This is a genomic window from Endozoicomonas sp. SCSIO W0465, from assembly GCF_023716865.1.
In the GTDB taxonomy this organism is placed as follows: Bacteria; Pseudomonadota; Gammaproteobacteria; order Pseudomonadales; family Endozoicomonadaceae; genus Endozoicomonas.
In genome coordinates this window covers 1366447-1424117 of record NZ_CP092417.1, presented here as the reverse complement: position 1 = coordinate 1424117, position 57671 = coordinate 1366447, and the positions used below count along the sequence as shown (strand labels likewise).

Annotated in this window: 45 protein-coding genes and 3 pseudogenes (2 of these 48 only partly in view); 32 read left to right on the top strand and 16 right to left on the bottom strand. The window is 47.4% G+C overall.

Going from position 1 to position 57671, the window contains the following annotated elements; all coding sequences use genetic code 11:
- The 3 genes and pseudogenes from MJO57_RS06160 to yciH all read left to right on the top strand — a co-directional run.
- A pseudogene (locus MJO57_RS06160) lies at positions 1–12 on the top strand (transposase) (its annotated part extends 1035 nt beyond the left edge of the window); the annotation flags it as partial.
- Positions 13–86: 74 nt separating this feature from the next.
- Positions 87–902, top strand: a complete 816-nt coding sequence (mutM, locus tag MJO57_RS06155; RefSeq protein WP_252023776.1) for a bifunctional DNA-formamidopyrimidine glycosylase/DNA-(apurinic or apyrimidinic site) lyase — start codon at positions 87–89, stop codon at positions 900–902.
- A gap of 84 nt (positions 903–986) precedes the next feature.
- A complete protein-coding gene (gene yciH / locus MJO57_RS06150; protein ID WP_252023774.1) occupies positions 987–1322 on the top strand; it encodes a stress response translation initiation inhibitor YciH in 336 nt (111 codons plus the stop codon).
- A 137-nt stretch (positions 1323–1459) separates the two neighbouring features.
- On the opposite strand, the gene MJO57_RS06145 is transcribed toward yciH, so the two are convergent.
- From MJO57_RS06145 to pgi, 3 genes are all read right to left on the bottom strand, one after another.
- The gene (locus MJO57_RS06145; protein WP_252023773.1) at positions 1460–3820 is read right to left on the bottom strand and encodes a hypothetical protein; all 2361 of its coding nucleotides are present in this window, start codon (positions 3818–3820) and stop codon (positions 1460–1462) included.
- Positions 3821–4090: 270 nt separating this feature from the next.
- Entirely contained in the window at positions 4091–5113 is a 1023-nt protein-coding gene (add, locus tag MJO57_RS06140; RefSeq protein WP_252023771.1) for an adenosine deaminase, read from the bottom strand.
- Between the two features lie 224 nt (positions 5114–5337).
- The gene (gene pgi / locus MJO57_RS06135) at positions 5338–6990 is read right to left on the bottom strand and encodes a glucose-6-phosphate isomerase (RefSeq protein ID WP_252023769.1); all 1653 of its coding nucleotides are present in this window, start codon (positions 6988–6990) and stop codon (positions 5338–5340) included.
- A gap of 292 nt (positions 6991–7282) precedes the next feature.
- On the opposite strand from pgi, the gene MJO57_RS06130 reads away from it, so the two are divergent.
- On the top strand, positions 7283–8341 hold the full coding sequence (locus MJO57_RS06130; protein WP_252017920.1) for a transposase: 1059 nt from the start codon (positions 7283–7285) through the stop codon (positions 8339–8341).
- Positions 8342–8695: 354 nt separating this feature from the next.
- On the opposite strand, the gene MJO57_RS06125 is transcribed toward MJO57_RS06130, so the two are convergent.
- Complete coding sequence (locus MJO57_RS06125; protein ID WP_252023767.1) at positions 8696–8866, bottom strand: hypothetical protein; 171 nt, start codon at positions 8864–8866, stop codon at positions 8696–8698.
- Positions 8867–8928: 62 nt separating this feature from the next.
- Between MJO57_RS06125 and MJO57_RS06120 the strand changes: the two genes are divergently transcribed.
- Positions 8929–9948 (top strand): ankyrin repeat domain-containing protein, encoded by a 1020-nt coding sequence (locus tag MJO57_RS06120; protein WP_252023765.1) that lies wholly within the window; start codon positions 8929–8931, stop codon positions 9946–9948.
- Between the two features lie 77 nt (positions 9949–10025).
- Here MJO57_RS06120 and panC read toward each other — a convergent pair whose 3' ends face one another.
- The 4 genes from panC to pcnB all read right to left on the bottom strand — a co-directional run bounded on the left by panC (position 10026) and on the right by pcnB (position 13799).
- A complete protein-coding gene (gene panC / locus MJO57_RS06115; protein ID WP_252023763.1) occupies positions 10026–10877 on the bottom strand; it encodes a pantoate--beta-alanine ligase in 852 nt (283 codons plus the stop codon).
- A 16-nt stretch (positions 10878–10893) separates the two neighbouring features.
- The gene (gene panB / locus MJO57_RS06110; protein ID WP_252023761.1) at positions 10894–11688 is read right to left on the bottom strand and encodes a 3-methyl-2-oxobutanoate hydroxymethyltransferase; all 795 of its coding nucleotides are present in this window, start codon (positions 11686–11688) and stop codon (positions 10894–10896) included.
- A gap of 156 nt (positions 11689–11844) precedes the next feature.
- Positions 11845–12345 carry a 2-amino-4-hydroxy-6-hydroxymethyldihydropteridine diphosphokinase gene (gene folK, locus MJO57_RS06105; protein WP_252023759.1) on the bottom strand — a complete coding sequence of 167 codons (501 nt, stop codon included), beginning with the start codon at positions 12343–12345 and terminating at the stop codon, positions 11845–11847.
- A complete protein-coding gene (gene pcnB, locus MJO57_RS06100; RefSeq protein WP_252023757.1) occupies positions 12345–13799 on the bottom strand; it encodes a polynucleotide adenylyltransferase PcnB in 1455 nt (484 codons plus the stop codon). The genes folK and pcnB overlap by 1 nt, the downstream gene beginning before the upstream one ends.
- Before the next feature lie 341 nt (positions 13800–14140).
- On the opposite strand from pcnB, the gene elbB reads away from it, so the two are divergent.
- Positions 14141–14833: an isoprenoid biosynthesis glyoxalase ElbB gene (elbB, locus tag MJO57_RS06095; protein ID WP_252023755.1), complete on the top strand. Its 693-nt coding sequence runs from the start codon at positions 14141–14143 to the stop codon at positions 14831–14833.
- A gap of 1 nt (position 14834) precedes the next feature.
- Here the strand turns inward: elbB and MJO57_RS06090 are convergent, their stop codons facing one another.
- Both MJO57_RS06090 and ftnA read right to left on the bottom strand, forming a co-directional pair.
- On the bottom strand, positions 14835–15698 hold the full coding sequence (locus MJO57_RS06090; protein WP_371924790.1) for a murein transglycosylase A: 864 nt from the start codon (positions 15696–15698) through the stop codon (positions 14835–14837).
- A gap of 416 nt (positions 15699–16114) precedes the next feature.
- The gene (ftnA, locus tag MJO57_RS06085) at positions 16115–16627 is read right to left on the bottom strand and encodes a non-heme ferritin (RefSeq protein WP_252023751.1); all 513 of its coding nucleotides are present in this window, start codon (positions 16625–16627) and stop codon (positions 16115–16117) included.
- Positions 16628–17219: 592 nt separating this feature from the next.
- Between ftnA and MJO57_RS06080 the strand changes: the two genes are divergently transcribed.
- The 16 genes from MJO57_RS06080 to MJO57_RS06010 all read left to right on the top strand — a co-directional run bounded on the left by MJO57_RS06080 (position 17220) and on the right by MJO57_RS06010 (position 41764).
- Complete coding sequence (locus MJO57_RS06080; protein ID WP_252023749.1) at positions 17220–19316, top strand: F-box protein; 2097 nt, start codon at positions 17220–17222, stop codon at positions 19314–19316.
- A gap of 39 nt (positions 19317–19355) precedes the next feature.
- Positions 19356–21419 carry an F-box protein gene (locus MJO57_RS06075; RefSeq protein WP_252023747.1) on the top strand — a complete coding sequence of 688 codons (2064 nt, stop codon included), beginning with the start codon at positions 19356–19358 and terminating at the stop codon, positions 21417–21419.
- 43 nt (positions 21420–21462) lie between these two features.
- Complete coding sequence (locus tag MJO57_RS06070; RefSeq protein WP_252023745.1) at positions 21463–23544, top strand: F-box protein; 2082 nt, start codon at positions 21463–21465, stop codon at positions 23542–23544.
- A gap of 44 nt (positions 23545–23588) precedes the next feature.
- A complete protein-coding gene (locus MJO57_RS06065; protein WP_252023743.1) occupies positions 23589–25679 on the top strand; it encodes an F-box protein in 2091 nt (696 codons plus the stop codon).
- Between the two features lie 30 nt (positions 25680–25709).
- Positions 25710–25958: an F-box protein gene (locus MJO57_RS33165; protein ID WP_371924788.1), complete on the top strand. Its 249-nt coding sequence runs from the start codon at positions 25710–25712 to the stop codon at positions 25956–25958.
- A gap of 49 nt (positions 25959–26007) precedes the next feature.
- The gene (locus MJO57_RS06060) at positions 26008–27048 is read left to right on the top strand and encodes an IS1595 family transposase (protein ID WP_252017335.1); all 1041 of its coding nucleotides are present in this window, start codon (positions 26008–26010) and stop codon (positions 27046–27048) included.
- Positions 27049–27067: 19 nt separating this feature from the next.
- The gene (locus MJO57_RS06055) at positions 27068–27871 is read left to right on the top strand and encodes a hypothetical protein (protein ID WP_252023741.1); all 804 of its coding nucleotides are present in this window, start codon (positions 27068–27070) and stop codon (positions 27869–27871) included.
- Between the two features lie 246 nt (positions 27872–28117).
- Positions 28118–28630, top strand: coding sequence for a hypothetical protein (locus MJO57_RS06050; RefSeq protein ID WP_252023739.1), 513 nt, complete (start codon positions 28118–28120; stop codon positions 28628–28630).
- Positions 28582–30152, top strand: a protein-coding gene (locus MJO57_RS06045; RefSeq protein ID WP_252023737.1) for an IS3 family transposase whose coding sequence is annotated in 2 segments (ribosomal slippage) — positions 28582–29056 and positions 29056–30152 — 1572 coding nt in all. Because the reading frame shifts where the segments join, the coding sequence is not laid out codon by codon here. Before MJO57_RS06050 ends, MJO57_RS06045 begins: the two co-directional genes overlap by 49 nt.
- A gap of 34 nt (positions 30153–30186) precedes the next feature.
- A complete protein-coding gene (gene istA, locus MJO57_RS06040; protein ID WP_256493325.1) occupies positions 30187–31329 on the top strand; it encodes an IS21 family transposase in 1143 nt (380 codons plus the stop codon).
- Positions 31330–31341: 12 nt separating this feature from the next.
- A complete protein-coding gene (istB, locus tag MJO57_RS06035) occupies positions 31342–32097 on the top strand; it encodes an IS21-like element helper ATPase IstB (RefSeq protein ID WP_252017309.1) in 756 nt (251 codons plus the stop codon).
- A 146-nt stretch (positions 32098–32243) separates the two neighbouring features.
- Positions 32244–33239, top strand: coding sequence for a hypothetical protein (locus tag MJO57_RS06030; protein ID WP_252023733.1), 996 nt, complete (start codon positions 32244–32246; stop codon positions 33237–33239).
- A 43-nt stretch (positions 33240–33282) separates the two neighbouring features.
- Positions 33283–35379, top strand: a complete 2097-nt coding sequence (locus tag MJO57_RS06025) for an F-box protein (RefSeq protein ID WP_252023731.1) — start codon at positions 33283–33285, stop codon at positions 35377–35379.
- Between the two features lie 44 nt (positions 35380–35423).
- The gene (locus tag MJO57_RS06020; protein ID WP_252023729.1) at positions 35424–37514 is read left to right on the top strand and encodes an F-box protein; all 2091 of its coding nucleotides are present in this window, start codon (positions 35424–35426) and stop codon (positions 37512–37514) included.
- A gap of 45 nt (positions 37515–37559) precedes the next feature.
- On the top strand, positions 37560–39584 hold the full coding sequence (locus tag MJO57_RS06015) for an F-box protein (protein ID WP_252023727.1): 2025 nt from the start codon (positions 37560–37562) through the stop codon (positions 39582–39584).
- 113 nt (positions 39585–39697) lie between these two features.
- Positions 39698–41764, top strand: a complete 2067-nt coding sequence (locus tag MJO57_RS06010; protein WP_252023726.1) for an F-box protein — start codon at positions 39698–39700, stop codon at positions 41762–41764.
- Positions 41765–41819: 55 nt separating this feature from the next.
- On the opposite strand, the gene MJO57_RS06005 is transcribed toward MJO57_RS06010, so the two are convergent.
- Entirely contained in the window at positions 41820–42443 is a 624-nt protein-coding gene (locus MJO57_RS06005) for a 1-acyl-sn-glycerol-3-phosphate acyltransferase (RefSeq protein ID WP_252023724.1), read from the bottom strand.
- Positions 42444–42878: 435 nt separating this feature from the next.
- On the opposite strand from MJO57_RS06005, the gene MJO57_RS06000 reads away from it, so the two are divergent.
- Both MJO57_RS06000 and istA (MJO57_RS05995) read left to right on the top strand, forming a co-directional pair.
- Entirely contained in the window at positions 42879–43469 is a 591-nt protein-coding gene (locus tag MJO57_RS06000) for a hypothetical protein (RefSeq protein ID WP_252023722.1), read from the top strand.
- Between the two features lie 225 nt (positions 43470–43694).
- Positions 43695–44543 (top strand): annotated as a pseudogene (gene istA / locus MJO57_RS05995) (IS21 family transposase); the annotation flags it as partial.
- Here istA (MJO57_RS05995) and MJO57_RS05990 read toward each other — a convergent pair.
- Positions 44539–46029: an IS66 family transposase gene (locus tag MJO57_RS05990; protein WP_256493324.1), complete on the bottom strand. Its 1491-nt coding sequence runs from the start codon at positions 46027–46029 to the stop codon at positions 44539–44541. The pseudogene istA (MJO57_RS05995) and the gene MJO57_RS05990 overlap by 5 nt on opposite strands.
- A 22-nt stretch (positions 46030–46051) precedes the next feature.
- Here MJO57_RS05990 and MJO57_RS05985 point away from each other — a divergent pair, with 22 nt between their 5' ends.
- The 7 genes and pseudogenes from MJO57_RS05985 to MJO57_RS05955 form a co-directional block, all read left to right on the top strand.
- Positions 46052–46864 (top strand): hypothetical protein, encoded by an 813-nt coding sequence (locus MJO57_RS05985; protein WP_252022256.1) that lies wholly within the window; start codon positions 46052–46054, stop codon positions 46862–46864.
- Positions 46865–46876: 12 nt separating this feature from the next.
- Positions 46877–47632 carry an IS21-like element helper ATPase IstB gene (gene istB / locus MJO57_RS05980; RefSeq protein ID WP_252017309.1) on the top strand — a complete coding sequence of 252 codons (756 nt, stop codon included), beginning with the start codon at positions 46877–46879 and terminating at the stop codon, positions 47630–47632.
- Between the two features lie 131 nt (positions 47633–47763).
- Positions 47764–48681 (top strand): hypothetical protein, encoded by a 918-nt coding sequence (locus MJO57_RS05975; RefSeq protein WP_252023720.1) that lies wholly within the window; start codon positions 47764–47766, stop codon positions 48679–48681.
- A gap of 12 nt (positions 48682–48693) precedes the next feature.
- Positions 48694–49455: an IS21-like element helper ATPase IstB gene (istB, locus tag MJO57_RS05970; RefSeq protein WP_252023718.1), complete on the top strand. Its 762-nt coding sequence runs from the start codon at positions 48694–48696 to the stop codon at positions 49453–49455.
- Between the two features lie 165 nt (positions 49456–49620).
- The gene (gene cfa, locus MJO57_RS05965; RefSeq protein WP_252023716.1) at positions 49621–50643 is read left to right on the top strand and encodes a cyclopropane fatty acyl phospholipid synthase; all 1023 of its coding nucleotides are present in this window, start codon (positions 49621–49623) and stop codon (positions 50641–50643) included.
- A gap of 88 nt (positions 50644–50731) precedes the next feature.
- On the top strand, positions 50732–52246 hold the full coding sequence (locus MJO57_RS05960) for an IS66 family transposase (RefSeq protein WP_252017330.1): 1515 nt from the start codon (positions 50732–50734) through the stop codon (positions 52244–52246).
- A gap of 10 nt (positions 52247–52256) precedes the next feature.
- A pseudogene (locus MJO57_RS05955) lies at positions 52257–52394 on the top strand (cyclopropane-fatty-acyl-phospholipid synthase); the annotation flags it as partial.
- Positions 52395–52485: 91 nt separating this feature from the next.
- On the opposite strand, the gene MJO57_RS05950 reads toward MJO57_RS05955, so the two are convergent.
- On the bottom strand, positions 52486–53091 hold the full coding sequence (locus MJO57_RS05950; RefSeq protein ID WP_252023714.1) for an HD family hydrolase: 606 nt from the start codon (positions 53089–53091) through the stop codon (positions 52486–52488).
- A 183-nt stretch (positions 53092–53274) separates the two neighbouring features.
- Between MJO57_RS05950 and MJO57_RS05945 the strand changes: the two genes are divergently transcribed.
- Complete coding sequence (locus MJO57_RS05945; RefSeq protein ID WP_252023712.1) at positions 53275–53976, top strand: hypothetical protein; 702 nt, start codon at positions 53275–53277, stop codon at positions 53974–53976.
- Positions 53977–54020: 44 nt separating this feature from the next.
- On the opposite strand, the gene MJO57_RS05940 is transcribed toward MJO57_RS05945, so the two are convergent.
- From MJO57_RS05940 to MJO57_RS05930, 3 genes are all read right to left on the bottom strand, one after another.
- Positions 54021–55058, bottom strand: coding sequence for a DUF2333 family protein (locus MJO57_RS05940; protein ID WP_252026964.1), 1038 nt, complete (start codon positions 55056–55058; stop codon positions 54021–54023).
- Positions 55059–55218: 160 nt separating this feature from the next.
- Positions 55219–57168, bottom strand: a complete 1950-nt coding sequence (locus MJO57_RS05935) for an EAL domain-containing protein (protein WP_252023710.1) — start codon at positions 57166–57168, stop codon at positions 55219–55221.
- Positions 57165–57671: the 3' portion of a transglutaminase-like cysteine peptidase gene (locus MJO57_RS05930; RefSeq protein ID WP_252023708.1), read on the bottom strand. 219 nt of this gene lie beyond the right edge of the window; only the last 507 of its 726 coding nucleotides appear in the window; its start codon lies beyond the right edge, outside the window — the gene reads right to left on this strand; it ends in the stop codon at positions 57165–57167. The genes MJO57_RS05935 and MJO57_RS05930 overlap by 4 nt, the downstream gene beginning before the upstream one ends.

Sequence of the window (57671 nt, the reverse complement as noted above, 5' to 3'; positions counted from 1 at the left end):
TTAGCTGCGTAACTTCAGTTATTAAAAACTGGGGTATGCTGCAGCCGTGGTGAAAACTATTTCGTGGGCAAGCGGGATCAACGAATATGCCGGAATTACCAGAAGTTGAAACGACCCGGCGAGGTATAGAGCCTCATATTGAAGGTCACACCATTGAGGAAATCATTGTCCGTGAACCCAGACTCCGCTGGCCGGTGCCGGAGAATCTTAATCAGATACTCACTGGCAAAACCATCAGGCAGGTAAAAAGAAGAGCCAAATACCTGCTGCTGGATACCGGATCCGGCCACCTGATTCTGCACCTGGGGATGTCCGGAAGCCTGAGGGTGATAAAAACCAACACACCGCCGGAAAAACATGACCATATTGATATTCTTCTGACGGACGGCCAACGATTGAGGTACACCGACCCTCGCCGTTTCGGTGCTGTTCTCTGGTCTGAACAGCCTCTCCACGAGCACAAACTCCTGAAAAATCTGGGGCCTGAACCTCTGGACAGTGAGTTCACAGCTCAGCGACTGCTGCAAATGTCCCGAGGCAAGAACCAGTCAGTAAAGACCTTTATTATGGATAACAAAGTCGTGGTCGGTGTTGGTAACATTTATGCCAGTGAGGCGTTGTTCAAAGCCGGAATAAGACCTGGCCGGGCCTGTGGAAAAATTGCTTTTCACCGCTATCAACTGCTGGTAGATGCCATAAAAGAGACGCTGGCCAAAGCCATTGAGCAAGGTGGTACAACCTTGCGGGATTTCGTAGGCGGCGATGGCAAACCCGGTTACTTTAAACAGGAGCTGGCCGTTTATGGCCGGGCAGGCCAACCGTGCATCCAGTGCGGAACCACCATTAAGGCGATAAAACTGGGGAACCGGAGCAGCTGTTATTGCCCCCACTGCCAGCGGTGACGGACGACTGTATGTGTCTATTTACCGAAGGGAAGGTATGATTTGTGATTTATCAAGATGGTTTTCTGAACCCAGAGGTTAGCAATGAGCAACTATCAACGTAGCTCGGAAAGTAAACTGGTCTATTCCACGGATGTTGGTCGGATAAAGGAAGAATCAGTTCAACCAGAAGTAGTGGGGGATGGCAACGTTCGTGTTCGTCCGGAGAAAAAAGGAAGAGGCGGTAAAGTGGTCACGGTCATCAGCGGGCTACCACTTGCAGGCAATGAACTCAAAGCGTTTGCCAAGCAGCTGAAGAAACGCTGTGGTGGTGGCGGTGCAGTTAAAGATGGCAGTATTGAACTTCAGGGAGACCATGTGGATATCATGGTTGAACATTTGAAAAAAGCAGGTTTTGACGCAAAACGATCCGGTGGATAGTACACACCGGCTAGTACAGAAAAGCGTTACTACCGCTACAGCCCCTCGTTCCCATGCTTCCGGGCCCTGCTGGTCCGGCGTGGGAACGAGCCTGGCTGCAGAACGGAATAACCCAACCAGCAGCGGTTATGACTCAATCAGGCGGTTTTCAGCCAGTTGGCATAAGCCTGCATTTCTGCTCCCAGTTGTTTGATCAGTGGATCATCATTGTCTTTGGTAATCTCCTGCGCAGATGCCTCAATAAAACTGGCCACTGGCATGATTGCAGCGCTTGTTTGCCGACAGGCGTCAAGAATGTTATTGACAACACCCAGTGTGTTCACTCTTTGTTCCTGAATTTGGCCCGTAAACAGTTCGTTGTACCACTTTGGTGCAGTGCCGTTTTCCAGTGAAGCCATGGCTTGAATAAGCGCTTCAGGAATTTCAACGCTATTGATCCCTGTCTGGACGGCGCCAGGCTCCTCTATCTGGGTCTGGACCTCAAGAAACAGGGTGATGATCCGGCTGAACTGGTCATTCGTTAGACTCCTCTCCCTAAGCGCATCGATGATGTGTGTCCTGCATCCGGCAATAGACTGCTTTACCTGAGCGTTTATCGGTGACTGAGCAGTGATTTTCTGTAGCTCTGTATCAATGTCTTGCAATAGAACTTCTTGCCGGTTATCTGGGCAAGTCAATGTTTCAGCCAGTTGTTTGCTGAATTTGGCAAGAATCTTCGCGTGTTCCGGGCGGCTGATTTTGCCTTGTTTGTTAATGCTTTCTCTCTGCCTCCGGATTAACTCTATGGCATTGTGATAATCCGAATACTTTGCAAGCACAGCGTGCGTTAACTGTTTGTGAGCCTGGTTGGGCTCAGAAGGGCGGTAACTATTGATTTCAGCTGTCAGCTTTTCCGGTATGGATGTTATCAGACAGTCAAAAGCGTCAGCTCCCGAGATCAGACAGTCACGCTGTTGCTCAGCTCCAATCGTGTTAAACGCTTCAATCATTTCTGCAAAACGCCCCTGATCATCGGTTTTCTGACGCGAAAACATCTGCAGCAATGCATGAGTCTCATGGGGTTTATTTGCCACGTTGAGTGCTTTTTTCAGATGGGTTGGAGAGTTGAATATCTGGCCATATACATTGATAAACTGCTGATCAAAAACCTTGGCGTCAGCACGTTCTTCAGATTGGCGTAACAGCTGCCCAACGTCTTTGAACTTATTCAGTACCGCTTTCTGAGTTAACGGCGTGGGGCCATCCAAAAGCAGCTTACGGCACAGCAAGTTTAACAAATGGTATCGGCTATCGCTCTGGTCAGGTGTCAGCTCTGTTAATAACTGCCAGACCTCACCCGGCAACTTTTTATCAAATGAGGCCAGTTTGCCAATCGCCCTGTCTATTTGCATCAACACTTCCGGGGATAGCGCCGGCTCATTAGCCGATGAAACATTTTCCAGCACTGCAATGGCATCCTGGCATGCATGACAAGCCTTATCCGCATTCATTGACAACAGTTCGCACTTCTGTCTGGCCGCTGACAGAAAAGGGCTGAGAGGGACATATTTCTGATATTCCGATTCCACGTAACAGATGATGGACTGGATAGTTCTCTTCTCTGCCGCCGGACTGGCTGCATCGAGCGTTATTGCCAGTGCTCTGAGCTGCGTTGATACTAAATCTTCTGCGGAGTACGTTTGCTTCTCGCTTTTATGATGCGCCGGGGATACAGCAGCGGCAGGTTCAGCCTTAATCGTGGATAACGGCTTCGCTGAGGTGCCTGCCATATTCTGCAAAGATGCCGAAACATCGGTTTTCTGCATTGGCTGATGTAGCTCAGAATGCAGCTCAGAAGCTTCTCGCTCCAGGCGTTGAGTTAACTGTTTCTGGAGTAACTGTTCTGGCTTTAATGGTTTGGTATATTTTGCCAGCCGATTTTTAGCATCCTTCAGGATTTTCTCAACTTTAGTCAATTCATCCATTGCCGACTTTTGCAACTGATCGACTGGCTCTTGTTCTGATTTTTTCCGTGTTGACGTGAGCGCTTTTTCCAGGTTTTTAATATTTTCCAGTGGTGGCATCAATCCCCGAATCATAAGAGCCGAGATCTCAGAGGAGTGACGGTATAAAAAACGATCTTCCATCAAAAGGCTCTGGATTCTCTGGTTATAGCAGGTCATCAGCTCATGAGCCTGTTTGTAGAGTTCTGACAGACTTTTCCTGAGTTTATTCTTGTCGCTGATAGCAACTGCAAGCAGTGCATTGATGTCAGAAAAAAGCCGGTGCTCCAGCGCATTAGCGTCATCCTCCCACGGCTCCGCAGGATATTCAGTGGATTCCCCCCCCTTTTTTCCAGAAACTTCTGCAACACCAGAAGGCTCTGCAACAACCTGCCCTTTGAACTTACGGAGATCGGTCACTTGCTCACAGGGTGCCTTGCCCTCAGGATGGAATGCACCATTAATATCGAACAACGCTTCACTGCCTAACTCTTTTTTAATTTGCTCAGAATCCATGACCGTTACCCTTTCCTTGCCTTCAGGCGTTTAACCGCTACAAGCCACCAAATGTCGTTTTCTGTCTTTTGATATCACCTTCATACCGGTGGGAGTGCGCCCTGTTTACCGAGGGCCACTCATGGCTATTTACTGATAATTTCTCGGCAGGATGGCTAGATGCTGGATAACGGCTCGTCGGAAAGGGTGAGGCCGGGACAAACCGGATGCCTGCTTAAAGGGAAGCCAGTAACCCGACGAACCCCGCAGGCTGAGCGAGAATAGACCGCCCTACTGCGGATCGACCGGTGACTGCTTTTGCGTCGCCCTGGCCCTCAAAGAGGCTTTCTCTTCAGCCGACAAAAAGGCAATACTCAAGCCATTTTCCTGCGCCTGGCGGATATTATCCTGTGTCAGCCCTGCAGCAGGAGCAGCAACCTCATATTCATAGGGAAGTTCAATGCCCTCCACTGCCGGATCATCGGTATTGATGGTGGCCAAAACGCCATGATCCAGAAATTGCCTGAGTGGATGGCTCTGGATATCGGGAAAAGTGTTCGTCTGGATATTGGATGTCAGGCAAGACTCGATACCAATCTTGTGTTCTGCCAGATAATCCATCAGCTCAGGATCATGGATGGCTTTTACCCCATGGCCAATCCGGGTAGCACCCAGTTCCCTGATGGCCTGCCAGATACTTTCGGGGCCTGCCGCCTCGCCGGCGTGAACGGTGATTTGCAAACCCGCATCGCGAACCTGACGGAAGTGGTCAACAAACAGTTCTCCGGGTTTGCCCAGCTCATCTCCGGCAAGATCAATGGCAACCAACTGATCTTTGAACGCAAGACAGGCATTGAGCTCGTTCTGGCAAATCTCTTGTCCAAAAGTACGGCTCAGAATGCCAATCAGGTTGGTCTTAACACCAAAGTCACGGCTGCCGGTGGTAACACCGTCAATTACAGCTTCAATAACACCTTCAGGATCAAGGTCATGGTTCATGGCCATATACCAGGGGCTGAAGCGAAGCTCGGCATAATCGATGCGGGCGTTCATGGCATCTTCAACGTTTTCATAGGCTACCCGGCGGCAAGCATCGTAATCGGCAAGAACTTTAACCCCCCAGTCCAACTTGCTGAGGAAACTGACCAGGTTCGGCTCCTGGCTCATCACCCGTACGTGGGGTATCAAGTCTTCCAGGGTATCGGCTGGCAATGGAAGGCGGTGCTTATGGCCTAAAGCAAGAATGGTTTCAGGTCGAATATTGCCGTCCAGATGACGGTGAATATCAGTAACAGGAATGGATGATGTAATCATTAATGCAGTTCCGATTGTTAGAGTTGTTGACGGAAGTATATACAGTATTTTTATTGAATTAACCTGCTATCGCTATTAATCCTGTACTGATGAAAACTTGTACCATCAGGTCACAATGCCGGTGGGGAGAGGGAAGAGGGAAGAGGGAAGAGGGAAGAGGGAAGAGCCCAGCCCCTCCTTCGGTTAGAGGCGCAGGGCTGCTGGGATGAAATGAAAACGATTATTTAATGGTTAAATTGTTTGAAGCGTTTGATCAAACCGTTGGTTGAGCTGTCCTGATCAGTCGTTTCTTCTGGTGACCGGATCTTCTCGATCAGGCGATCCCCCAGAACCTTACCCAGTTCAACGCCCCATTGATCAAAAGAGTTAATTTGCCAGATGGTTCCCTGAACAAACACCTTGTGTTCATACAAGGCAATCAGGGCACCGGTTGTTTCGGGCGTGATCTTTTCAGGAACAATCATACTGTTAGGGCGATTGCCCGGAATGACCTTATGCGGTGCCAGACGGTTCACCTCATCCGCATTCATACCGCCGGCTGACAGCTCATCCCGCACTTCGTCCAGTGTTTTCCCCTGCATCATGGCCTGACTCTGGGCCAGTGCATTGGTAAACAGCCACGGATGCTGTTCGCCAATCGGGTTATGGGTTGTAGCCGGGGCGATAAAGTCCACAGGAATCAGTCGGGTTCCCTGGTGCAGTAACTGATGGTAAGCGTGCTGGTCATTGGTTCCGGTACCGCCCCAGATCACTGATCCGGTCTGGTAGGGAACGGTACTGCCATCCTCACGGGTACGCTTACCGTTACTTTCCATATCGACCTGCTGCAGGTGACCAGGCAGATCACGCAGGAAGTAGTCATAGGAGATCACGGCATGGGACTCTGCTCCCATAAAGTTCTGATACCAGACCCCCAGCAGGCCGGCTATGACCGGCATATTTTCTGCCAGAGGGGCTGAACAAAAGTGCTGATCCATGGCTTCAGCACCTTTCAACAAGCGCTCGAAGTTGTCATAACCTACCACCATGGAAATCAGCAGACCGATGCTGGACCACAGTGAGTAGCGGCCACCAACCCAGTCCCACAGGGGCAGGGTGTTTTCCTGGGCAATACCAAACTGGTCGATCGCTTTCAGATTGGTGGAGATAGCCATAAAGTGCTTGCGGATATCCTGCTCGGCACAGCCTTTTTCGATCATCCAGGCCCTGGCTGCCTGGGCATTCTGCAGGGTTTCCAGGGTACCAAAAGACTTGGAGGCAACGATGAACAGCGTGGTTTCCGGATCGATTTTACCCAGGACTTCAGATAACTCGTTCGGGTCAATATTCGCCACAAAGTGATGTTCCAGGCCCTTGACATGGTATGGGGTCAAGGCATTGATAGCGGTTTTCAGCCCCAGATAGGAGCCACCGATTCCGATGTTAACGATGTGCCGGATCGGTTTGCCGGTATGGCCGAGCCACTGTCCGGAGTGAACCTGTTCCGTCATGGCCTGCATACGGGCGCGGGTCTCACGGATCACTGGCATGATGTCTTGACCATCGACCATCACCGGAGCATCACCAAAGCTTCTCAGGGCCGTATGAAGCACCGCCCGTTGTTCCGTGTAATTGATCTTTTCACCGGCAAACATGGCCGTACGGGCATGGGTCAGGTGCGCCTGATCTGCCAGCTTTACCAGAGATGCCATCACCTCATCGTTAATCAGGTGCTTTGAGTAATCGAGGAACAGGCCAGCAGCTTCAAGGCTGTATCGATCAAATCGGTTGGGATCTTCAGCAAACAGGTCGCGCAGATGAGTAGTGGCCATTTGTTGCTGAAGGGCAGCCAGATCTTTGGATGCGGGCAGGTGATCCAGAGCAGTAGAGTTACTCACAGTCTTGCCTCATGAGATAAGGATGGAGTGCGGAGGCCGGTTAGGCCGTGATAAGCGGGCAAATATACAATAGATGTATCCGAAGTAAAAAGATCCGGATGCCGCCGCGACGGATATTTTTGCTGAGGAGTTGTCTGGCAATAACTTCCGTATTTTCATTGCCTGACTCCGTTCGGACTGAGCTTGTCGAAGTTCGGTGGCACGACCCTTCGACAAACTCAGGGTGAACGGAAATCGGGAACTTATTAACTCAAGTTACGCACCTTGCTGAAAATCAGCCATTATTGGTGGCATGAAAAATGATCTCATAGAACTTTATTCTGACTACCTGTTGTCGTCGTCTGGGAAGACCACTGCAACGGGAGTGTCAGAGCTTTTGGATAATGTCTACAGTCATGACCAATTCACCCGATTGCTTTCAAACAATGAGTTTACCAGTCGTGACTTATGGCTTTACGTTAAACCCGTCGTGCGACAGGTTGAGTGCAGTGATGGGGTTTTGATCTTTGACGATACGATTCAGGAAAAGCAGTTCAGCAAAGAGAATGCCCTGAACACCTGGCATTTTGATCATACAAAAAATCGCACCGTGAAAGGTATAAATCTGCTCAATGCACACTACCATGCCGGAGATGCGTCGATTCCTGTCGCCTATAAATTGATCGAGAAAACCATCCTGTACACCGACTTGAAGACAAAAAAGGTAAGACGATATGCAGAGCAAACCAAAAATGAAATGATGCGGGAGATGCTGATGATTTGCTGCCATAACCAGCTTATGTTCCGCTATGTCCTTGCAGATAGCTGGTTTTGCTCAAACGACAATATGATGTTTATTCGACACGACTGTAATAAACATTTCCTGATGGCGATGAAGTCAAACCGCAAGGTATCCCTCAGTCTGGACGACAAATTACAAGGCCGTTCACAGCGTATAGATACTGTTGATTTTTCAGAAGATAAGCCTGTACAAGGGTGGATAGCAGGTGTCGATTTCCCTGTTCTGCTATACCGTCAGGTCTTTAAAAACAAAGACGGAAGCACAGGCATTCTCTATCTGGTTTGCAGCGATCTTGACTGTGATGCCGAGACTCTCAAGGCAATCTACGAGAAACGGTGGAAAGTCGAGGTCTTCCATAAAACGCTGAAATCGAATGCGTCAATGGCCAAGTCACCGGCGCATACTGTGAGAACACAGAGTAATCATATCTTTCTTTCAATTTACTCAGCCTTCAGGTTGGAAGTATTGTCATTGAAAGTAAATCTGAATCACTTTCAGCTCAGAGCCAAAATCTATATGGCAGGGCTGAAAGCTTCGTTGGGGCAGCTGAGAGAGCTGTTAGCTGCGTAACTTCAGTTATTAAAAGACAATTGCTAAGGGGCGGGGAAAGATCCGGGCAAATTGATGAAGCGAGTTGAAAACGAAGAAGCTTCTGCTAAAAGTTATTGGTCTTGATTCTGATATAGATACTGGGAAATTCCGTCATGCAGGTTCCAGCTATTGGCTCTTTGAGCAATAACCACCGGGGTGATATCAGCACCTCTGAAAACCCTCCCGGACACGCTGGTATCCCGGTAAACGAGGTGCCAACCGGTTACCTCCTTGAAACCAGGCGCGGGCGTCATCCACAGGTCACTTGTCCTCAGGCCTGTTCCATTGGGGAATCAGGTCATTCGGTACGTCCAGTGTCTATCAATCCAGCAATCAGCCTGCGATCATCAGATATTGCTGCGGGCGCTCCGGAACAGCTACCGGCAAGCTCTGGAAGATGTGCATCCGGAATGAGACCTGGCAGTTCTGTTTCAACCAGCCTTGTTTCAACCAGCACTGTTTCGACCAAAAGGGAAAATCCGGTTGAATCTCAAAAAAAGCCATCGAGTGCTGGCTCAGATAATGATCCGGTACCACGGAAACAGGCAAAAATAGCCCCAGACACAGTGAGCGAAAACAGCACCAGTCCCGGCAGTGATGACGCCCGGATCAGGGCGTTGCGCGTTCTCACTGAAATGTTCCACGACCCGGAAAAGGTGAATTTACCCGCCCCCTTTGGTGAAGCGATCCATCCCCTGCTATTCGCTGCCCGGGCAAACAAGACCAATCTGGTGCAGTTGGCACTGACGACAGGCGCCAGGCAGGATGTCATGTACCTGGGGATGAATGCACTGCTCTTTGCCGTGGAAAACAGAAGCATGGCGATACTGAATCTGCTGGCAGAACGGCACGACTTTAAGGATATTATCAATATCAGGAATCCGGAAAGCCTGACCCCGGTTATGCAGGCGGCTGTCAATAAGCACTGGCCAATGGTGGCAAGATTGCTTGACCTTGGCGCAGACGTTGAGTTGCTGGACAGAAATGATTGCACATTACTTATCCATATTCTCGACCGGGTAAGAGAGGGCAACCGTTTCCACCGGCAAGCAGTTCTTCTGGCAAGGCGGTTGATCACCGGTGGATGTCAGGTTAATACGGAGATTGACCGGGCCCCCTGCCCGTTGAGCGCTGCTGTTGGTAGCGAGTGTCGCCCGCTGGTATTGCTGCTGCTGGGCAACAAGGCGGACGTTAATCACCGGGAATACGATACCGGTGAAACAGCATTATTCCATGCTGTCAGATCAAACAATCAGGATATTACCAACTGCCTTCTGGAGTACGGTGCTGACCCGAATATTGTATCATCTGCTTCACAATCCCCATTCTCGTTAGCTGCGACTCTCGGCAGATTGCGGTTAGTCACTGACATGCTGGAGTCTAACCGGGTTGATTACTGGCGATTGATGCCGGATGGCGTGACCTCACATCTGGAACGGGTTTTCGAGGGGCTGGAGTTGGCTTCCGCTCATCATGCGCAAGCTGATAATCAACCGCAGCCATTGTCCCGTGCAGACATGATCAATTTATTACAAACGTTTGGCGTCGATACTGCCCGGCTTCATCTGGAACAAAGAGGGTTATAAGCGTCATTTATTCCCGATATTCCCGATGATTTCGATCACTCCGACCCCAACACTGGAAAGATCACAGGTTCGTAGTCTTAGCGCTTGAAGCAGACATTATCAATCAGCCGTGCTTTGCCCAGATAGCCAGCAGCAAGAATGACCAGTGACGGTTCATTATGCGTTGCAGGCAGCAAGGTTTCCGGATTACAGATATTAAAGTAGTCTGGCTTGAACCCGGCCCGGGCCATTTTGGCAAACGCATTTCTGCGCAGCAGGTCAAAGTCGGTTTCGCCCGCCTGGATAGCTTCTCTGGCTTCAGTCAGGCAGAGATAAAGCGCCGGAGCGATCTCGCCTCTCTCTTCCGGTGTCAGATAACCATTACGTGAACTCATGGCCAGGCCGGTTGGCTCACGGGCAATTGGGGCACCGAGGATTTCCACCGGCATCACCATATCGTTGACCATTTTACGAATGATGGTCAGCTGCTGGAAATCTTTCTCGCCAAATACCGCGATATCCGGACGAACAATGTTGAACAGTTTGGTAACGACGGTTGCAATGCCACGGAAGAAACCGGGTCGGGTGTTCCCGCAGTGCATACCATCAAGTACCTCAACACTGACGTGTGTGTGGTTTTCACTGCCTTCCGGATAGATTTCATGGGTACTGGCAGCATAGAGCAGATCAACACCGTGATCCATTAGCAGCTGCTGGTCCTGCTCCATGGTGCGTGGATAGGAATCGTAATCTTCGTTGGGGCCAAACTGCAGTGGGTTGACATAAATACTGACCACAACAAAATCGCAGCTTTCCTTTGCTTTCTCCACCAGAGTCAGGTGCCCGCCGTGCAGGTTCCCCATGGTCGGAACAAAACCAATAAGTAGCCCCTGAGATCTGCGGGCGCCAACGATATCCTGAACTTCAGCAATAGAGTGTACAGTTTGCATGATGGATGCTATCCGCTTATTCGAATCCGTGTTCTGAGCCAGGGAATGTGCCGTTCTTTACTTCTTTCACGTAGGCAGCAACGGCATCCTGTGCAGAACCACCTTCGGCCATAAAGTTTTTAACGAATTTGGGTTTGCGTCCGGCTGTCATATTAAGCATGTCGTATATCACCAGTACCTGACCGTCAGTGTCAGCACCGGCACCAATACCGATAACCGGAATCTGAACCGCTCGGGTGATTTCCCGGGCTAGGACAGAGGGTACGCATTCAAGCACCAGAATGGCAGCGCCAGCCTTTTCCAGCTGGATGGCTGCTGCCATCATGGCAGTGGCGCGCGCTTCATCCCTGCCCTGAACCTTGTAGCCGCCCAGAACATGCACGGACTGCGGCGTCAGGCCAAGGTGTACACAGGAAGGGATACCCTGCTCACGCAGTCGGGTAACAATGGGTGCCAGCCAGGCTTCACCTTCCAGCTTGACCACTTCAGCACCGGCCTGCATAAGGCGGGTTGCGTTGCTCAATGCCTGTTGCTCATTGGTGTAGGAAGCGAAAGGCAGGTCTGCCATTAACAATGAGTCACCTGCTTTCATACTGACACAGCGGGTGTGATAACACATGTCGTCTACAGTAACGGGAACTGTACTGGTTTGTCCCTGACAAACATTGCCAAGAGAGTCACCAACCAGTATCACTTCCACGCCCTGACTGCTGGCCAGGTGAGCCTGGGTGGAATCGTAGGCAGTCAGGCTGGTGAATTTCTCACCCGCTTTTTTCATCCCGGACAAGATACTTAGGGTGACTTTAGCCATGGGTAAAGACCTTGATTAGTTGCAGTCGCGGATTATACGAGAAGAGTGAATGCTTGTCAGTTAAGGGCTTGGCGCAACGTTCAAAGCAAATAGTTGTTCCCGGATTTTGTCTCCCGGCCCCATTGAACCGCAAACATCATGGCACATTGCCAGAACTTAAATCCATGGATAGTTTTCTGCTATGACCCTTAGCCCCCGGTAACCCAGTTTATCAACCATGGCCTGCAACGCAGTGCCGTCCGGAAGTTCAAGGTCAGGAGCCACATCCAGCAACGGGCAGAGTACAAAGTTGCGAACCTGCATCTGGTAATGAGGGATGGTCAGCCTTTGTGATTCAATACGCTGGTTGCCAAACAGGATGATATCCAGATCCAGAGTCCTTGGCCCCCAGCGTACTGATCGAACACGGCCATGTGAGTTTTCTATGGACTGCAAAGCATCCAGGAGCTGGAGTGGCGTTAAAGTTGTGGTAATTGCCACCACCGCATTGCAATAATCCGGCTGACCCGGAGGGCCAACGGGATCACTTCGGTAAAGCCTGGAACAACCACAAACCGTCATCTGTGGCGAACTGTCAATAGTATCGACGGCTCTTTGCAGCTGAAGCTCTGGCTGCTCAAGATTGCTACCCAATGCCACATACACGGTTTCTGCCATCAGGATTCTCCGGATTGGCTGTTGGATGAAGCATTGTCAGAATATGGCTTTCGTCTGCGCCGCCGACGCTTATTTCCCGGTTTTTTCTGGCTTCCATGGCTGGAAAGTGACCTGATCATCGCATAGCGACCATGCTCGTCTAATTCCTGGATTTCCGTCCACCATTGTCCTGCAGCAGACAGGTTTTCGCCGGATTGCTCCCTGAGGACCAGAAAGTCATAAGCGGCACGGAACTTGGGGTGTGCCAGCAACGTTTCGATCAATTTAGGCTGCCTGCGTTCAAGTCGGATTTGCAGATCCCAGATATCACGAACCATCATGGAGAAACGACGGGGAATAGCGGTGTGATTACACTGGTTAGTGATGACCGTCATGGATGCCTGTTGAAAGGCCGGAACAGGGGGTATTCCCTGATCCATAAGCTCCCGGGCCATTCGTCTCATGGGGGGCCATAAAAGAGCAGCGAACAGGAATGCCGGGGTAACCGGACGGTTTTGCCTGACACGCTGGTCGGTACTGTTCAATGCTTCAATAATCAGGTTACCGGCATGTCTGTCCTGCTCTTGCAAACAATGCTCGGTTGCCGGAAAAAGCGGACCGAACAACTGGTACTCCCGGAGTAGTTCAAAAGTACGGACGCCCTCACCAGACTGCAGCAGTTTCAGAACCTCATCAAACAGTCGTGCGGCTGGAATATCGCGCAACAGATGCCCAAGCTCTCGAATGGGCTGCTCTGTTTCCGGTGCCAGACTGAAGTTGAGCTTGGCAACAAACCGTATCGCCCTGAGCATGCGAACCGGGTCTTCATGGTAACGGGTGACCGGGTCGCCAATCAGTCGCAGGGTACCCGTGCGAATGTCATCAACCCCATGGCAGAAATCAACAACGCTGAAATCGCGCCCATCGTAGTAAAGGGCGTTGACGGTGAAATCACGGCGCAGGGCATCATCTTCCATCGTGCCATAAACATTATCCCTGAGAATTCTTCCGGATTCAGAGTGGCGGGACTTTTCCTGACCATGGTGCTGCTCATGATTGGCACGGAAGGTGGCTACTTCAATCATTTCACGGCCAAACAGGACATGAACCAGCTTAAAGCGTCGACCAATCAGCCTGGAATTTCGAAACAATCTGCGGACGTCTTCAGGGCTCGCATTGGTCGCAATATCAAAGTCTTTGGGATGAAGATCAAGGTAGAGATCCCGGATGCACCCGCCGACCAGGTAAGCTTCATAGCCCTGACTGTTTAACCGATTAATGACTTTCAGCGCATTATCGTTAATGTGCCGACGGGAAACCGGATGCTTATCTCTTGGGATAATCGTTTTCCGAGGTTCTCGCGTGATATTGAATGGGGGCTGGAGGTGCTTTGCCTGCTTTCTGTTACGCATAAGCCAGAAAATAAGTGTGCCTCCAAGCACCAGGACAGCAATTGCTATTATATAACTGATCATTCCGGTGCCTGGGATCATAGATTTTGCAGGGATTGTGTAATGTGTGTAAGAAGTTGCATGGATAAAGTGGGTTACCGTGGTTGTTTGTGACTCTTGAGCTGTCCTGATACCTGTCCTGATACCTGTCCTGAAGGGCAGGAACATAAGGATCAGAGCTTATGATAGCACTGGCTCTGTTGTCACTCCATTTGTCTTGGCATCAGCGACAACTGTTGTCGATTCTGGTCAATGAACTGATCAATGAGCTTCAAGATTTACAATAATTTTCTGATTAAGATCCCCTTTTTCAGGAAACGTTTTGTGCAATTTATCAATGAATATAATGTCAGGAGAATACGCTAATGAGTTCGGGTCATCAAAAGAAAGTCGCCGTCATCCTCTCCGGGTGCGGTGTTTATGATGGTGCTGAAATTCAAGAATCAGTACTAACGCTACTGAGTATTGTGCAACAGGGAGCGGCTTATCAGTGCTTTGCTCCTGATATCAATCAATACCATGTCATTAACCATTTGACCGGCGAAGAAAGCCGGGAACAGCGAAACGTTCTGGTGGAGGCTGCCAGAATAGCACGAGGGGAGATCAAACCCCTGACAACTCTGAAGGTCGCTGACTTTGATGCCCTGATAGTTCCCGGTGGCTTTGGAGCAGCGAAAAACCTGTCAGATTTTGCTTTCAAAGGTGCTGAACTGCATGTTCAGGTTGATATGATGGTTGCCGTTAAGGCGTTCGCGGAAGCCGGCAAGCCCATAGGCCTGATATGTATTGCTCCCGCCATGGCCGGGCGTATTTTTGCAGAAGGTGTTATCGCCACCATCGGTAACGATGTGGCTACTGCTGAAGCAATGGAGCAGACCGGAGTCACTCATCAGTCCTGTACTGTTGAGGATATTGTCGTTGATGAGACTCATAAACTGGTGACGACTCCAGCTTATATGCTGGCAAATAATATCAGTGAGGCGGCGACAGGTATCAGTAAATTAGTCACTAAAGTCCTTTCATTGACAAAGCAGCTCGCTGCAGCTGAAAGCATGTAAGCTACCGGGGAATCAGCACATATAACTTGCCCGGCTCCTGTTGTGGCCCTGCAATCAGGGCGGCATCGTTGCCAATACCCATATAGATGTCTCCCCGGACGGGGCCCTTTATTGCGCTTCCGGTATCCTGGGCAACCATCAGCTGCTGGAATTTCTCACCGGTGGCAGTGAGGCGGGTATCGAGCCACACCGGCAAGCCAAGGGGAATATAAGATGGATCGACGGCCAGTGTTCTTCTCGTGGTAGCTGGCACGCCCTGAGCAGTGATGGCTCCTTCATCAGAAAAACTGAAAAAGATGTATCGCGGGTTCTGGTTGAGTAGCCATTCTCTCTTGTCAGGATTTTTTTCAAGCCATGACCGGATGGTTTGCATGGATACGTCTTCAAGCTCCCCCTTCTGTTTCAGTATTTTCCCAATAGCCACATATTGGTGGCCATTATTGCCAGCATATCCAACATGAATGATCTTTCCGTCAGGCAGTTCGACATTCCCTGATCCCTGAACCTGCAGGAAGAACTTATCAACAGGATTGCTCAACCAGATGAGCACATCGCTGGTTTTCGCTGTCTGTTGATCGATCTCTGCCCGGCTGCCATAGGGTTTCAGAAAACCTTTCTCAACCCGACCAACCAGCCCCTGTCCACTGAGCCCGAAATCAGCAAGACGCACTTTGACCAGATCATGAGGAAGTTTCAAAAGCGGAATCGAGTAATCTTCACTGGGAGCCAGACTACCCGGAATTACAGGAGAGTAATAAGCAGTAAATAAGCCTTTTTTCTGGGGAGAGACCTGTACCGGCGTGAAGTTTTGCTCAAAAAAGGCTTTCAGTTGACGGTCGGGGGTCTGCATCAGTTCTTTACACAACAACTGCCACTGCTGGTAGTTACCCCAGGGGTTTCTGTCGGTCAGCACCGAACGGTTCAGGTGCTTGCAACTGTTTAGCAAAGCCGGTCTTACGGCAATAGCCTGTTCCTGGTTCCAGCCCTCCAGGTCACTGAAGGTTAATGGCTGTTGTTCTGATGCTTTGGTCAATAACCCACAACCACTGAATAGCAGAGTGAACAGAAAAGGAATAAACCTGAAAGCGCTTCCGGTGACTGACTTGGAAAAGCTGAAAGTAGCGTGTTTGAAGTGCTGATATGCAAAGATCACGTGAATGCTTCTGATTGATAGGGACGGTTAAATCGAGAACCAGATGCTTGCAGCGTCAGGCAAGCACTGGTTCGACATTATAGAAGAAGCTTACGAAGCTAAACACTCATTCATGCTGCCGGGAATTGTCAGACACCAGGTTCTGGCATATCACTCATCAGCTTGGCCACTTCCTGATCAATATAATACAGGCCTTTGTTTTCCATGCCGATCATATCAATTTTATCGAGAATCGATTTGAACAGCTTCTCTTCTTCGTGCTGCTCCGCAACGTACCATTGCAGGAAATTGAAGGTGGAGTAATCCTGCTCGGTAAATGCGGTATGGGCCAGCGCATTGATCTTCTGAGTAACGGTACACTCATGTTCATAAGTCGCAAGGAACACATCCCGGATAGATGCATACTCATAGGGAGGCGCATCAATACCGCCAAGAATGGCCATCGCTCCGGTTTCGTTTACGTAGTCAAAGAGCTTCTGCATATGCTCCATTTCTTCCCGGGCATGGCGGCGGAGAAAGTGATTGCAACCGTCCAGCCCCTGGCTTTCACACCAGGATGCCATTTGCAGATACAGATTTGAGGAGTAAAACTCCAGATTAATCTGTTCATTTAACTTGTCGATCATGGTTTGGCTGAGCATGGTGACTCCTGACTTTTTCAGTATTTGAATTATTAGGGCCTGTCGACGTTTCCCGGGTAATCGCAACCGACTGTATAGGCTGGTTACGAATAAGGCTCTTGTAGGATTTCAGACTGCTACTGGGTTGAACATTGCTGAAGCCCTTTATCTACAAAGGTTGTCAGCATATTGTCCGGTAATGTTGCTCAATCCTTGTTTTTCGTGACCTACAGTCAGTTTTCACTGTAGAGCAGTTCGTAATCAAAATAGAGCCACGAATAATTACCCATGACCTTATAAAAGGTCTGGTTTTGAGGGAAATTATAATACCAATTCTAACGACATTGCAGCAGGTATTGATTGCAACAGACTGCACCAATGACAACCAGACCGGCTATAAGCCGGGATGGGGCAGAGCCGGACTTCGAACAGGCTCCACAAGCACCACGCCCAATAAGTAGCTAACCATATGAAACAGCGGAAGCGGCGTACACCTGTCCAAAAGTGGGAGTTAACGTCCTGAAAATAATGTTAGACATGACATCTCTGTACTAACCTTTTCAGCAGCTTTTTTCCCTAATTGCCTCTGAATTGCCTGATGACAGGGTTTATCATGTTAATACCTGCTACACAGAAAAAAACTTACACATCTTCTCAATGTGAAACTAACCCGTTTATTCCTGAACAAGCTGCTCAATTCCACAGTCGAAGCATTACTATGTTACCAACGGAATTATTGTTTCACATAGCCGGTCATTTATCACTTAAGGATGTGAGTAGTTTGGCAATGGTTTCCCGAAGGTTGCACTTGGTAATGTGCGAATATGGATTAATCAGAATTCTTCAGTACTACGGGAATCTGAGCAAAAATGAACAGCAGTTTTACCAGAATCTGAGTATTGCCAACCCACCACTGATTCATCACCTGCAAACCTCAAAAATGTCAATCATTGCCGGGCAATCTCAATGCACTGACAATCTTCCGGCAATCTGTGCATATCACGCTTATCATTTGCGCAATGAAACCACTAATGCTAAATCCCTTGATTTTGTACTAAACAAGTCATTTGTCAGAGAAGAGCATATTAGTAATTACTATATCAATAGTAATCACAGTCGTTTAATCATTAAAGATCATGGTAATTCCCAGCTTTCAATCTGGACGGCAGGAAACAATGGTTCCTGGAACAGAGAGTTCACCATTGAGCTTCTCCATTTCCCCAAGTGCTTTAAAAAAATGGGTAAATACCATGGCGATACTATTGTTGTACCTGTTGCCCCTCCCTCTGCTTATGCTTATGCTGGTGCTGGTGCTGGTGCTGGTGCTGATGAGCATGTGCATCCAAAGCATGGTGCTAAAGATGATTTACTGTCGTTTATCCAACGGGATGAAAACGGCTCCTGGGCTGAAACTCAGCGAATGACTGTCGAAGCACTTTTTTCCAACACTCATAATAGGCATTTTAAATATTTCTATTATGAGGTTTCACCCGACGGCAAATCTCTGATCTATTCTGATCATAATCGTGACAGATTATTGATTCTTGGCCAGGAATTGGATAACCAATGGGCCATCAAAGGTGATTTTCCATGGGACACTGACAAGAAATTCAGCCCGGACAACAACCATGTTGCCATAGGTGAATCATCACCTATCAGTTTCTTTAGCAAGCAAAAGGATGGCTGCTGGATAGCCACCGGAATACTGGAATTTGAATTTTATGCAACGACTCTGACTGAAGCCGGAATGGATGAGGATATTGTCGGTTTTAACACCATTGCATTCAGTCCGGACAGTCGACATTTTGTTGCATGTTTCGATGACGCTCAGGAAGATTGCGCTGATGTGCCAATTTATGTAGAGGATTTCTTTGTCGTTGTTTTTAGTCTTGGCGATGATGGTCAATGGTCTGAAGCGATAACAATGACCAAACATCAGCTGGGTCCAATCCAAGCGACGTTGCTGAATGCAACCTTCAGCCCCAATAGCAGGTATCTGGTTATTTATGGCGAACACGGTTTGGATGTCTGCCATTTAACAGATGACAACCGTTGGGTGGCTGAATTGGAATATTACAAATTGCCTCCCACAGGCTACCACTCTTCCTGGTCAGAAGCCGAATCAACGGTGCGATTCAATACCTGCTCCTCGTTATTTGCTCTGTTTCAGGAGGGATATGCCATGGTGTGGCAATTGAATGACTCCGGGGTGTGGGAGTGCCAGCACAGATTTACTTATCCCACTGTAAGTCATCGCCTATCTGGCCCCTCCATAGATTACACTACCCAGCAGCTAAGCCCGGACGGAAACACGATTGTTTTTATTGATCTTCGTTGGAGGTTAAAGATGTGGGTGCAAAAGCAACACGGAAAATGGACCCGGCAAACTCCAGCCCCTGGCTTGCAATTCTGTGATTTGCTTTTTAATCAAGGGGGCTACCTTTTAGCTGGTCTTCCTGTTAACGACAAATCTTGCCTGATTGTGCTGGGCATAACCCCGGATGGCATTTGGCAGGAAAAGGGTCGCCTGCAAACGGAGGGCAACATTATCCACTTCGACTTTAGTCCTTGTGGTCACTCTATAGCGGTTAGCTATAGAGTGAGAAACCAGAAAATACTGTCCTTTTGGCAGATAGAATGGGAGCCTGGCGGGCAACCAGCAATGAATTCAACAAATTCCAGGAATCCTGCCTATACCAGCTGGTTTTGATCAAATTGCTTCCTTAATGATTTAAGGACAGGGTTTATTATGTTAATACCTACTACACAGAAAAAACCTTGTTTATCTGTTCTGAGTGCAGCGAATCCGGCTATTCCTGAACAAGCCGCTCAATTCCACCATCGGGGCATTGCTCAGCTTCCGACGGAATTGCTATTGCACATTACCAGACATTTGTCACTTAAAGATGCGTGTAATTTGGCTCTGACTTCCCGAAGGATGCACGCTGTACTGGACGAATATGGATTGTTTGAAGTGGTTCGGCCCTATAGAAGTCTGAGCAAAAATGAACAACTATTTTACCGGGATCTGAGTATTACCAACCCGCAACTGATTGATCATCTGCGAAAATCGAAAATAACACTCATTGCCAGGCGAGCTGATTGCACTGAGAGTCTTCCGGCAATTTGCGCACATCACGCTTATCATTTACGCCATCAAATCACCAATACCGAGTCCGTTAATTTTGTGCTGAAAAAATCGTTTGGCCGGGAAGAATACATTAGTGATTACTATCTCAACGATAATCACAGTCGTTTGATCATTAAAGATAATCGTAACTCTCAGTTGTCTATCTGGACGACGGAAAATAATGGTTCCTGGAGCAGGGAATTCATTATTGAAAGCCACCGTTTCTTCAAATGCTTTGACAGCATTGATCGATACCATGGCAATACTTTTTTTTTGCCTGTTGATCCTCCCTCTGCTAATAGAGATTATTTTTCGAAGTATTATACCAACGATACTTTGCTGTCGTTTATCCAACGGAATGAGACCGGCAAATGGGCTGAAAGACAGCAAATGACTGTCAGTGAGCTTTTTCCTTATGCTGCTGATGTTTGTGGTGAGCAAGGTAATTATTTTAACTATTTCTCTTATCAGGTTTCGCCCGACGGAAAACTACTGATCTATTCTGAATCCATCGACAAGTGCTATATTCTTGGCCAGAAATTTGATGGTGAATGGGCTATTAAAGGTTGTTGTCCATGGAGTCACCAGATAATTTTCAGCCCGGATAGCAATCATATTGCCACAGGTGATAATGAACGCATCGAATTCTTTGGAAAACAAAAGGATGGCAGCTGGTTAGCCAATGGGATGCTGAACTTTAAATTATATGCAAGGGCTCTAATAGAAGGCAAAGCAGGTGAAGATGTTGCTGGTTTTAATACAACGGCATTCAGTCCGGACAGTCAATATTTTATTGCCTGTTTTCATGATGCCGGGGACGATGACAGCGACTGGCCAATTTATGTAAAGGATTTCTTTATCATTGTTTTTAGCCTTGACGATAACGGTCAATGGACTGAGACGATAAAAATCACCAAGCATCAACGGCAGCCAACCAACACAGTATTACTGGAAGCAACCTTCAGTCCCGATAGCCGATACCTGGTTGTTCATGGCGAAAGCGGTTTGGATATCTGGCATTTAACGGATGACAACCGTCATGTAACTGAAATAAAAGATCATGAAGGCTTCCAAAAGGAAATAATAAGTCTTTTTCCGGATTCAACGGTGACATTCAATACCTGCTCCTCGGCATTTGTGCTGCTTCAGGAGGGATATGCAATGGTTTGGCATTTGAATGACTCCGGAATGTGGGATTGTCAGTACAGCTTTACTTATCCGTATGGCAGGATAGGTCTTCGCAATGAAGACAATTCCACTGTCCATCCTATCCAGAAGGTCAGTCCGGACGGAAAATCAATTGTTTGTACTGACGATCGGGGGAGGTTGGATATCCGGGTACAAAAGCAATACGGTGAATGGACCCGGCAAACTCCTGGTTTTCAATTCTGTGATTTGGTTTTTAATCAAGGGGGCTACCTTTTAGCCGGTCTTCCTGTTGACGACAGATCTTGCCTGATTGTGCTGGGCATAACCCCAGATGGCATCTGGCAAGAAAAGGGTCGCCTGCAAGCGGAGGGCAACATTATCCGCTTCAACTTTAGCCCTTCCGGTCACTCTATAATGGTCCGATCCAGGGATGGAGGCCGGAAAATCCTTTCTTTTTGGCAAATAGAACGACAGTCTGACAGGCAACAAGCAATGAATTCACCAAATTCTCAGAATTCTGTTTATGCCAGCTAATTTTGAGAAGATTTTCCTTAATTCTTTAATGACAGGGTTTATCATGTTAATAACTGCTGCACCGAAAGAAATTTGTCCATCTTCTCTGTGTGAAACGAACCCGGTTATTCCTGACCAATCTGCTCAATTCCACAGTCGAAGCATTACTATGTTACCAACGGAATTATTGTTTCACATAGCCAGTCATTTATCACTTAAGGATGTGAGTAGTTTGGCAATGGTTTCCCGAAGGTTGCACTTGGTAATGTGCGAACATGGATTAATCAGAATTCTTCAGTACTACGGGAATCTGAGCAAAAATGAACAGCAGTTTTACCAGAATCTGAGTATTGCCAACCCACCACTGATTCATCACCTGCAAACATCAAAAATGTCAATCATTGCCAGGCACTCTCAATGCACTGACAATCTTCCGGCAATCTGTGCATATCACGCTTATCATTTGCGCAATGAAACCACTAATGCCAAATCCCTTGATTTTGTACTAAACAAGTTATTTGGCAGAGAAGAGCATATTAGTGATTGCTCTCTCAATAGTAATCACAGTCGTTTAATCATTAAAGATGATGGTAATTTCCAGCTTTCAATCTGGACGGCAGGAAACAATGGTTCCTGGAACAGAGAGTTCACCATTGAGCTTCTCCGTTTCCCCGATTGCTTTGAAAAAATGGGTAAATCTCATGTCGATACTATTGCTATACCTGTTGATCCTCCCTTTGCTGATGCTGATGCTGATGCTGATGAGCCTGTGTATTCAAAGCATGGTGCTAAAGATGATTTACTAGCGTTTATTCAACGGGATGAAAGCGGCTCCTGGAATGAAACTCAGCGAATGACTGTCGAAGCGCTTTTTTCCAACACTTGTGGTAGGCAAGATACTAATTTTAGAAATTTCTCTTATAAGGTTTCACCCGACGGCAAATCTCTGATCTATTCTAATCGTGACAGATTCTTCATTCTTGGCCAGGAATTGGATGGCCAATGGGCCATCAAAGGTGATTTTCCATCATGGAACCGTGACAAGCAATTCAGCCCGGATAGCAACCATATTGCCATAGGTGAATCATCAACTATCAGATTCCTTGGAAAGCAAAAGGATGGCAGCTGGATAGCCACCGGGATACTTAAATATGCATTTTATGCAGCGACTCTAACTGAAGCCAGAATGGATGAGGAAATTGTTGGTTTTAACACCACTGCATTCAGTCCGGACAGTCGACATTTTGTTGCATGTTTCGATGACGCTCAGGAAGATTACGCTGATATGCCAATTTATGTAGAGGATTTCTTTGTCGTTGTTTTTAGTCTTGGTGATGATGGTCAATGGTCTGAAGCGATAACAATGACCAAACATCAGCTGCATTCAACCCAGGAGATGTTGCTGAATGCAACCTTCAGCCCCGATAGCAGGTATCTGGTTATTTATGGCGAACACGGTTTGGATGTCTGCCATTTAACAGATGACAACCGTTGGGAGACTGAATTGCAATATTACCAATTGCCTCCCACAGGCTTCGAATCCTGTCTAGAACCCGAATCAATGGTGAGATTCAATACCTGCTCCTCGACATTTGTTCTGTTTCTGGAGGGAGATGCCATGGTTTGGCAATTGAATGACTCCGGGGTGTGGGAGTGCCAGCACAGGTTTACTTATCCGACGTCCAGTATAAAATATCGCTTTTATGGCCCCCCCAATGCTTACACTATCCAGCAGCTCAGCCCGGACGGAAACACGATTGTTTTTACTGATAGTCGTTGGAGGTTAAATATGTGGGTGCAAAAGCAACACGGTGAATGGACCCGACAAACTCCAGCCCCTGGTTTGCAATTCTGTGATTTGGTTTTTAATCAAGGGGGCTACCTTTTAGCCGGTCTTCCTGTTGACGACAGATCTTGCCTGATCGTGCTGGGCATAACCCCGGATGGCATCTGGCAGGAAAAGGGTCGCCTGCAAGCGGAGGGCAACATTATCCACTTCGACTTTAGTCCTTGCAGTCATTCTATAGCGGTTAGCTATAGAGTGAGAAACCAGAATATCCTGTCCTTTTGGCAGATAGAGTGGGAGCCTGGCAAGCAACCAGAAATGAATTCACCACATTCTCAGAATCCCGCCTTTGCCAGCTAATTTTGAGAAGACTTTTCCTTAATTCTTTAATGACAGAGTTTATCATGTTAATACCTGCTGCACCGAAAGAAATTGGTACATCTTCTCTATGCGAAACGAACCCGGTTATTCCTGAACAATCTGCTCATTTCCACAGTCGAAGCATTACTATGTTACCAACGGAATTATTGTTTCATATAGCCAGTCATTTATCACTTAAGGATGCGAGCAGTTTGGCAATGGTTTCCCGAAGGTTGCACTTGGTAATGTGCGAATATGGATTAATCAGAATTCTTCAGTACTACGGGAATCTGAGCAAAAATGAACAGCAGTTTTACCAGAATCTGAGTATTGCCAACCCACCACTGATTCATCACCTGCAAACCTCAAAAATGTCAATCATTGCCAGGCACTCTCAATGCACTGACAATCTTCCGGCAATCTGTGCATATCACGCTTATCATTTGCGCAATGAAACCACTAATGCCAAATCCCTTGATTTTGTACTAAACAAGTCATTTGTCAGAGAAGAGCATATTAGTAATTACTATATCAATAGTAATCACAGTCGTTTAATCATTAAAGATCATGGTAATTCCCAGCTTTCAATCTGGACGGCAGGAAACAATGGTTCCTGGAACAGAGAGTTCACCATTGAGCTTCTCCATTACCGCAAGTGCTTTAAAAAAATGGGTAAATACCATGGCGATACTATTGTTGTACCTGTTGCCCCTCCCTTTGCTGATGCTGATGCTGATGCTGATGAGCCTGTGTATCCAAAGCATGGTGCTAAAGATGATTTACTAGCGTTTATTCAACGGGATGAAAGCGGCTCCTGGACTGAAACTCAGCGAATGACTGTCGAAGCGCTTTTTCCCAACACTTGTGGTAGGCAAGATACTTATTATTTAAAATATTTCTATTATGAGGTTTCACCCGACGGAAAATCTCTGATCTACTCTGATCCTGATCTTTTTGTTCACAGATTATTCATTCTTGGCCAGGAATTGGATGGCCAATGGGCAATCAAAGGTCATTTTCCATGGAGCGGTAACAAGAAATTCAGCCCGGACAGCAACCATATTGCCTTAGGTGAGTCATCAACTATCAGATTCCTTGGAAAGCAAAAGGATGGCGGCTGGATAACCACCGGGATACTGGAATTTGAATTTTATGCAACGACTCTAACTGAAGCCGGAATGGATGAGGATATTGTCGGTTTTAGCTCCATTGCATTCAGTCCGGACAGTCGACATTTTGTTGCATGTTTCGATGACGCTCAGGAAGATGGCGCTGATGTGCCAATTCATGTAGAGGATTTCTTTGTCGTTGTTTTTAGTCTTGGTGATGATGGTCAATGGTCTGAAGCGATAACAATGACCAAACATCAGCTGCGTCCAACCCAAGCGACGCTGCTGAATGCAACCTTCAGCCCCAATAGCAGGTATCTGGTTATTTATGGCAAACACGGTTTGGAGGTCTGCCATTTAACAGATGACAACCGTTGGGTGGCTGAATTGAAATATTACAAATTGCCTCCCACAGGCTACCACTCTTCCGGGCCAGAACCCGAATCAACGGTGCGATTCAATACCTGCTCCTCGTTATTTGCTCTGTTTCAGGAGGGATATGCCATGGTGTGGCAATTGAATGACTCCGGGGTGTGGGAGTGCCAGCACAGATTTACTTATCCCACTGTAATTCATCGCCTATCTGGCCCCACCATTGATTACACTACCCAGCAGCTAAGCCCGGACGGAAAAACGATTGTTTTTATTGATAATCGTTGGAGGTTAAAGATGTGGGTGCAAAAGCAACACGGAAAATGGACCCGGCAAAATCCAGCCCCCGGTTTGCAATTCTGTAATTTGGTTTTTAATCAAGGGGGCTACCTTTTAGCTGGTCTTCCTGTTTACGACAAATCTTGCCTGATTGTGCTGGGCATAACCCCGGATGGCATCTGGCAGGAAAGGGGTCGCCTGCAAACGGAGGGCAACATTATCCACTTCGACTTTAGTCCTTGCGGTCACTCTATAGCGGTTAGCTATAGAGTGAGAAACCAGAATATCCTGTCCTTTTGGCAGATAGAATGGGAGCCTGGTAGGCAACCAGCAATGAATTCAACAAATTCCAGGAATCCTGCCTATGCCAGCTGATTTTGATCAGATTGCTTCCTTAATGATTTAATGACAGGGTTTATTATGTTAATACCTACTACACAGAAAAAACCTTGTTTATCTGTTCTGAGTGCAGCGAATCCGGCTATTCCTGAACAAGCCGCTCAATTCCACCATCGGGGCATTGCTCAGCTTCCGACGGAATTGCTATTGCACATTACCAGACATTTGTCACTTAAAGATGCGTGTAATTTGGCTCTGACTTCCCGAAGGATGCACGCAGTACTGGACGAATATGGATGGCTAAGTTACCGTTAATGGTTGAATCAGCTAAACTCCCATAAAATCTACGTTGTAGGGGAGTGATATGCAATCTGAACTCTTCCAGAATTTTATTGATTCCATTTCAACATTAACCAGTGAACAGCGAGACATTCTTAACAACTCGCTCCTTAGTACTCAAATAGAGGTTACCGAGGTAGTAGAAACCACTGACTCTGAACCTGTTTACAGTGAATCTATACCCAATAACGATAATGCAACACCTGACGTAGAAAAGAGCATACTTGCCCAATTTGCCGAAAACCCCAGGTGCCCCAAATGCAAAAGCCATAGCGTTGGTCGCTGGGGCATACGAAATGGCCGACAGCGCTACCACTGCAAGACTTGCGACTCAACGTTTAACGCCTTTAGTGGAACGCCTTTGGCAAGGCTCAGGCACCCTGAAAAATGGAACAAGTACCTCGCAGGTATGACTCACTCTATGGTCTTGCGACCAGCTGCTGCTGAGAATGCCATTGACTTGAAAACTGCGTTCCGCTGGCGTCACCGCTTTCTTGAAGTGATTAATAATGATCAAGCAGAAGAGCTTTGTGGCATTACTGAGCTTGATGAAACATTTTTCCGTGAATCCTTCAAAGGGCAAAGAGAAGGCCTTCCACGGCCAACCCGAAAGCGGGGTAATGATCCCAACAAAGCCCGAAAAGTCCCGGTAATGGTGGCTCGGGACCGTAATCGAAATACCGTTGACGGTGTATTAGAAAACGAAAGTGCTAATGAATTGTGCAGGCATTTAAATGGCCGCATATCGATACAGGCCACGGTCTGTGCGGATGCACACCTCGCTCACGAAAAACTTGCTGACAAGCTTGGATTTGTCTTCAAGGAGCTGGTGACATCAGCAGGTCAACATGTTGTTGAAGGCATCTACCACATCCAGACTGTAAATTCTTATCACAGTCATTTAAAACGCTGGATTGGCGGCGTATTCCAAGGGGTTGCAACTCGTTACCTTCCCCATTATCTGGCCTGGAGGCGAGAACTGACGGCAGCAAAAAAATTAACTGTTGGCCGGTTGATCAGCAGAATTACTGAACATTGGTGCTTCCAACCATTAACGGTAACTTAGCCAATATGGATTGTTTGAAGTGGTTCGGCCCTATAGAAGTCTGAGCAAAAATGAACAGCTATTTTACCGGGATCTGAGTATTACCAACCCGCAACTGATTGATCATCTGCGAAAATCGAAAATAAAACTCATTGCCAGGCGAGCTGATTGCACTGAGAGTCTTCCGGTAATTTGCGCACATCACGCTTATCATTTACGCCATCAAATCACCAATACCGAGTCCGTTAATTTTGTGCTGAAAAAATCGTTTGGCCGGGAAGAATACATTAGTGATTACTATCTCAACGATAATCACAGTCGTTTGATCATTAAAGATAATCGTAACTCTCAGTTGTCTATCTGGACGACGGAAAATAATGGTTCCTGGAGCAGGGAATTCATTATTGAAAGCCACCGTTTCTTCAAATGCTTTGACAGCATTGATCGATACCATGGCAATACTTTTTTTTTGCCTGTTGATCCTCCCTCTGCTAATAGAGATTATTTTTCGAAGTATTATACCAACGATACTTTGCTGTCGTTTATCCAACGGAATGAGACCGGCAAATGGGCTGAAAGACAGCAAATGACTGTCAGTGAGCTTTTTCCTTATGCTGCTGATGTTTGTGGTGAGCAAGGTAATTATTTTAACTATTTCTCTTATCAGGTTTCGCCCGACGGAAAACTACTGATCTATTCTGAATCCATCGACAAGTGCTATATTCTTGGCCAGAAATTTGATGGTGAATGGGCTATTAAAGGTTGTTGTCCATGGAGTCACCAGATAATTTTCAGCCCGGATAGCAATCATATTGCCACAGGTGCATATTCTGGTAACTCTTGAACACTCATTCTGGTAACACTTGAACACCCATTCTGGTAACACTTGAACACCTATTCTGGTTTCTTTTGAACACTTTTTGATGATTTCCAGAATCACCGTTCAAGCTTCCAGAAACGCTGTTCAACAGACCATAAACCGGTCTAATACAGCTAACAAATATCTTCTTATGCATTGATTTTCCATAACTTTGGCCGTTCTTATCTGTACCAAGAGAGGGAACCGGCCATGACAGAAAACAGGATTACCATGCGTAAGCTACTAGAAATACTCCGGATGCGGTTTGGCAGCCAACTCAGCTTCCGACAAATTTCCCGCAGTGTACGGGTCAGTGTGGGGACGGTATCCAACTACGTTAAGGCCTTTCAGGAATCGGAATTAAGCTGGCCCCTGGCAGAGGATATATCTGAGCCTGAGCTTATTCAGGCGCTGTTTCCCGATGCCTCGATAGCCAATCGAAAAGGGTTGATTGATCCTGACTGGGCTGAGGTGCATCAGGAACTGAAGCGCAAGGAAGTGACCAAACAACGACTCTGGGAAGAATACTGTCAGGCCCACCCCCTCAATGCCTACAGCTATGCCCAGTACTGTCACCGTTACAATCAGTGGCGTGGTTGTCAAAAGCGATCTATGCGACAGCCCCCCTGTGTCAGCATAGTTGTCGCCTCTCCTGAAATTAGAAATCTCAACAGGGGGCGGTCTATGAGTAATCAATGGCCCGCTATTCAGAAGAGTTCAAAGAGTCCATCATTCAGAAGATGATGCCACCCAATAATGTGCCAGTTTCGCAGTTGGTACGTGAGACTGGTATCTCTGATTTGACCCTGTACACTTGGCGAAAGAAAGCAGTATCTAAAGGAGTGCCTGTGCCGGGCGACGGAAAGAATCCAGATCAATGGACAACTGAAAACAAGTTAGCCGTAATCATTGAAACGGCTGCGTTAAATGAAGCAGAAATGGCTGAATACTGTCGTAAAAAAGGTCTGTTTGCTGAACAAATTCAGCAGTGGAAGGCTGCCTTTATTAACAGTGTTTCTGTCCAGCCTGAAAGTCAGTCAAAACAGCGTAAGGCGCTGTCTGACGAACACAAAAAAGATAAGAAAACCATCAAAAAGCTTGAGCGTGAACTCAATCGCAAGGACAAGGCGTTAGCAGAAACTGCTGCCTTGCTGGTACTCACAAAAAAGGCCCAAGAGATCTGGGGGGCGCCAGAGGACGATTAGTCTCTCTCCCGGATCGACAAAATGCTGTTAGCCTGATTAAACAGGCAGTTAAAGATGGGGCTCGTCAGTCAAAAGCCTGCAAAGCCCTTGGTCTTACAGAAAGAACTGTACAACGCTGGATGCAGGGTGATGACGTGCGCGCAGATAATCGCAAAAATGCTGACAGGCCAGAACCGGTTAACAAGTTTTCTGAAGCTGAGCGACAGGCGATTGTTGACGTCTGTAACAGCGAGCGGTTCAAAAGCCTTCCGCCCAGCCAGATTGTGCCCACATTGTTAGATGAAGGTCTCTATATGGGGTCTGAAAGGACATTTTACCGGGTGTTGGAGGAAACAGGGCAACAGCATCATCGGGGCAGTGCTGCCAAGCCAAACAGGTATAAGCCAACGTCCTGGTGTGCTACCGGACCCAACCAGGTCTGGTCCTGGGATATTACCTATCTGCGCTCTCCGATACGGGGGCAGTTTTATTACCTGTACCTGGTGATAGACATCTTTAGTCGTATGATTGTTACATGGGAAATTCATGAAACCGAATCAGCTGAGCATGCATCAGAAATGATCACTAAAGCCTGTATCAAACAGGGAATTGCAGCCTTGGAGTGGCCACTGGTTCTGCACTCAGATAATGGTAGTCCCATGAAGGGTGGCACTATGCTGTCAACACTGCAGCGTCTTGGGGTCGTGAGCTCATTCAGTCGTCCCCGGGTCAGTGATGATAACCCCTTTTCCGAGGCCATATTCAGAACCCTGAAATACCGCCCTGGTTATCCGCGCACGCCATTTGCTGATCTTGAAGCAGCACGTAGCTGGGTGCATGGTTTTGCCCAATGGTACAACGAAGAGCACAAGCACAGTGGGCTGAAATTTCTGACACCCGGGCAAAGGCATCGTGGTGAAACCAAGGTGCTTATGGCTAACCGCAGAAAGGTTTATGAACAAGCCAAAGAACGTCACCCAGAGCGCTGGGGAAAGAGGTCAACAAGGAACTGGGATCTGGCTGATGAAGTCTGGTTGAATCCCGACAGACCTGCTGATGATCAACTAAGCAAAGCCGCTTAAGTTGAGGCGACAACTATGTTGACAAACACCGCAGCTGCACAATGCAGGTGAAAAGTTATTTGTTGATTATGCCGGGCCAACCATGCCAATCATCAACCCGGACACCGGCGAAATTGCCCACAATGCCCAGATATTTGTGGCAGTGCTGGGAGCGTCCAACTATACCTACGCTGAAGCGACTCTGTCACAAAAAACAGAGGACTGGCTGGGGTCTCATGAACGGGCCTTTGAGTTCTTTGGTGGGGTGCCAGAAATTGTTGTGCCAGACAACCCAAAGTGCGCAGTTATCAAAGCCTGTCGGTACGAGCCGGATCTCAACCCATCATACCAGCACCTGGCTTGTCACTACCAGGTGGCAGTCATTCCGGCACGCCCCTACAAACCCAAAGACAAGGCCAAAGCAGAAGTCGGTGTACAGGTAGTGGAGCGGTGGATACTGGCCAGGCTTCGTCATGAAATGTTCTTTACCCTGGCAGAGCTGAACCTGCGGATACGTGAGCTGTTAATCGAACTGAACCTGAAGCCCTTTAAGCAGTTGCCAGGAACGCGACGTAGTGCGTTTGAACAACTGGATGAACCAGCCCTCAAGCCACTGCCGAAGCAATCTTTTGTGTTCGCTGAGTTTATCAAGGCCCGGGTGAATGTGGATTATCATATTATCTGCAAGGGGCACGCCTACTCGGTTCCCCATCAGCTTGCCAGGCAGGAAGTAGAAGTACAGGCGACTGAGCACTGCGTCACGATCTACGCTAACGGTAAAGTGGTGGCCAGCCACGCTCGCAAGCACACACGTGGATTTACGACGTTAGCAGTTCATATGCCGGAACGACATCGTCACCATCAGGATTGGACGCCTGAGCGTTTACTTAACTGGGCTAACGACATTGGTCAGGAAGTCTATTGTTTTATTCAATCACTGCTGGATAGCAAGGAGCATCCTGAACAAGCCTATCGAGCTTCATTGGGGCTGCTAAACCTGCAGCGGGAATATGGAACTGAACGACTCAACAACGCCTGCGCCCATGCCAGGAACATCGGGGGTTATCGGTTAAAAAATGTCCGATCAATCCTCCAGTCAGGCAAAGACCTGATGCCATTGGAGCCACAGTTAAAACAAACGACAGGTCCCTTGCATGATGATCACGAAAATATTCGTGGCGCTATTTGCTATCAATAACCGGAGGCGAACATGATCAATGAAACACTGGCTCGCCTTAGGTCACTGCGACTGACCGGAATGGCAGATGCCCTCAATCAACAGCTGGACCAGCCGGGCACCTACAGTAGCCTTAGCTTTGAAGAACGACTGTCGTTGCTTACTGAGCAGGAAGAAACAGAGCGAAACAATAAACGTCTGGCTCGGCTGCTCAGAAGCGCCCGGTTTAAACTGGCTGCCCGGATACACGACATTGACTATGAACACCCCAGAGGTCTCAAACAGAACCAGATGGCCAGCCTGTCTGGAGGAGGCTGGCTTGACCGGTACAGGAACCTGTTGATCACCGGACCTTGTGGTTCCGGTAAGAGCTACCTGGCCTGCGCCCTTGGGCACATGGCTTGTCTGAAAGGCTACAGTGTCCGGTACTATCGGATGTCCAGGCTACTGGATGAACTGATCCTTGCCCACGGTGATGGCAGCTACAGCAGGCAGTTGAAACAACTGGCAAAAGTAGACTTGCTGATTCTGGACGACTGGGGCCTGGAACCACTGACGCAGCAACAAAGGAACGATCTGCTGGAAGTCATGGATGACAGGCACGAGCAAGGTTCCACGTTGGTTACCAGTCAATTGCCCACCCGGAAGTGGCATGCCAGCATTGGTGATGAAACTCTGGCCGACGCCATTCTTGACCGGCTTATGCACAATGCCCACCGGATTGAACTCAAAGGCGAATCCATGCGCAAAAAGCTTGGAAAATTGGACGCAGTTGAACACCTGGTCTAAAAATCACACTGGGCAATGTGTAAGGAGTTCAGGGTGTTCAAATGAAACAGAATAGGTGTTCAAGTTAACCAGAATACGCAACAGGTGATAATGAACGCATCGAATTCTTTGGAAAACAAAAGGATGGCAGCTGGTTAGCCAATGGGATGCTGAACTTTAAATTATATGCAAGGGCTCTAATAGAAGGCAAAGCAGGTGAAGATGTTGCTGGTTTTAATACAACGGCATTCAGTCCGGACAGTCAATATTTTATTGCCTGTTTTCATGATGCCGGGGACGATGACAGCGACTGGCCAATTTATGTAAAGGATTTCTTTATCATTGTTTTTAGCCTTGACGATAACGGTCAATGGACTGAGACGATAAAAATCACCAAGCATCAACGGCAGCCAACCAACACAGTATTACTGGAAGCAACCTTCAGTCCCGATAGCCGATACCTGGTTGTTCATGGTGAAAGCGGCTTGGATATCTGGCATTTAACGAACGACAACCGTCATGTAACTGAACTAAAAGATCATGAAGGCTTCCACAAGGAAATAATAAATCCTTTTCCGGAATCAACGGTAACATTCAATCCCTGCTCCTCAGCATTTGTGCTGCTTCAGGAGGGATATGCAATGGTTTGGCATTTGAATGACTCCGGAATGTGGGATTGTCAGTACAGCTTTACTTATCCGTATGGCAGGATAGGTCTTCGCAATGAAGACAATTCCACTGTCCATCCTATCCAGAAGGTCAGTCCGGACGGAAAATCAATTGTTTGTACTGACGATCGGGGGAGGTTGGATATCCGGGTACAAAAGCAATACGGTGAATGGACCCGGCAAACTCCTGGTTTTCAATTCTGTGATTTGGTTTTTAATCAAGGGGGCTACCTTTTAGCCGGTCTTCCTGTTGACGACAGATCTTGCCTGATTGTGCTGGGCATAACCCCGGATGGCATCTGGCAGGAAAAGGGTCGCCTGCAAGCGGAGGGCAACATTATCCGCTTCAACTTCAGCCCTTCCGGTCACTCTATAATGGTCCGATCCAGGGATGGGGGCCGGAAAATCCTTTCTTTTTGGCAGATAGAACGACAATCTGACAGGCAACAAGCAATGAATTCACCAAATTCTCAGAATTCTGTTTATGCCAGCTAATTTTGAGAAGATTTTCCTTAATTCTTTAATGACAGGGTTTATCATGTTAATAACTGCTGCACCGAAAGAAATTTGTACATCTTCTCTGTGTGAAACGAACCCGGTTATTCCTGAACAATCTGCTCATTTCCACAGTCGAAGCATTACTATGTTACCAACGGAATTATTGTTTCACATAGCCAGTCATTTATCACTTAAGGAAGTGAGTAGTTTGGCAATGGTTTCCCGAAGGTTGCACTTGGTAATGTGCGAACATGGATTAACCAGAATTCTTCAGTACTACGGGAATCTGAGCAAAAATGAACAGCAGTTTTACCAGAATCTGAGTATTGCCAACCCACCACTGATTCATCAGCTGCAAACCTCAAAAATGTCAATCATTGCCGGGCAATCTCAATGCACTGACAATCTTCCAGCAATCTGTGCATATCACGCTTATCATTTGCGCAATGAAACCACTAATGCCAAATCCCTTGATTTTGTACTAAATAAGTCATTTGTCAGAGAAGAGCATATTAGTGATTACTCTCTCAATAGTAATCACAGTCGTTTAATCATTAAAGATCATGGTAATTTCCAGCTTTCAATCTGGACGGCAGGAAACAATGGTTCCTGGAACAGAGAGTTCACCATTGAGCTTCTCCGTTTCCCCGATTGCTTTGCAAAAATGGGTAAATCTCATGTCGATACTATTGCTATACCTGTTGATCCTCCCTTTGCTGATGCTGATGCTGATGCTGATGCTGATGAGCCTGTGTATCCAAAGCATGGTGCTAAAGATGATTTACTAGCGTTTATTCAACGGGATGAAAGCGGCTCCTGGAATGAAACTCAGCGAATGACTGTCGAAGCGCTTTTTTCCAACACTTGTGGTAGGCAAGATACTAATTTTAGAAATTTCTCTTATAAGGTTTCACCCGACGGCAAATCTCTGATCTACTCTGATCCTGATCTTTATGTTCACAGATTTTTCATTCTTGGGCAGGAATTGGATGGCCAATGGGCCATCAAAGGTGATTTTCCATGGAGCGGTAACAAGAAATTCAGCCCGGATAGCAACCATATTGCCTTAGGTGAATCATCATCTATCAGATTCCTTGGAAAGCAAAAGGATGGCAGCTGGATAACCACCGGGATACTGGAATTTAAATTTTATGCAACGACTTTAACTGAAGCCGGAATGGATGAGGATATTGTCGGTTTTAACACCACTGCATTCAGTCCGGACAGTCGACATTTTGTTGCATGTTTCGATGACGCTCAGGAAGATTGCGCTGATATGCCAATTTATGTAGATGATTTCTTTGTCGTTGTTTTTAGTCTTGGTGATGATGGTCAATGGTCTGAAGCGATAACAATGACCAAACATCAGCTGCATTCAACCCAAGAGATGTTGCTGAATGCAACCTTCAGCCCCAATAGCAGGTATCTGGTTATTTATGGCGAACACGGTTTGGATGTCTGCCATTTAACAGATGACAACCGTTGGGAGACTGAATTGCAATATTACCAATTGCCTCCCACAGGCTTCGAATCCTGGCTAGAACCTGAATCAATGGTGAGATTCAATACCTGCTCCTCGATATTTGTTCTGTTTCTGGAGGGAGATGCCATGGTTTGGCAATTGAATGACTCCGGGGTGTGGGAGTGCCAACACAGGTTTACTTATCCGACGTCCAGTATAAAATATCGCTTTTATGGCCCCCCCAATGATTACACTATCCAGAAGCTCAGCCCGGACGGAAACACGATTGTTTTTACTGATAGTCGTTGGAGGTTAAATATGTGGGTGCAAAAGCAACACGGTGAATGGACCCTACAAACTCCAGCCCCTGATTTGCTATTCTGTGATTTGTTTTTTAATCAAGGGGGCTACCTTTTAGCCGGTCTTCCTGTTAACGACAGAACTTGCCTGATCGTGCTGGGCATAACTCCGGATGGCATCTGGCAGGAAAAGGGTCGCCTGCAAACGGAGGGCAACATTATCCACTTCGACTTTAGCCCTTGCGGTCATTCTATAGCGGTTAGCTATAGAATGAGAAACCAGAAAATACTGTCCTTTTGGCAGATAGAATCGGAGCCTGGCAAGCAACCAGAAATGAATTCACCACATTCTCAGAATCCTGCCTTTGCCAGCTGATTTTGAGCAGATTTTTTCTTAATTCTTTAATGACAGGGTTTATCATGTTAATACCTGCTACACCGAAAGAAATTTGTACATCTTCTCTGTGTGAAACGAACCCGGTTATTCCTGAACAATCTGTTCATTTCCACAGTCGAACCATTACTATGTTACCAACGGAATTATTGTTTCACATAGCCAATCATTTATCACTTAAGGATGTGAGTAGTTTGGCAATGGTTTCCCGAAGGTTGCACTTGGTAATGTGCGAATATGGATTAATCAGAATTCTTCAGTACTACGGGAATCTGAGCAAAAATGAACAGCAGTTTTACCAGAATCTGAGTATTGCCAACCTGCCACTGATTCATCACCTGCAGACATCGAAAATAGAAATCGTTGCCGAGCAATCTCAACACACTGACAATCTTCCGGCAATCTGCGCATATCATGCTTATCATTTGCGCAATGAAACCACTAATGCCAAATCCCTTGATTTTGTACTAAATAAGTCATTTGGCAGAGAAGAGTATATTAGTAATCACTCTCTCAATAGTAATCACAGTCGTTTAATCATTAAAGATCATCGTAATTTCCAGCTTTCAATCTGGACGGCAGGAAACAATGGTTCCTGGAACAGAGAGTTCACCATTGAGCTTCTCCGTTTCACCGAGTGCTTTGAAAAAATGGGTAAATACCATGGCGATACTATTGTTATACCTGTTGATCCTCCCTCTGCTGGTGCTGGTGCTGGTGCTGGTGCTGGTGCTGGTGCTGATGAGCATGTGCATCCAAAGCATGGTGCTAAAGATGATTTACTGTCGTTTATCCAACGGGATGAAAGCGGCTCCTGGGCTGAAACTCAGCGAATGACTGTCGAAGCACTTTTTTCCAACACTTATGGTAGGCATTTTAGATATTTCTATTATGAGGTTTCACCCGACGGCAAATCTCTGATCTATTCTGATCATGATCGTGACAGATTATTGATTCTTGGCCAGGAATTGGATGGCCAATGGGCCATCAAAGGTGATTTTCCATGGGACAATGACAGGAAATTCAGCCCGGACAGCAACCATATTGCCTTAGGTGAATCATCAACTATCAGTTTCTTTGGCAAACAAAAGGATGGCTGCTGGATAGCCACCGGAATACTGGAATTTGAATTTTATGCAACAACTCTAACTGAAGCCGGAATGGATGAGGATATTGTCGGTTTTAACACCATTGCATTCAGTCCGGACAGTCGACATTTTGTTGCATGTTTCGATGATGCTCAGGAAGACTTCAGTCTTTTGCCAATTTATGTAGAGGATTTCTTTGTCGTTGTTTTTAGTCTTGGCGATGATGGTCAATGGTCTGAAGCGATAACAATGACCAAACATCAGCTGGGTCCAACCCAAGCGACGTTGCTAAATGCAACCTTCAGCCCCAATAGCAGGTATCTGGTTATTTATGGCGAACACGGTTTGGATGTCTGCCATTTAACAGATGACAACCGTTGGGAGACTGAATTGCAATATTACAAATTGCCTCCCACAGGCTACCACTCTTCCTGGTCAGAACCCGAATCAACGGTGCGATTCAATACCTGCTCCTCGTTATTTGCTCTGTTTCAGGAGAGATATGCCATGGTTTGGCAATTGAATGACTCCGGGGTGTGGGAGTGCCAGCACAGATTTACTTATCCCACTCTAAGTTATCACCTATCTGGCCCCTCCATTGATTACACTACCCAGCAGCTAAGCCCGGACGGAAACACGATTGTTTTTATTGATCTTCGTTGGAGGTTAAAGATGTGGGTGCAAACGCAACACGGAAAATGGACCCGGCAAACTCCAGCCCCTGGCTTGCAATTCTGTAATTTGATTTTTAATCAAGGGGGCTACCTTTTAGCTGGTCTTCCTGTTAACGACAGATCTTACCTGATTGTGCTGGGCATAACCCCGGATGGCATTTGGCAGGAAAAGGGTCGCCTGCAAACGGAGGGCAACATTATCCACTTCGACTTTAGTCCTTGCGGTCACTCTATAGCGGTTAGCTATAGCGTGAGAAACCAGAAAATACTGTCCTTTTGGCAGATAGAATGGGAGCCTGGCAGGCAACCAGCAATGAATTCAACAAATTCCAGGAATCCTGCCTATACCAGCTGATTTTGATCAGATTGCTTCCTTAATGATTTAAGGACAGGGTTTATTATGTTAATACCTACTACACAGAAAAAACCTTGTTTATCTGTTCTGAGTACAGCGAATCCGGCTATTCCTGAACAAGCCGCTCAATTCCACCATCGGGGCATTGCTCAGCTTCCGACGGAATTGCTATTGCACATTACCAGACATTTGTCACTTAAAGATGCGTGTAATTTGGCTCTGACTTCCCGGAGGATGCACGCTGTACTGGACGAATATGGATTGTTTGAAGTGGTTCGGCCCTATGGAAGTCTGAGCAAAAATGAACGGCTATTTTACCGGGATCTGAGTATTACCAACCCGCAACTGATTGATCATCTGCGAAAATCGAAAATAAAACTCATTGCCAGGCGAGCTGATTGCACTGAGAGTCTTCCGGCAATTTGCGCACATCACGCTTATCATTTACGCCATCAAATCACCAATACCGAGTCCATTAATTTTGTGCTAAAAAAATCGTTTGGCCGGGAAGAAAACATTAGTGATTACTATCTCAATGATAATCACAGTCGTTTGATCATTAAAGATGATCGTAACTCTCAGTTGTCTATCTGGACGACGGAAAATAAGGGTTCCTGGAGCAGGGAATTTATTATTGAAAGCCACCGGTTCTTCAAATGCTTTCACAGCATTGATCGATACCATGGCAATACCGTTTTTATACCTGCTGATCCTCCCTCCGGTCCTTGGAATTATTTCTCAAGGTATGGTGCTAACGATACTTTTCTGTGGTTTATCCAACGGAATGAGAGCGGTAACTGGGCTATACGTCAGAAAATGACGGTTACCGATCTTTTTCCCAGTGTTGCTGATGCTTGTGGTGAGCAAGATACTAATTATAACTTTTTTGTACGCCAGCTTTCACCTGACGGCAAATCACTGCTCTATTCCAAAGCCACCGGCAATTGCTTGATTCTTGGCCAGGAATTGGATGGCAAATGGGCTATCAAAGGTTGTTGTCCATGGAGTAGTGAAAATATTTTTAGTCCGGATAGCAATCATATTGCCATAGGTGATGAATGCATCAAATTCTTTGGCAAGCAAACGGATGGCAGCTGGTTAGCCACCGGGATACTGGACTTTACATTTTATGCAACGGCTCTGATAGAAGGCAAAATTGATGAAGATATTGTTGGTTTTGAAACAACGGCATTCAGTCCGGACAGTCAACATTTTGTGGCCAGTTTCAGTGATGCCGGTAAAAATTGCTGCAACTTGCCAATTTATGTGAAGGGTTTCTTTATCATTGTTTTTAGTCTTGGCAATAACGGTCAATGGTCTGAAGTGATAAAAATCACCAAACATCAGCAGCGTCCAGCCAACAGAACGTCACTGAAAGCAACCTTCAGTCCCGATAGCAAGTACCTGGTTGTTCATGCTGACAGCAGTTTGGATATCTGGCATTTAACGGATGACAACAATTGGGTGGCTGAAATAAAGGATCATGAATATTTTCAGCAAACAAAGCGTTATTTGCCTGACTCTACAGTGACCTTTAATGCCAACTCCTCTGTATTTGTGTTGTTTAGGGAGGGAGATGCAATGGTTTGGCAATTGAATAGCTCCGCAGTGTGGGAATGCCAGCACCAGTTTACTTATCTTTATAACAAGAGAAATTATCGCTTTTATGGAAACTTCACGGTTACCTCTATCCATAAGGTCAGTCCGGACGGCAACACGATCGTTTGTACTGATGATCGGGGGAGGCTGAATATCCAGGTGCAAAAGCAATACGGTGAATGGACCTGGCAAACCCCGGACGGTGATTTACGAATCGGTAAACTGGTTTTTAATCAAGAGGGCTACCTTTTTGCCGGCCTCACTGTTGATGACAGATCGTGCCTGGTTGTGCTGGGCATAACCCCAAACGGCATCTGGCAGGAAAAGGGGCGCCTGCACGCGGAGGGCAACATTAAGGACTTCAACTTTAGCCCTTGCGGTCATTCTATAATGGTCGAATCTTTGGATGGATATCAGGAAATCCTCTCTTTTTGGCAAATAGAGCAGGAGTCTGCAGGCAACATACAATGAAAAGTGGCTTTTAAAGCCCTGAAGCCAATTTCAGATGTGGAATTTCGGGACGAACCTTTTAATCAAACAAACAATCAAACTTTTACCTTAACCGTCTAATGACAGGCTTTATCATGTTAATGCCCACCACACAGGAAAAAACCTGTGCATCATTTCTCAGTGAAACGAATCCGGAGATGCCTGAACAATCTGCACAATTCCACAGTTGGACTATTGCCAAGCTACCACCGGAATTATTGTTGCAAATTTCCAGGTATTTACCATTAAAGGATGCGTATAACCTGGCACTGGCTTCCCGAAGGATTTACACGGTGCTGGATAAACATGGATTGTTTGAAGCTGCTCGGTACTACGGACGTCTGAGCAAAAATGAACAGCTTTTTTACCGAAATCTGTGTATTGCCAACCCACAACTGATTCATCATCTCAGGACATCAAAAATACCAATCATTGCGGAGCAATCTTATTTTACTGAAAATCTACCGGCAATCTGTGCATATCACGCTTCTCAATTACGCAGTGAGACAATCCATGCCCAATCCCTTAATTTTGTGTTGAAAAACTCATTTAACAGTGAAGATCGCATTATTTCTTACAGCCTCAATGACAATCACAGTTGTTTGATCCTTCAGGCTTCTAATAACTGTAACTACAACTATGACTATACTGTCTTGACAGCAGAAAATGATGGTTCCTGGAGCAGGGAAATCACCATTACTCGTCGCAGTTTACACAGTTGCTTTAACGGTATTGAACTGTTCAATGGCAATACTCTTTTTATGCCTGTTGATCCTCCCTCTTCAGGTGGTTTGGTATTTGGCCACTACGGTGCCAAGGATGCTTTACTCTCTTTTATCCAACGGGATAAGAGCGGCGACTGGTCTATAGCACAGCGAATGACTGTCGAGAATCTTTTTCCCCATGGTGATTGTGGTGGGCAAGATATTTTTTCTACCCGTATCCGTTATCAGATTTTGCCCGATGGTAAATCACTGATTTATCATGGCTATCCCACCAATTCCACCATTCTTGGCCAGAAACCGGATGGCCAATGGGAGATCAAGGGCTATTTCCCACGCAGTAAATGGAATAGTTTCAGCCCAGACAGCAAACATATTGTCATAAATGATTTCGACGAAGAAACCCGTATTAAAATCTTTGGAAAGCAAAATGATGGCAGCTGGAAAGCCAATGGGATACTGGACGCTACAGTTTACGCAAATGCTGAGGCAGCATCAGAAATACATTCCTTTTTTTTTGGTTTTGGTACAATTGAATTCAGCCCGGACAGCCAACATATGATTACATCTTTCAAAGATACGTGGCAAAGCTCCACTAATAAAACACATTTTTTAGAGGCTAACTTTGTTATTGTTTTTAGTCTTGGTGATAACGGTCAGTGGACTGAAGCAATCAAAATCCCCAGACCTCAGCATCGTCTAATCCGAGGTAGGCCACTGGAAGCAACCTTCAGTCCCAATAGCAGGTATCTGGTGGTTCATGGTGGAAGCAGTTTTGATATCTGGCATTTAACGGATGACAACCGTTGGGTGCCGGACATAAAAGATCATGGGTATTTTCACAATGAATTCCATCTTTGGTCTCAATCAACAGTGAAATTCAATACCGACTCCTCTTTATTTGTGATGCATCGGGAGGGGGCTGCAATGGTTTGGCAATTGAATGGCTCCGGAGTTTGGAACTGCCAGCACAATTTTACTTATCTGCATGAACCGGATTTTTTTCCCCCTGCCGGAAACTCCACTTCTGCCACTGTCCCAAAGCTCAGTCCGGACGGAAACACGATTGTTTGTACTGATGATCGGGGAAGGCTGAATATCCGGGTACAAAAGCAACACGGTGAATGGAGTCAGCAAACCCCGGACGGTGATTTACGAATCAGTAAACTGGTTTTTAATCAAGGGGGCTACCTTTTTGCCGGCCTCACTGTTGATGACAGATCGTGCCTGGTTGTGTTGGGCATAACCTCGGATGGCTTCTGGCGGGAAAGGGGTCTCCTGCAAACGGAGGGCGACATTACCGACTTCAGGTTTAGCCCTTGCGGTCACTCGATAATGGTCGAATCCATATCTATGGATAGAGACCATAAAATCCTGTTTTTTTGGCAGATAGAACGTGAGCCTGGCGAGCAACCAATAATGAATTTACCGGATTCTTAGCATTGAAAGAAAAACAACGCCCGAAGATACCACCTTTCGACTGAGCAGCCGGACATCATTTGTTGTATATATTGGGGGTTTCAAACGGTCCATCACAGCCAAGTTCGGGATGCTTGCCCGGATGAGAAAGAAAGAACTCATGCATTCTGGCAAAGTCTGAAGGAATATCGCCGGACATGGACATGGGTGTGCCCATGATGACTTTTCGCTTCTGAAAGTCGAAGGCAATGGGTACAACCGGAACGCCTGCGCCATTGGCTATATGATAAAAGCCGGTTTTCCACTTTTGTACTTTTGACCGGGTACCCTCAGGTGCAATAACCAGCACGAAGTGATCACAGTTTTTGATCTCTGTGATGGCCTGATCAACCCGATTAATGGATTTATCCCGCTCAATCGGAATACCACCCAACCGGCGCATCAACATACCAAGAGGCCAGAAGAACAGTGAGTGTTTGGCAAAAAACCTGACACGTATACGGGTTATCAGCTTAACAGCAACCCCGATGACAAAATCCCAGTTTGATGTGTGATGAGCGACGATGATCACGTATTTATTGAGGTTGTCCGGCAGGCTTCCTGCAATTTTCCATCCTCCGAGTAACCACAGGACAAAGCGTCCAAAGCCAATCTTGAGCCGGTTTTCAGGAAGGTAGTTGCTGGTGAAAGACGATTGCATAGTAAATCAGGCAAAGCAGAAAAGTGCCGGAGTATGTCACTTTTGATTGACCGCGTCAGCTGGTAAATACCTTTTTACCACTCGGTAAATGAGTCCTATGTACTCATTATGGTGTAATTTGGGTGGTAATAAAGTTTCATGTGCTAAAGTAGATTTACTTTACCCTTTGCATATTCTGGTAACTCTTGAACACTCATTCTGGTAACACTTGAACACCCATTCTGGTAACACTTGAACACCTATTCTGGTTTCTTTTGAACACTTTTTGATGATTTCCAGAATCACCGTTCAAGCTTCCAGAAACGCTGTTCAACAGACCATAAACCGGTCTAATACAGCTAACAAATATCTTCTTATGCATTGATTTTCCATAACTTTGGCCGTTCTTATCTGTACCAAGAGAGGGAACCGGCCATGACAGAAAACAGGATTACCATGCGTAAGCTACTAGAAATACTCCGGATGCGGTTTGGCAGCCAACTCAGCTTCCGACAAATTTCCCGCAGTGTACGGGTCAGTGTGGGGACGGTATCCAACTACGTTAAGGCCTTTCAGGAATCGGAATTAAGCTGGCCCCTGGCAGAGGATATATCTGAGCCTGAGCTTATTCAGGCGCTGTTTCCCGATGCCTCGATAGCCAATCGAAAAGGGTTGATTGATCCTGACTGGGCTGAGGTGCATCAGGAACTGAAGCGCAAGGAAGTGACCAAACAACGACTCTGGGAAGAATACTGTCAGGCCCACCCCCTCAATGCCTACAGCTATGCCCAGTACTGTCACCGTTACAATCAGTGGCGTGGTTGTCAAAAGCGATCTATGCGACAGCTGCACAATGCAGGTGAAAAGTTATTTGTTGATTATGCCGGGCCAACCATGCCAATCATCAACCCGGACACCGGCGAAATTGCCCACAATGCCCAGATATTTGTGGCAGTGCTGGGAGCGTCCAACTATACCTACGCTGAAGCGACTCTGTCACAAAAAACAGAGGACTGGCTGGGGTCTGCATATTCTGGTAACTCTTGAACACTCATTCTGGTAACACTTGAACACCCATTCTGGTAACACTTGAACACCTATTCTGGTTTCTTTTGAACACTTTTTGATGATTTCCAGAATCACCGTTCAAGCTTCCAGAAACGCTGTTCAACAGACCATAAACCGGTCTAATACAGCTAACAAATATCTTCTTATGCATTGATTTTCCATAACTTTGGCCGTTCTTATCTGTACCAAGAGAGGGAACCGGCCATGACAGAAAACAGGATTACCATGCGTAAGCTACTAGAAATACTCCGGATGCGGTTTGGCAGCCAACTCAGCTTCCGACAAATTTCCCGCAGTGTACGGGTCAGTGTGGGGACGGTATCCAACTACGTTAAGGCCTTTCAGGAATCGGAATTAAGCTGGCCCCTGGCAGAGGATATATCTGAGCCTGAGCTTATTCAGGCGCTGTTTCCCGATGCCTCGATAGCCAATCGAAAAGGGTTGATTGATCCTGACTGGGCTGAGGTGCATCAGGAACTGAAGCGCAAGGAAGTGACCAAACAACGACTCTGGGAAGAATACTGTCAGGCCCACCCCCTCAATGCCTACAGCTATGCCCAGTACTGTCACCGTTACAATCAGTGGCGTGGTTGTCAAAAGCGATCTATGCGACAGCTGCACAATGCAGGTGAAAAGTTATTTGTTGATTATGCCGGGCCAACCATGCCAATCATCAACCCGGACACCGGCGAAATTGCCCACAATGCCCAGATATTTGTGGCAGTGCTGGGAGCGTCCAACTATACCTACGCTGAAGCGACTCTGTCACAAAAAACAGAGGACTGGCTGGGGTCTCATGAACGGGCCTTTGAGTTCTTTGGTGGGGTGCCAGAAATTGTTGTGCCAGACAACCCAAAGTGCGCAGTTATCAAAGCCTGTCGGTACGAGCCGGATCTCAACCCATCATACCAGCACCTGGCTTGTCACTACCAGGTGGCAGTCATTCCGGCACGCCCCTACAAACCCAAAGACAAGGCCAAAGCAGAAGTCGGTGTACAGGTAGTGGAGCGGTGGATACTGGCCAGGCTTCGTCATGAAATGTTCGTAACTATTCAGCACTGAGCAAAGGCATATTACAGTAATTCCGAACAGCTCTATGAAGTGATTGATATATGTCCATTCCCTGTTTTCTGGCAGACGACAAATAGCTGCGAATCCGTGCAAACATAGAACCACCGTCTGCACTCCTGAAGCAGCCTGAGATTTTCTGCTTTAACTTGACCATTCGAACATCCCGCTCACTGCCATTGTTATCGAAGGGAATGGTAAAATCTGACATGAAGCGCAGTGTCTCAGCCTTGAACTCAGTGAGTCGTTTGAAGAGATTGTAAGCTTTAGTATTCTTGACTTTCTTGCGCTTAAGCTCCTCTCGTTGCTTCTCCATATAGACGACTTCTTTCATTAGAGCCCGCTGAAGCAACCGGTCATAAATCTTCTCGATTCGTTCACAGACAACACTTGGCATCTGTAGCATACCTATGGTCTTAAAGCCCTTGCAGTAATGCCAGGAAAGCCTCAGTAGCTTCATCAATCGCAACGCCAGTTGATTGCTGTCCCTATCAACAACACCCAAAAGCTCCCTCAGGTGATGGGCATTGCAAAGTACGTGAGTTGCCGCATATGCAAAATAGGATTTCCAATGATCATGAACCAGAACGCCTGCAAATGTTAGCAGTATGCCCATCGTGTCCATGGCCTCACGACCTCGCTTTTCAGACAAGTAGTAGAGCGTCCATTGTTCATCCCGCATAACGTGTAGCCAGTGCAAAGAGCCCTCGGCCCGCATACCCGTTTCATCGGCTCCGGCAACAGACGATTCCCGCAAGGCGTCACGAATAACCTCTTCAGTAGAAGCCAGATTTTCATAGGTTCTGGCCACAAAATTGGCGACAGTGCCTGCACTTACACTCATTTTATAGAGAGTATTAAAATACTCTGACACGCGCTTAAAAGGCAGGAAATGGTATTGGTTAAGATAGACGGCCATAGCCTGTGTGGCTGAGCCATATTGTGCGGCAGCGGTAACACCTTCCGGGAATTCAGCCTGATTCCGACAACCACAAGTGCAGATTTTTACTTCAGCTCTATGGGCCGTTACTTCAAATTCACCCGGTCTCCCTGGTTCAAACACCTGTCGTTCAATATATTTGACCGGCTCACTATCAAGAAGAGACGCCTGACATTTATTGCATTCTTTAACCGGAAGGTACTCAATATAGTCAGGGATATCGACCTGTTTAAGACAAGTGCCCTGATGCCCTTTCTTTCCACCGGCTTTATTACCAGAAGACTGTCTCAGACTTTTAGGATTGGGTTTTTCATCCGATGGATCGGTACCTTTATCTGCGGAAAGGTCGTCAGAATGATCTGGAGAATTACTGTTTTTACAAGGTTTTTGATAACCATCAGACGATGGCGGCTTGCTGCTGTTTTGACTGTTCTTGCCAACCTTTTCTTCCAATTCTCGACATCGCTCTTCCAGACAGGCAACTCTCATCCGCAGCTCTGCATTCTCTTTCAAGAGAATCTCAGCCGACATAGTTGCGGGTAGTTCTGGAATCATGCTGGCGAATATTGTGGAAAAATGGTGCTTAAGAGGATGGTATAAAAATCAGAAAATTCCAGATTTATGTGGGGGTGCTGAACAGTTACAAATGTTCTTTACCCTGGCAGAGCTGAACCTGCGGATACGTGAGCTGTTAATCGAACTGAACCTGAAGCCCTTTAAGCAGTTGCCAGGAACGCGACGTAGTGCGTTTGAACAACTGGATGAACCAGCCCTCAAGCCACTGCCGAAGCAATCTTTTGTGTTCGCTGAGTTTATCAAGGCCCGGGTGAATGTGGATTATCATATTATCTGCAAGGGGCACGCCTACTCGGTTCCCCATCAGCTTGCCAGGCAGGAAGTAGAAGTACAGGCGACTGAGCACTGCGTCACGATCTACGCTAACGGTAAAGTGGTGGCCAGCCACGCTCGCAAGCACACACGTGGATTTACGACGTTAGCAGTTCATATGCCGGAACGACATCGTCACCATCAGGATTGGACGCCTGAGCGTTTACTTAACTGGGCTAACGACATTGGTCAGGAAGTCTATTGTTTTATTCAATCACTGCTGGATAGCAAGGAGCATCCTGAACAAGCCTATCGAGCTTCATTGGGGCTGCTAAACCTGCAGCGGGAATATGGAACTGAACGACTCAACAACGCCTGCGCCCATGCCAGGAACATCGGGGGTTATCGGTTAAAAAATGTCCGATCAATCCTCCAGTCAGGCAAAGACCTGATGCCATTGGAGCCACAGTTAAAACAAACGACAGGTCCCTTGCATGATGATCACGAAAATATTCGTGGCGCTATTTGCTATCAATAACCGGAGGCGAACATGATCAATGAAACACTGGCTCGCCTTAGGTCACTGCGACTGACCGGAATGGCAGATGCCCTCAATCAACAGCTGGACCAGCCGGGCACCTACAGTAGCCTTAGCTTTGAAGAACGACTGTCGTTGCTTACTGAGCAGGAAGAAACAGAGCGAAACAATAAACGTCTGGCTCGGCTGCTCAGAAGCGCCCGGTTTAAACTGGCTGCCCGGATACACGACATTGACTATGAACACCCCAGAGGTCTCAAACAGAACCAGATGGCCAGCCTGTCTGGAGGAGGCTGGCTTGACCGGTACAGGAACCTGTTGATCACCGGACCTTGTGGTTCCGGTAAGAGCTACCTGGCCTGCGCCCTTGGGCACATGGCTTGTCTGAAAGGCTACAGTGTCCGGTACTATCGGATGTCCAGGCTACTGGATGAACTGATCCTTGCCCACGGTGATGGCAGCTACAGCAGGCAGTTGAAACAACTGGCAAAAGTAGACTTGCTGATTCTGGACGACTGGGGCCTGGAACCACTGACGCAGCAACAAAGGAACGATCTGCTGGAAGTCATGGATGACAGGCACGAGCAAGGTTCCACGTTGGTTACCAGTCAATTGCCCACCCGGAAGTGGCATGCCAGCATTGGTGATGAAACTCTGGCCGACGCCATTCTTGACCGGCTTATGCACAATGCCCACCGGATTGAACTCAAAGGCGAATCCATGCGCAAAAAGCTTGGAAAATTGGACGCAGTTGAACACCTGGTCTAAAAATCACACTGGGCAATGTGTAAGGAGTTCAGGGTGTTCAAATGAAACAGAATAGGTGTTCAAGTTAACCAGAATACGCAGGGTCTCATGAACGGGCCTTTGAGTTCTTTGGTGGGGTGCCAGAAATTGTTGTGCCAGACAACCCAAAGTGCGCAGTTATCAAAGCCTGTCGGTACGAGCCGGATCTCAACCCATCATACCAGCACCTGGCTTGTCACTACCAGGTGGCAGTCATTCCGGCACGCCCCTACAAACCCAAAGACAAGGCCAAAGCAGAAGTCGGTGTACAGGTAGTGGAGCGGTGGATACTGGCCAGGCTTCGTCATGAAATGTTCTTTACCCTGGCAGAGCTGAACCTGCGGATACGTGAGCTGTTAATCGAACTGAACCTGAAGCCCTTTAAGCAGTTGCCAGGAACGCGACGTAGTGCGTTTGAACAACTGGATGAACCAGCCCTCAAGCCACTGCCGAAGCAATCTTTTGTGTTCGCTGAGTTTATCAAGGCCCGGGTGAATGTGGATTATCATATTATCTGCAAGGGGCACGCCTACTCGGTTCCCCATCAGCTTGCCAGGCAGGAAGTAGAAGTACAGGCGACTGAGCACTGCGTCACGATCTACGCTAACGGTAAAGTGGTGGCCAGCCACGCTCGCAAGCACACACGTGGATTTACGACGTTAGCAGTTCATATGCCGGAACGACATCGTCACCATCAGGATTGGACGCCTGAGCGTTTACTTAACTGGGCTAACGACATTGGTCAGGAAGTCTATTGTTTTATTCAATCACTGCTGGATAGCAAGGAGCATCCTGAACAAGCCTATCGAGCTTCATTGGGGCTGCTAAACCTGCAGCGGGAATATGGAACTGAACGACTCAACAACGCCTGCGCCCATGCCAGGAACATCGGGGGTTATCGGTTAAAAAATGTCCGATCAATCCTCCAGTCAGGCAAAGACCTGATGCCATTGGAGCCACAGTTAAAACAAACGACAGGTCCCTTGCATGATGATCACGAAAATATTCGTGGCGCTATTTGCTATCAATAACCGGAGGCGAACATGATCAATGAAACACTGGCTCGCCTTAGGTCACTGCGACTGACCGGAATGGCAGATGCCCTCAATCAACAGCTGGACCAGCCGGGCACCTACAGTAGCCTTAGCTTTGAAGAACGACTGTCGTTGCTTACTGAGCAGGAAGAAACAGAGCGAAACAATAAACGTCTGGCTCGGCTGCTCAGAAGCGCCCGGTTTAAACTGGCTGCCCGGATACACGACATTGACATTGACTATGAACACCCCAGAGGTCTCAAACAGAACCAGATGGCCAGCCTGTCTGGAGGAGGCTGGCTTGACCGGTACAGGAACCTGTTGATCACCGGACCTTGTGGTTCCGGTAAGAGCTACCTGGCCTGCGCCCTTGGGCACATGGCTTGTCTGAAAGGCTACAGTGTCCGGTACTATCGGATGTCCAGGCTACTGGATGAACTGATCCTTGCCCACGGTGATGGCAGCTACAGCAGGCAGTTGAAACAACTGGCAAAAGTAGACTTGCTGATTCTGGACGACTGGGGCCTGGAACCACTGACGCAGCAACAAAGGAACGATCTGCTGGAAGTCATGGATGACAGGCACGAGCAAGGTTCCACGTTGGTTACCAGTCAATTGCCCACCCGGAAGTGGCATGCCAGCATTGGTGATGAAACTCTGGCCGACGCCATTCTTGACCGGCTTATGCACAATGCCCACCGGATTGAACTCAAAGGCGAATCCATGCGCAAAAAGCTTGGAAAATTGGACGCAGTTGAACACCTGGTCTAAAAATCACACTGGGCAATGTGTAAGGAGTTCAGGGTGTTCAAATGAAACAGAATAGGTGTTCAAGTTAACCAGAATACGCACCCTTATCTTCTTACTGTCATTGACCGGAAAACTTTCCCTCCGGCTGTTTCTGGATACTTGCTCTGGGTACTTAGAGGCACAGTTATGAACTCCCCCACGACGCCATCAAATACGCCATCGAAGGCAAATGATCGCTGGTCTTCTGCTATTCAACAGCTGGCAGAAAGTGCCGGCGTTGGATTGAATGGCTCGCATCCGTGGGATATCCAGGTGCATAACCCCGGCTTTTATCAACGGGTTGTTCAGGATGGCATCGTGGGGCTGGGCGAGAGCTACATGGAAGGCTGGTGGGAATGTGAAAGGCTGGATCAGTTATTCACCCGTTTAGTGGAAGCACACCTCAATGAAAAGATGCCACAACAACTCTCTGTTCTGCTCAGTCTGATCTGGGCACGCCTTGCCAATCTGCAATCAAGGCAGCGGGCCTGGATCGTTGGGGAGGAGCATTATGATCTGGGCAATGACCTGTTTGAGGTTATGCTGGATTCGAGGATGCAATATTCCTGTGCATACTGGAAAGAGGCGAATACGCTTGAAGAGGCTCAGGTAGCCAAACTGGATTTGATCTGTCGAAAGCTGGATCTCAAACCGGGAATGAAACTACTGGATATCGGCTGTGGCTGGGGAGGCCTGGCAGAGTTTGCCGCCAGTCGATACGGCGCATCGGTGGTAGGTATCACCATTTCAAAAAAACAGCATCAACTGGCTCGCACTCGATGCAAAGGGCTTGATGTTGAAGTCCGGCTCCAGGATTACCGGGACCTGAATGATACATTTGATCGTGTTGTCTCCGTTGGTATGTTCGAGCACGTTGGGCCACGTAACTACGATACTTTTTTCCAGACAGTGAGAAAGGTTCTATCCGACAGTGGTCTTTTTCTTTTACACACCATTGGTTCTCTGCAGAGTGATTTAAGTGTTAATCCATGGATCGAGAAGTATATTTTTCCTAATGGCTGCCTGCCCTCAATGCTGCAAATCGCCAGGAGTACCGAGGGCCTGTTTGTTACTGAAGACTGGCATAATTTCGGTGCTGATTACGACCTGACGCTGGTGGCATGGGAAAAACGTTTCCAGGCCGGGTGGCCAGAACTCAAAGGCAATTAGTAACTGTTCAGCACCCCCACATAAATCTGGAATTTTCTGATTTTTATACCATCCTCTTAAGCACCATTTTTCCACAATATTCGCCAGCATGATTCCAGAACTACCCGCAACTATGTCGGCTGAGATTCTCTTGAAAGAGAATGCAGAGCTGCGGATGAGAGTTGCCTGTCTGGAAGAGCGATGTCGAGAATTGGAAGAAAAGGTTGGCAAGAACAGTCAAAACAGCAGCAAGCCGCCATCGTCTGATGGTTATCAAAAACCTTGTAAAAACAGTAATTCTCCAGATCATTCTGACGACCTTTCCGCAGATAAAGGTACCGATCCATCGGATGAAAAACCCAATCCTAAAAGTCTGAGACAGTCTTCTGGTAATAAAGCCGGTGGAAAGAAAGGGCATCAGGGCACTTGTCTTAAACAGGTCGATATCCCTGACTATATTGAGTACCTTCCAGTTAAAGAATGCAATAAATGTCAGGCGTCTCTTCTTGATAGTGAGCCGGTCAAATATATTGAACGACAGGTGTTTGAACCAGGGAGACCGGGTGAATTTGAAGTAACGGCCCATAGAGCTGAAGTAAAAATCTGCACTTGTGGTTGTCGGAATCAGGCTGAATTCCCGGAAGGTGTTACCGCTGCCGCACAATATGGCTCAGCCACACAGGCTATGGCCGTCTATCTTAACCAATACCATTTCCTGCCTTTTAAGCGCGTGTCAGAGTATTTTAATACTCTCTATAAAATGAGTGTAAGTGCAGGCACTGTCGCCAATTTTGTGGCCAGAACCTATGAAAATCTGGCTTCTACTGAAGAGGTTATTCGTGACGCCTTGCGGGAATCGTCTGTTGCCGGAGCCGATGAAACGGGTATGCGGGCCGAGGGCTCTTTGCACTGGCTACACGTTATGCGGGATGAACAATGGACGCTCTACTACTTGTCTGAAAAGCGAGGTCGTGAGGCCATGGACACGATGGGCATACTGCTAACATTTGCAGGCGTTCTGGTTCATGATCATTGGAAATCCTATTTTGCATATGCGGCAACTCACGTACTTTGCAATGCCCATCACCTGAGGGAGCTTTTGGGTGTTGTTGATAGGGACAGCAATCAACTGGCGTTGCGATTGATGAAGCTACTGAGGCTTTCCTGGCATTACTGCAAGGGCTTTAAGACCATAGGTATGCTACAGATGCCAAGTGTTGTCTGTGAACGAATCGAGAAGATTTATGACCGGTTGCTTCAGCGGGCTCTAATGAAAGAAGTCGTCTATATGGAGAAGCAACGAGAGGAGCTTAAGCGCAAGAAAGTCAAGAATACTAAAGCTTACAATCTCTTCAAACGACTCACTGAGTTCAAGGCTGAGACACTGCGCTTCATGTCAGATTTTACCATTCCCTTCGATAACAATGGCAGTGAGCGGGATGTTCGAATGGCCAAGTTAAAGCAGAAAATCTCAGGCTGCTTCAGGAGTGCAGACGGTGGTTCTATGTTTGCACGGATTCGCAGCTATTTGTCGTCTGCCAGAAAACAGGGAATGGACATATATCAATCACTTCATAGAGCTGTTCGGAATTACTGTAATATGCCTTTGCTCAGTGCTGAATAGTTACGGCAATTACAGTCGCTCGTTTTATCGAATGTTCCGATACTATCTGTTGTCCTGTGCCGGAGGATTCCGGGCCAGGGATCTTCAACTCTGGCAGATTGTGTTTAGCCCTCATGGAGTGCCCGGCGGTTTGAGGGTTCCCCGATAAGTAGACTGTTATGCCCGGTTATGATTAAAGCCTCAAAAACATAACCTCAAAAACGTCGATAGCAGCTTCTTCGAAGATTCCACGAATAAGGTCAACCATCCTGAAGCCAGCCATTACGGAGAGAGATATCAACCTGCTCAAGGACATAACGCCACAGCCTGGGTGCCAGGCTCTCCAGATACTGATTCCGTCTCAACACCTGGCTACGGGTAACCTGATACTTCGCCCAGGTTCCCCCCTCACTGTCCATATTCTGAATCACGGGTAAGAGACAGTCCATGGCTTTGGCAAAGCGGGCATCCGGGCTATCTACCTGCTCAAACTCAAGCCAGAGCGCTCTGAACTCATCCGCCTGCTCCCGGGGCAGTAGCCCAAACAGGCGCTCTGCCGCCTGCATTTCTTTGGCTCCCTGGCCAGCCAGCTCGGCAGTCCCGGCAAATGCAAAGGTGTCGCCTGCATCAATTTCGACAATGTCATGCAGCAGCAACATCTTAATCACACGGCCAATATCGACCGGCTCTTCAGCGTACTCTTTCAGCGTCATCGCCTGTACAGCGATATGCCAGCTATGTTCGGCACTGTTCTCCTGTCGGCTGTTATCAGGCTTTACCATGGTTTTTCGATAAACCGCCTTAAGTTTATCCAGTTCCCTGATAAAAACCAGTTGCTGCTCAAGCCTTGAGGAAATGACAGACATAAATTTTGAACCATATTACGAATATGTAATCTAAGAGAACGAATCCTAACAAAACACTAAGCTTTCAGCTAACAATTAGCATAAAAATCAAGAAGGTAAAAAGTCAGCCAGCAAGTACAACCGATCGAGTAGAACATTCAGAATACTTTATACATTACCGAATTCACCATCTGGTATTCCCTGATGATCTCATCTATTGCCTTAGCAACCAGGACTCCCTGTTCTCACAGTCTCACTCCATTGAACCTGGATCACAACGATGGAATATCTGGAGATAGTTCAAGTACATCAACTGAAACTTCCACAGACACTAACCTGCCTGCAGAGCAAAGCGGTGCGCTATCCGTTAGAAAGTGTGAGGTCATCAAAACCACAGAAACATTCATAGCCAAGGTAAAACGTCAAGGTAAGCGCTTGCTTTCAACAGTTCCTGAAGCTCTGTGCACGCCGCTAAAAGTCTGTAACACTTTATTGCATGTCGGCATTTTTGCCGGTTATTACGTCACAGTAATGACCATTACCGGTATTGGAGCTCTTACCGGAGCTATGGCAGGTGTCTGTGCAAAAGTAAAAGCCAGCCTTACACTCTCCCCGACAGAAAAATCAATTAAACAATACACCGTCAGTTATCGACAAAAGGTATTTAAATGGCTGGCTCTGCCTTATGAGAAACTGCCCGACATGGTTATCGGTTCAGTATTTCCTGTGATTACAAGCATCACTCTTTTTATCTTTGAAACGGTAGCTATTCCGGGAAAACAAATCCCGATGAGTGTGTATGAACAAGTTTACAGCGCCACTTATCAAGCGACCAAACCCTATAAGTCTGTCACCGATATGACCGTAAATCTGTTCAATGCTACAAAAGGATGGATTCAGAATTAAATAAAAACCGGGGGCTTTAATTTCACCCCCACACAACAGCATCACTACCCTTGTTCCAGTAATCGCCGAAGGTCAATAATCGCCGCATTTGCCCGGGAAACATAATTCGCCATGACCAGAGAGTGGTTGGCCAGAAAACCAAAGCCGGAGCCATTCAGAATCATCGGGCTCCAGACGGTATCCTGAGTAGCCTCCAGCTCGCGGATAATCTGTCGGACACTGACGGTGGCATTTTTCTTGGCCAGAACGTCGGCGAAGTCCACTTCTATAGCCCTTAGCAGATGTATCAGGGCCCAGGAAGTCCCCCTGGCCTCATAGAAAACATCATCAATCTGCGACCATGGTGTTTTGACATCAACCAAAACCGCACTATCCGTCGATTGAGTAGCCCCACTGTCCCCCGAAAGGTCAGTGTTCAAACGCGGTTTACCAACACTGGCGCTCAGACGCTGGGAAAGGCTGCCCAGACGTGTCTCCACATCCCCCAGCCAGCGAGTCAGATTATCTGCCCGGGCATAAAATTGCGCCGGGTCATTGGGGTCTGATAAGCGGGTCATATAGCTTTGCAGCTTGTTAATGCCCCGCTGATATTCCCGCTCGCTGGAAGGCAGAATCCAGCTTTTGGCATCAAAATTAAACTGTGGCTCGGCAACCGCCAGGTCCGGGTCTTCTCTTGACTGCGACTGAGAGCGACTGAAGTCCTTGCGCAGTGCCCGGGCCATATCCCGCACTTGAATCAGAACACCGATCTCCCAATTGGGCATATTATCCATCACTACGCTTGGTGGCATGATGTCATTACGCAGGAAACCTCCCGGCTTATTCAGAAGCGTATCCGCCAGGGTGTAGAGCGTTGCTGTTGTGGTATAACCAGTGACAACATTCTGGGCATGATCAGTCGCCAGCTTTTCTGCATTGGCCTTTACTGAAAACAGGTCTGGTTCCTGACTCCAGTACCAGCCAATCAGAGACAGAAGCAGAATCAGAATGCCAACACCAATAAACAGGGCTTTACCATAAGTAAAACCCAAACTATTCCGGGTACCCGACTGAAAAGCCGCTTTAATCTTTTCCAGCGCCATAATCTCCTCGTTCGTCACCGCTCAGACTTTTTATCCTGAATATGGCGTTCCAATATGGATGCGCTTACCGAGCAGCCATTATCCTCTAATAATGGTGCTTGTGCGAGTCTCTGTGATGGGTGTCACAAGTAACCATAAAACCCATTGATCACCTAACCATTCAGACAAGTAGCTCTGGATGCCCCAGATAATAACCCTGACCACCAGTAACACCCAACTGTTTTAAGGCCTCCCATGCTTCCTTATTTTCAACGCCCTGGGCCAGAACACCAATGTCCCGGGATTCAGCCAGCATGGCCAGTGTTCTTATATACAGTTGATTCTCATAGCTGGCAGTCAGGTCTCTGGTAAAACTACCGTCCACTTTCAGGTAATGGGTATTCATCATCTGCAGAAATGTCAGTGCCTGACTGGATACACCAAAATGATCAATAGAAAACTGACAACCCGTTGCCACCAGCTTATCCACCCGTTCTGCAACCCGCTCCCCCACCAGCATCAGCGAGCGTTCGGCCGTTTCCAGAATAAGACGTCTGGCCAGATCCTGACGCAGTTTGAGGGCATCCAGCAACCAGTGATAAAAGTCATCATCCAGCAGAGAATAAGGTGAAATATTCAGACAGTAAGTTCGATAGTCATCCCGGTCATCCATGTAATCAGCCAGGGCAAAAAATACGGCGCGATCAAACTTGCCATAAAGATCATAGCGCTCAACAACGGGCATAAAAGAATCTGCGGACACGACTTCACCATCCAGGGTTATCCGTACCAGTATCTCCGTACAAGCGACTGCACCATCCGCTCCCATAATGGGCTGACCATACAGCTCGATAAGGCCTTCTGACATCACTTTTTCCAGCGCTTCGACCCAATGTGTGTCACTCCATCCCATGTACGGGTAACCAGACTCACCACTGATATCCGTCACATCCCAACAATTTTTAACCCGGATCTCCTGTTCAAGCAGTTGCTTATCACCATGGTCGAGAAGAAGCGCCGTTGAACAGCGTCCCTGGTGGGTAACTGCCGCAATGTGCAGGTTATTGCTGCCTTCTGGTGAAGCAAAAAACTCCATTGTCACCAGGGCCTTGAATAACAATTCAGTAACCTTACGGACTTCACTGACACGGCAGGCGGGAACAAACACCGTAAAACTTGATCCATTACGACGGCCAGCAAAAGCTGCTGGCCAGGGCAACAGGGTTTTTCCTACCCAGTAACTGGTGGTCAACAACAGGTCATCAACAAATTTCTGTCCATGACAACGGTTCAGCATCTCCAGCCCTCTCACCTGAATCAGGATCAAACCACCCCCTGCTTCGCCAATATCCTCACTCAACACAGTATTCATCCGACGCTCGAAGGCCTTTCGATTCAGTAATCCGGTCAATGGATCCTTGACCAACTTTCGACGCAGCTCTTCTATGAGCGCCACTTGCTCAGAGAACGCATTATCCAGCTTTTCTGCCATCCGGTTCATGGCCTGAACCACCCGGCGTAAGTCCCTGGTTTTTGGCAGCTCGGGTTGTATCTCAAAATGACGTTCACAAATACGGTTCGCCTGATGCTCCATTTTTTTTAACGGCCGGAGAACCACACCCAGCAGCGTGTTCAATCCGACCATGGCAAGAATCAAACCAAAACTGAATAACAGCGCATCCCCACTTACCTTGGACCAGAGACTTCGATAGGCATGACCCGGATGACTCGCCACCAACAGCTGTCCCATTGGCACCCAGCCACTGTTAATCTCGCTGGTGACTTCCGGCGCTTCGAGGTCAATCAGTTTCACAAACCAGTCAGGCACACCTTCTAAAGCGATTGGATGCTCATTATTTACCAGTATTTTTCCTGACCTATCGGTAAAACGAATTTGCCGGTAGTACCCCCGGTCAAAAACCGCATCAATCATCGAATCCATTGCGGCACTGTTGCCTGTCCCTGCTGAAGCAATCGCAATACCAAGGGAGGTCGCTGTATCCTGCGCGTGGGAGTTCAACTGCTCCTGAAGATAGTGACGAGCATCATTAACCGTCAGTACAAAGCTCCCGGCAAATAACAGGATCAAAAGCAGCGTAAGGTATAGAGCCAGTTCACGCAGTAGTGTCATGGTGGCATCCCTGTTGGTTTTTCGGAGGCAAATCTATCCATCAGCCCCCCCCCTTTATTCAGTCTTCCCTGACGGTTTGATTTCTGCAACCGTTTGCGCAACTCAGTCCAGGTCTTTATTTTACTGGACTGACCACTTCGAACCCCTTCACCACGCTGACGGGACAGCCAGAGTCCATCACCGTTAAAGTGATAAACGGGAACCAGATCCTGACGATGGCTGGCGGGACGAATCTCACTGACCAGATTGTCCAGAATCAGTGGTTCCTGACCCGGACTGGCAAAATAACTAAGCACCATATGGGCCTGATCAAACTCAACCGCCTTTACATAAGTTATCCTCAGCTTCTCATCGGACACGCCAAGCTCGCGCAGGGTAAAATACTTGGCAATCGAGAAATCTTCACAATCCCCGGCACCACTGGCCAGAAACTCCACAGGCGTCGCCCAGAAATCCTCTTCCCCCCAGTGATCAATATCATTCATAAATCGCATGCGGTTAAA

Excerpts from the sequence above, each read along its gene's own strand:
- mutM (WP_252023776.1), top strand. The coding sequence starts at position 87 with ATGCCGGAATTACCAGAAGTTGAAACGACCCGGCGAGGTATAGAGCCT.
- yciH (WP_252023774.1), top strand. The coding sequence starts at position 987 with ATGAGCAACTATCAACGTAGCTCGGAAAGTAAACTGGTCTATTCCACG.
- MJO57_RS06145 (WP_252023773.1), bottom strand. The coding sequence starts at position 3,820 with ATGGATTCTGAGCAAATTAAAAAAGAGTTAGGCAGTGAAGCGTTGTTC.
- add (WP_252023771.1), bottom strand. The coding sequence starts at position 5,113 with ATGATTACATCATCCATTCCTGTTACTGATATTCACCGTCATCTGGAC.
- MJO57_RS06130 (WP_252017920.1), top strand. The coding sequence starts at position 7,283 with ATGAAAAATGATCTCATAGAACTTTATTCTGACTACCTGTTGTCGTCG.
- MJO57_RS06125 (WP_252023767.1), bottom strand. The coding sequence starts at position 8,866 with ATGGCTTTTTTTGAGATTCAACCGGATTTTCCCTTTTGGTCGAAACAG.
- panC (WP_252023763.1), bottom strand. The coding sequence starts at position 10,877 with ATGCAAACTGTACACTCTATTGCTGAAGTTCAGGATATCGTTGGCGCC.
- panB (WP_252023761.1), bottom strand. The coding sequence starts at position 11,688 with ATGGCTAAAGTCACCCTAAGTATCTTGTCCGGGATGAAAAAAGCGGGT.
- folK (WP_252023759.1), bottom strand. The coding sequence starts at position 12,345 with ATGGCAGAAACCGTGTATGTGGCATTGGGTAGCAATCTTGAGCAGCCA.
- pcnB (WP_252023757.1), bottom strand. The coding sequence starts at position 13,799 with ATGATCAGTTATATAATAGCAATTGCTGTCCTGGTGCTTGGAGGCACA.
- elbB (WP_252023755.1), top strand. The coding sequence starts at position 14,141 with ATGAGTTCGGGTCATCAAAAGAAAGTCGCCGTCATCCTCTCCGGGTGC.
- ftnA (WP_252023751.1), bottom strand. The coding sequence starts at position 16,627 with ATGCTCAGCCAAACCATGATCGACAAGTTAAATGAACAGATTAATCTG.
- MJO57_RS06080 (WP_252023749.1), top strand. The coding sequence starts at position 17,220 with ATGTTAATACCTGCTACACAGAAAAAAACTTACACATCTTCTCAATGT.
- MJO57_RS06075 (WP_252023747.1), top strand. The coding sequence starts at position 19,356 with ATGTTAATACCTACTACACAGAAAAAACCTTGTTTATCTGTTCTGAGT.
- MJO57_RS06070 (WP_252023745.1), top strand. The coding sequence starts at position 21,463 with ATGTTAATAACTGCTGCACCGAAAGAAATTTGTCCATCTTCTCTGTGT.
- MJO57_RS06065 (WP_252023743.1), top strand. The coding sequence starts at position 23,589 with ATGTTAATACCTGCTGCACCGAAAGAAATTGGTACATCTTCTCTATGC.
- MJO57_RS33165 (WP_371924788.1), top strand. The coding sequence starts at position 25,710 with ATGACAGGGTTTATTATGTTAATACCTACTACACAGAAAAAACCTTGT.
- MJO57_RS06060 (WP_252017335.1), top strand. The coding sequence starts at position 26,008 with ATGCAATCTGAACTCTTCCAGAATTTTATTGATTCCATTTCAACATTA.
- MJO57_RS06050 (WP_252023739.1), top strand. The coding sequence starts at position 28,118 with ATGCGTAAGCTACTAGAAATACTCCGGATGCGGTTTGGCAGCCAACTC.
- istB (WP_252017309.1), top strand. The coding sequence starts at position 31,342 with ATGATCAATGAAACACTGGCTCGCCTTAGGTCACTGCGACTGACCGGA.
- MJO57_RS06030 (WP_252023733.1), top strand. The coding sequence starts at position 32,244 with ATGCTGAACTTTAAATTATATGCAAGGGCTCTAATAGAAGGCAAAGCA.
- MJO57_RS06025 (WP_252023731.1), top strand. The coding sequence starts at position 33,283 with ATGTTAATAACTGCTGCACCGAAAGAAATTTGTACATCTTCTCTGTGT.
- MJO57_RS06020 (WP_252023729.1), top strand. The coding sequence starts at position 35,424 with ATGTTAATACCTGCTACACCGAAAGAAATTTGTACATCTTCTCTGTGT.
- MJO57_RS06015 (WP_252023727.1), top strand. The coding sequence starts at position 37,560 with ATGTTAATACCTACTACACAGAAAAAACCTTGTTTATCTGTTCTGAGT.
- MJO57_RS06010 (WP_252023726.1), top strand. The coding sequence starts at position 39,698 with ATGTTAATGCCCACCACACAGGAAAAAACCTGTGCATCATTTCTCAGT.
- MJO57_RS06005 (WP_252023724.1), bottom strand. The coding sequence starts at position 42,443 with ATGCAATCGTCTTTCACCAGCAACTACCTTCCTGAAAACCGGCTCAAG.
- MJO57_RS06000 (WP_252023722.1), top strand. The coding sequence starts at position 42,879 with ATGCGTAAGCTACTAGAAATACTCCGGATGCGGTTTGGCAGCCAACTC.
- MJO57_RS05990 (WP_256493324.1), bottom strand. The coding sequence starts at position 46,029 with ATGTCGGCTGAGATTCTCTTGAAAGAGAATGCAGAGCTGCGGATGAGA.
- MJO57_RS05985 (WP_252022256.1), top strand. The coding sequence starts at position 46,052 with ATGCTGGCGAATATTGTGGAAAAATGGTGCTTAAGAGGATGGTATAAA.
- istB (WP_252017309.1), top strand. The coding sequence starts at position 46,877 with ATGATCAATGAAACACTGGCTCGCCTTAGGTCACTGCGACTGACCGGA.
- istB (WP_252023718.1), top strand. The coding sequence starts at position 48,694 with ATGATCAATGAAACACTGGCTCGCCTTAGGTCACTGCGACTGACCGGA.
- cfa (WP_252023716.1), top strand. The coding sequence starts at position 49,621 with ATGAACTCCCCCACGACGCCATCAAATACGCCATCGAAGGCAAATGAT.
- MJO57_RS05960 (WP_252017330.1), top strand. The coding sequence starts at position 50,732 with ATGATTCCAGAACTACCCGCAACTATGTCGGCTGAGATTCTCTTGAAA.
- MJO57_RS05950 (WP_252023714.1), bottom strand. The coding sequence starts at position 53,091 with ATGTCTGTCATTTCCTCAAGGCTTGAGCAGCAACTGGTTTTTATCAGG.
- MJO57_RS05945 (WP_252023712.1), top strand. The coding sequence starts at position 53,275 with ATGATCTCATCTATTGCCTTAGCAACCAGGACTCCCTGTTCTCACAGT.
- MJO57_RS05940 (WP_252026964.1), bottom strand. The coding sequence starts at position 55,058 with ATGGCGCTGGAAAAGATTAAAGCGGCTTTTCAGTCGGGTACCCGGAAT.
- MJO57_RS05935 (WP_252023710.1), bottom strand. The coding sequence starts at position 57,168 with ATGACACTACTGCGTGAACTGGCTCTATACCTTACGCTGCTTTTGATC.